Genomic DNA, 57,671 nt, shown 5'->3' with positions numbered 1-57,671 from the left:
CGCTTCACCATGCACCAGCACGTCCAGACCTAAACGTTCCTGCTCGGCAACAGCCTGTTTGATGTGTTCCGCGATGCCGGTACGGTAGTTGTTGGCATCAAGATTTCCCTTTTTGAAATCGAGGCGCAGGCCGCGAATTTCAGTGGTTTGCGGGAACGAACCGATGGTGGTCGTCGGCCAGACAGGCAAGTTAAAGCGGTGACGCTGGGCCTGAGCACGAACGGTATATTCGCTCTGACGTTGGCTGTCTTGTGCGGTAATTTTTGCCAGGCGCTGTTCTACTGCCGCGTTATGTACGCGCTGTGAATGGCGACGAGCCTGAATCGGCGCACTCCACTCTGCCAGTTTTTCGGTGTTACCGCTGTTCAGCGCATCAGTGAGCAAAGACAACTCGGCACATTTTTGCAACGCGAAGGCAAACCAGCTTTTTACTTCTTCATCCAGACGGGTTTCAACGCTCAGGTCGATTGGGCTGTGCAGCAGCGAGCAAGAAGAGGCAACCCAAAGATCACGTTTGCCCACCAGATCTTTCAGTTGCGCATATTTCTCCGTTAAATCAGCACGCCAGACGTTACGGCCATTAATCACACCTGCCGATAGCAGCCAGTTCTCTGGCAATTGCTGATGCAGTGCGTTGATATCGTCTTTGCCATGCACGAAGTCGACATGCAAACCCTGAATCGGCAACGCCGTAATCGTATTCAGGTTGGGCGTTACGCCTTCAAAATAGGTGGTCAGCAACAGTTTAACGTTACCCGCCAGCGCATCGTAAGCGGGTTGGAACGCATCCAGCCACTCCTGCGGTAACTCCAGCACCAATGCAGGTTCGTCGATTTGCACCCATTCGATGCCGCGATTTGCCAGTTCCGCCAGCACCTGCTGGTAAACAGGAAGAATATCTTTCAGCAGGCCCAGGCGGTCAAACTGCTCGCCTTTGATTTTACCCAGCCATAGATAAGTGACCGGGCCAAGCAGCACAGGTTTTACGTTATGGCCGAGTGCCAGCGCTTCGTCTACTTCATCCAGCAGCTGTGTCCATGTCAGTTTGAACTGCTGGCCTTTGGTGAATTCCGGCACCATGTAGTGGTAGTTAGTGTTGAACCATTTGGTCATTTCAGCGGCTGCGGCTGGCTCACCAGTGGGTGCACGGCCACGGCCCAGACGGAATAAAGTGTCGATATCGACGCTGCCGTCCGCGTTCTGATGACGAGCCGGCACGTTGCCAAGCAGCAAGCTGGTGGTCAGAACGTGATCGTACCAGGCGAAATCGCCCACTGGCAGCAGTTCCACACCAGCTTCTTTTTGTTGTTCCCAGTGGCGAGCACGCAGTTCGCGGCCCACCGCCAGCAATTCTTCCTGAGTGGAGTTGCCTGCCCAGTAGCTTTCTTGTGCTTTTTTCAGTTCGCGACGCAGGCCGACACGTGGGAAGCCGAGGGTGTGATTAAGTATTGTCATGTTATGCCCCTTGAGGAATTTTTCGTATTTAGCCATCCAGATGTTTACACCGCCATCTTGCAAATGTACTGTATATTCCTCAAGCGCAATTTGCTCATGCCGAAGTGAAGGACTTTCATGATCGAGATCAAACACCTGCGGACGCTCCAGGCGTTACGAAATTGCGGCTCTTTAGCCGCCGCCGCCGCCGCGTTGCATCAAACCCAATCGGCGCTCTCTCATCAGTTCAGCGATCTGGAGCAGCGGCTTGGGTTCCGCCTGTTTGTCCGTAAAAGTCAGCCACTACGGTTTACGCCGCAGGGCGAGGTGCTACTGCAATTGGCTGAACAAGTGCTGCCGCAGATTAGCCGTGCGCTGCAGGCTTGCAACGAACCGCACCAAACCCGGCTTCGCATCGCCATCGAATGCCATAGCTGTATTCAGTGGCTGACGCCCGCGCTGGAAAACTTCCACAAAACCTGGCCGCAGGTGGATCTGGATTTCAAATCTGGCGTGACGTTCGACCCGCAGCCTGCACTGCAACAAAGTGAGCTGGATATCGTGTTAACGTCTGACATCCTGCCGCGCAGCGGTCTGCACTATTCGCCGATGTTTGATTATGAAGTGCGCCTGGTGCTGGCAACGGATCACCCGCTGGCGAATAAAACGCGTATTGAGCCGGAAGATTTGAGCAGCGAAACGTTATTGATTTACCCGGTCCAGCGCCAACGTCTGGATATCTGGCGGCATTTCCTGCAACCAGCGGGCGTAAGTCCATCGCTGAAAAGTGTCGATAACACGTTGTTGTTGATTCAGATGGTGTCGGCACGCATGGGAATTGCCGCGCTGCCGCATTGGGTAGTGGAGAATGTTGAACGCCAGGGTCTGGTTGTGACCAAAACCCTGGGTGAAGGACTCTGGAGCCGGTTGTACGCCGCCGTGCGCGATGGCGAGCAGCGTCAACCGGTGACGGAAGCCTTTATTCGCTCGACGCGTTCACACGCTTGTGAGCATCTGCCGTTTGTGAAGAACGCGGAGCGACCCAATGGCGATGTACCCATAGCGAAGCCATTATCACCGACCCACCAATAATAAAACTCGGCCAATGGGGTTGCTCTTGCCAGATGGCGAGGTTAACCAGCAGCCCCGCCGGAACATGCACGTTGTTCATGATGCCGAGCGTGCCCGCATCCACCTGCGTGGCACCGTAGTTCCACATGAAGTACCCCAGCCCTGACGCGACAACCCCAAGCCACACCAGAATGCCCCATTGCAGATTTGTCGTCGGCAGTTTTTGCGGGTTCCCAAGCGCAAACCAGGCCGTAACGGCCACGATTAAAGCCCCGAGATAAAACCATGAAAATGCGCAATGCTGTGGCATCGGGCGCGTTTCCATCAGGCGTTTGTAACCCACCATACCGATAGCGAAACAGATGTTTGCCGCCTGCACCAAAAGCAAGCCAATCCAGAAGTGATCGCTGACTTTATCGTAGCGAATAATCGCCGCACCAATCACCGCCAACCCTGCGCTTAACGCATAGCCCCAGCGCAGCTTATTGCCACTGATCAGGTCGTAAATCAGCGTGACGTAAAGTGGCGTCATTACCGTAAACAGCAGGAATTCAGAAACGGTGAGGTAGAGATAAGCCTGGAAGCTAAACAGGTACATCACGCCGAGTTGTAACGCGCCCACCAGCATGTACAGCAACAGCGTTTTCGCGCTGTAGCCTTTGAAACGCAGGAACGGCAGGAACACTAACGCCGCAAGTCCGACGCGCATCAGCACGGAAAAATAGCTGTCGACATGCCCGGCAAGGTATTCGCCAATCAGGCTAAAAGAGAAGGCCCACAGAATGGTGGTGATGATGAGTAACGGCACGATGAAGTCTCAACTACAGGCAATTTATTCACCATTGTAGCGAAGGGTATGAACCGGAGCTGAACTATTTGGTTGACGAGCGGTGATTTATTCACCACTCGATTTTACGAATCAATCTTTACCGAGGAACATCTTACGCAGGTAATGTGGAACCGCGTTATCAGCGTTGGTGCCGATGACTTCCAGCTCTGGCAGCAAGTCTTTCAGGCGCTGGTGAGCGTTGCCCATGATGCAGCCTTTACCCGCCATGCTGAGCATTTCAGCGTCATTCATGCCGTCGCCAAAGGAAATGCAGTCTTTCAGGCCGTAGCCCATCGCTTTGGATACCGCTTCCAGCGCATGGCCTTTTGACACGCCACCTGCCATCACTTCCAGGCAAGTCAGCGTCGAGAAACTCACGTTCACGCGGTCGCCCCAGCGAGCGAGCAACGCTTGCTCCAGCGGTAGCAATTTTTCGTGAGAATCACAGGTGAAGAACACTTTGCTGACGCCATCGGCTTCCAGCAAACCTGGCTCAAACAGGCTGTAGTTAAACACGGCTTCTTTAAAATACTTCATCTCTTCAGGACGATGGCGGTTCATAAACCACTGATCGCCGCGATAGACGTTGGTCACGATATCTTGATTGGTATGTACGACACCAAAGAGATCCTGGGCGATGTCATGGTCGAGATCGTGGCTGAACACCAGGTTGCCGTCAGTATCATGTACGCGCGCGCCGTTAGAGGTGATCATGTAGGCTTTGATTTCGAGGTTATCGCGAATTTGCCCCACGTCGATATGGTGGCGACCCGTTGCGAAGACGAAATTAACTCCTTCAGCAGTGAGCAGTTTCAGCGTTTCTTTTGCATACGGAGTAAGAAGGTGATCGGGGGACAGCAACGTGCCATCTAAGTCAGACGCAACGACATGGTACATAGGATTTGGAACCTCTGGTGTTTAAGTCGGTATTTAGTTATGCCTATCAAAAAAAGCGATGATGGCATTCAGCGCTTCGGTCCGCATATCGTCCTTTTCGAACAGGATCTCATGATACGCACCGTTTATGACGTAAGGTGTTTCCCCCTCACAAGGGTTGCCCGCCGCGGCTCGAATTTCACAGAATTGGTCATGTGCGCGGTTATCAACGACGCGTTCCTCCTCTGCCTGCAGGATAAAAATCGGCGTGGTGATAGCAGTGGCTCCCGCTAAAACCTGTTCTCCTGCGAGTATCCCTTCTCTTACCCAGTGATTTGTTGGCCCGCCAACCCGTAACGCTGGCTCGTCAGCATAAAAACGCAGGTTGCGGCGGTAACGTTCACGGCTATGAGTCAGGACATTAACGCTAAATGGTAAGGCACGCCAGCGGCCTGTTCCGATTGCATAACCTTCACGAAAACGCTGATGTCCCTCGGCCCAGTCAAGAATATGGCGCACCATCCAGTCCGGCCAGCGCAGCGCGATGCCAAACATTGGCGCACAAAGTGCAACCGCATCAAAACATTGTGAGTTTTTTTCAAGCCACAGCGTGATGATTGCGCCCCCCATGGAATGCGCTAACGCATAGCGTTTTCTCCACGGGCCATTCGCGACTTCATGTTGATAAAAGCGGTCAAAATCGTCGACATAGTCGCTAAATCTCGCAACATGGCCACGATGTGAATCCGACAGCATGCGTCCTGAACGGCCTTGCCCACGATGGTCGATGATTAAAACATCGAATCCACAATGGAATAAGTCATAAGCCAGTTCAGCATATTTGACGTAGCTTTCGATGCGCCCAGGGCAAACAACAATCACCCGGTCATGATCCTGCGAGCGAAACCGTACGTAGCGTACCGGCACTTCGTCGACGCCTGAAAATTCACACTCTTCGCGCTGTCGCCAGAAGTCCATCAACGGACCGGTGGTGAAAGCCGCAAAGGCGTTTTCCCTGTTTGACCATCCATTTTTATGCTGAGTCATATCGCTTTTTGTGATTCGTAGCACGCTCATCAACAATAGCGTATTGTGGCATAAAAGTGTCCATCCAGGGAATTTCACATGAGCGTTGAGTGGTGGTTAACCTATCTTTTGACCACGATAATTCTGAGTCTTTCACCCGGTTCCGGGGCGATAAATACGATGACTACCGCCATTAGCCATGGCTATCGAGGAGCAGCGGCATCGATTGCCGGGCTGCAAACCGGGCTGGCGATTCACATCGTATTAGTTGGGATTGGCCTCGGCGCATTGTTTTCACGTTCGCTGCTAGCATTTGAAATTCTGAAATGGGCGGGGGCTGCTTATCTTATCTGGCTTGGCATTCAGCAATGGCGTGCCGCAGGTGCCATTGACTTGAACACTCTCGCCACGAGCCAACCACGCAGCCGTCTGTTTAAACGTGCAATTTTTGTGAACCTGACCAACCCCAAAAGCATTGTGTTTCTGGCTGCACTTTTCCCGCAGTTTATCGCACCACATGAGCCACAGGCCGCGCAGTATTTAGTGCTCGGCGTAACCACCGTAGTGGTCGATATTATTGTGATGATTGGCTATGCGACGTTGGCGACGCGAATTGCAGGCTGGATTAAAGGGCCAAAGCAGATGAAAGCGTTGAACCGCGTATTTGGTTCGCTGTTTATGCTGGTTGGCGCACTCCTCGCTGGAGCACGCCAGGCGTAATTAACGGGAGATGATCAGGTGAATGCCGAATCCGGCAAACAATGCACCGGCAACTCCATCAATCCACTTCGCAACGCGCTGATAACCACGGCGCATTTGCGGCAGTGCGAACAAGCTGGCAACGACGGTGAACCAGGCAAAGGTTTCCAGGGCAATCATGACGAATAATCCCCAACGTTCGGCGCTGCCAACATCATTACTGACGAACAGTGAAAACACGCTGCCGAAGTAAATGATAGCTTTAGGATTCGAGAGATTGGTCAGCAGGCCTTTCAGGAAACTACGCCCGCTGCGAGCCAGCTCAACACTGACTTCTTCTGTCGGCTTAACCGTTTCTTTTTTCAATGCACTGCGCAGCATCTGATACCCCATCCAGCACAGATACAAGCCCCCGCCGACCATAATAATACTGTGTAACCATGCCATTTTTTCAAGGATAAGGTTAAGGCCGAGCAACGCCACACCGGCCCAGACCATGACGCCGCAGGTAATACCCAGCACACCCATCATGGCTTCTTTACGTGAACGGCTAACGGCTGTTTGCGAGACAAAGAAGAAATCCGGGCCAGGGGTAATCAATGCGACGATATGTAGAACCGCCACCGTGAGGAAAAGCATCAACATAGGAAATAACTCGCGCAAAAAATATTCAATGAAGGGTTATCCTGCCACGTTCGGGCAGGACTGGCTACTACTCATCTTCGCCGTCGACATGGCTACGAATAAGTGCCATAAACTCGCGGCCAAAGCGTTCCAGTTTTCGTGTACCGACACCGTTAACGCCCAGCATTTCACCCGGAGAGAGCGGCATTTGTTCAGCCATTTCGATAAGCGTGGCATCGTTAAACACCACATAGGGCGGGATATTTTCTTCATCCGCAATGGCTTTACGCAGCTTGCGCAATTTGGCAAACAGTTTGCGATCGTAATTGCCGCCGAACACTTTCGGGCTGGATTTCGATTTGATGGCCACAATACGCGGCACCGCCAGCATTAACGGTTCTTCGCCACGTAAATACGGGCGAGCCGCTGCGGTAAGTTGCAACGCCGAGTGTTGGGCAATATTTTGCGTCACTACGCCGAGGTGAATCAGCTGGCGGATAACGCTGACCCAGTGCTCGTGGGTCTGGTCACGGCCAATGCCATAAACGGGTAATTTATCGTGCTGAAACTCGCGAATACGTTGGTTATTGGCACCGCGCAGGACTTCCACGACATAACCCATACCAAAGCGCTGATTGACGCGATAAATACAGGACAGTGCTTTTTGCGCATCCACCAGCCCGTCGTAGCGACGCGGCGGATCGAGGCAAACATCGCAGTTGCCGCAAGATTGCTGGCGGCCTTCTCCAAAGTAATTCAACAACACCAGGCGGCGGCACGTTTGCGCTTCGGCAAATGCGCCCATCGCGTTGAGTTTGTGGCGCTCGATATCCTGCAATTGCCCGACCGGCTTTTCTTCGAGGCATTTACGCAACCACGCCATATCGGCCGGATCGTAAAATAACATCGCTTCCGCAGGCAGGCCGTCACGCCCGGCGCGACCTGTTTCCTGGTAGTAAGATTCGATGTTACGTGGGATATCAAAGTGCGCGACAAACCGCACATTGGGTTTGTTGATACCCATGCCAAAAGCCACGGTGGCGACAACAATTTGCAGATCGTCGCGCTGGAATTTTTCCTGCACTTCTGCGCGAACCTGGTGCTCAAGCCCGGCGTGATAAGCACCAGCGCTAATCCCTTTGCTTTGCAGACGCGCGGCAGTGTCTTCAACTTTTGCGCGGCTATTGCAGTAAATAATGCCGGATTTTCCGCGCTGGTCTTGTACGTAACGCATCAATTGATCGAGAGGTTTAAACTTCTCCATCAGCATGTATCGGATATTTGGGCGGTCAAAGCTACTGATTTGAATTAGCGGATCGTGCAGACCAAGCAGACGCACGATATCAGCACGCGTGGTGTCATCAGCCGTTGCGGTGAGGGCAATAAATGGCACCGTCGGCAGGCGTTGGCGCAACTGGCCTAAAGCGGCGTATTCCGGGCGGAAATCGTGACCCCATTGTGAAATACAGTGCGCTTCATCCACCGCCACCATCGACAAATGCCAGTGGCTAATTTGATCGATGAAGTTATCCATCATCAAACGTTCTGGTGCGATATAAAGCAGGCGGATTTGCCCGGTACGGCAACCCGCCATCACTTCTTGCTGCTGTTCGCGAGTTTGCGTGGAGTTAAGACAGGCCGCCGCCACACCGTTTGCCAGCAGCTGATCGACCTGGTCTTTCATCAGGGAAATCAGCGGGGAGACGACAACCGTCAGCCCGCCAAATACCAAGGCCGGAATCTGATAGCACAGGGATTTACCACCGCCAGTTGGCATAACAACCAGGCAATCGCGCCCTTCCAGCACCGTTTCGATGATGGTTTCCTGACCCGGGCGGAACTGTTGATAGCCAAAGGTATCTTGCAAAACCTGTCTGGCCAGCACTGCCTGATTAATTACTTCCGCCTGTGTCACGCTTTCCCCACCACAAAAACCGCCAATTTCTTAGAACAGATCGTTAAGCATAACGCCGACACCGAAGCGTGTCTGGTTAAAGTTGTAATCAATTAATGACTCGCCGTAGCCGCTATAAAGTTGGGTATAGAGGCGAACGTGTTTAGTCACCGGATAACTAAAGCCTAATTCCGCACCGCCGTAGCCGGTATTCCAGTTGTACTGGCCTTTCATACTCAGAATGGCATCGCCAAACTGATAGCCGACACGCAACTGGTAATAGCCCATGTATTTCGTGATGTCCGGGTTATCATCTGTGCTGCCAATGACATACCACGGCTTCGCTTCCACCATCCAGTTACCGTTTTCCGCCATCAGGCGCGTGTAGAGGCGGTTCCAGCTACGGGAAGTTGGGTCGGAACGACCATTGGAGTCGTGATTATAACCAAATTCAACATCACGCAATGTCCAACCCGCGAATGACTCGTCCATTGCGAAGCCCAGGAAAACTTGCGGCTCGTAGTTGGTTTCACGGAAAGGTGCAGATTCTCCGCTGTTCGACAACTGCCACCAGGATTTCTGAGTATAAGAAGCGCCCAGGACGGAATTTGGCCCGACGATGCCACGCCAGATAGGGAACGCGAGGCTCAGCTGGAATTTCACTTCGTCTTTTCTGGCATTATCAGACCAGTTGTAACTGCGGATCGCTTCTTTATTGAGATCGTCTGTCACCGTATAAATCAAATAGTTAGTTTCATACGGATAGAGCGTGAATGGGTTATCGTGTTCCAGAAGCATATTGGCGATGATGCTACCGCGTACGGCGGGTTTGTCATGCACTTGTTTGATTGTTGCTTCCTGTGCGTAAGCAGTCAGAGGCAACAGGCTTGCAGCCACTAACCATCCCAGAAACGTGCGCATCGGCAATGTTCTCCTGAATAAAAAAGGTTTCAAATTATTTTCTGAGACACATTCTACATAGGAATGATTGTGCACGCTCGGTCTACATTTCTTAAAGTGGCAATCAACGATTGCGAAGCATAAAATAAACAAATAATTAACATTACGTTTTTTGCTTTGATCGAGGATGATCCATGTCTACCCCATTTCTGACACCTGAAGCTGCCCTCCAACTGGTTGGTGAGATTTTTGTTTATCACATGCCTTTTAACCGTGCGCTGGGTCTGGAACTCATACGTTACGAGAAAGGCTACGCCGAGCTTTGCTTCAATAACCAGCCGATGATGGTAGGAAACTGGGCACAAAGTATTTTGCACGGCGGGGTGATTGCCTCTTCGCTAGACGTCGCGGCTGGCCTGGTTTGCGTGGGCAGCACGCTGACTCGCCACGACAGCATTAGCGAAGAAGAACTACGCCAACGTCTGTCGAAAATGGGCACCATCGACCTGCGTGTCGATTACCTGCGACCAGGGCGCGGACAACGTTTTACCGCCAGCAGCAGCCTGCTGCGTGCCGGGAATAAAGTCGCGGTTGCGCGTGTGGAATTACACAACGAAGACCAACTGCATATCGCCAGTGCGACGGCGACCTACATGGTAGGGTGAGAAGATAAATCCTGTTACTATTTGCACACTATTTACCAACGAGTTCTTTTCATGGATGCGAAACAAACCCGCCAGGGCGTGTTACTTGCGCTGGCGGCGTACTTTATGTGGGGCATCGCGCCTGCCTATTTCAAGCTAATCCACTATGTCCCGGCTGATGAAATCCTGACGCATCGCGTGATTTGGTCATTCTTCTTTATGGTGGTGCTGATTAGTCTGAGCCGCCAGTGGCCACAGGTGAAAAAATCCTGCCAGAACCGTAAGAAGGTTTTTGCCATGGCACTCTCGGCGGTGCTGATTGGTGGTAACTGGCTACTGTTCATTTGGGCGGTGAATAACAATCACATGCTGGAAGCCAGCCTGGGTTACTTCATCAACCCGCTGGTTAACGTATTGCTGGGGATGATTTTTCTCGGCGAACGTTTCCGCGCAATGCAGTGGGTAGCCGTGGGCCTTGCTGCTTGTGGGGTTCTGGTTCAGCTTTGGACATTCGGCTCGCTGCCAGTCATCGCTCTTGGTCTTGCATTTAGCTTCGCGTTTTACGGCCTGGTGCGTAAGAAAATTGCCGTGGATGCACAAACCGGCATGTTGGTGGAAACGCTGTGGCTGTTGCCCATTGCCGCAATTTACTTATTTGGCATCGCTGATAGCTCCACCAGCCATATGGGGCAAAACTCAATGTCGTTGAACTTAATGCTGATTGCGGCGGGCGTGGTAACAACGATTCCATTGCTATGTTTCACCGCTGCGGCAACGCGTTTGCGCCTCTCGACACTGGGTTTCTTCCAGTATATTGGCCCGACGTTAATGTTCCTGCTGGCAGTGACGTTCTACGGTGAAGTGGTCGGCAAAGATAAGTTGCTGACCTTTGGCTTTATCTGGGCTGCACTGGCGTTGTTTATCCTGGATGCGGTTTATACGCAGAGAAATTCGCGGATAGCGGCGCGCGCGGTCGCGCAGAAGTAAAAAAGGGAGCCAATCGGCTCCCTTCTCATTTTCATCTCACAACCAGTTTTTACGCTTGAAGTAGAGATACGGCGCGAGGCCTGCGAGGATCATGACGATAATCGCCGCCGGATAACCGAAGCTCAGTTTCAACTCGGGCATAAACTCAAAGTTCATCCCGTAGCTGGATGCCACAAGCGTCGGTGGCAGGAATACGACCGATACCACCGAGAAGATCTTGATGATGCGGTTCTGCTCGATGTTGATAAAGCCCATCGCCGCCTGCATCAGGAAGTTCACCTTCTGGAACAGGGATTCGTTGTGCGGCAACAGGGATTCGATATCGCGCAGGATCTCACGCGCCTGCTCAAGCTGACCGCTCGGCAAACGTGCTTTACGCACCAGGAAGTTGAGCGCGCGTTGGGTATCCATCAGACACAAACGGACTTTCCAGCCGATATCTTCAAGCTCAGCAAGCGTAGAAAGCGCGGCGTCATATTCATCGCCCTGGTGCCCTTCCATGATTACACGACTGAGTTTTTCGAGATCGCTATAAATGTTTTCGATTTCATCTGCCAGCTGTTCGATTTTGGTTTCAAACAGATCGAGCAGTAATTCATAGGCGTTGCCGTCAACCATGTTCTGGCTACGAGCGCGCATACGATAGAGTCGAAATGCAGGTAGTTCACGCTCACGCAGCGTAAACAGGCGGCCTTCACGAATGGTGAATGCCACGGTGCTGTTGCCCGCGTGATCGTCTGCATCTTCATAAAAGAAAAATGAGTGGATGTGCAAACCGTCTTCGTCTTCAAAGAAACGCGCGGATGCTTCGATGTCTTCCAGTTCCGGGCGGGTTGCCAGGCTTTGACCAAGTTCCGTTTGCACGCGCTGACGCTCGCTCTCTTCAGGCTCGACCAAATCAACCCAAACAGAATTGCTCAGGTTATCGGCCTCATCTAATTCAAGACGGGACAGACGATTGTTTTCCAGTTGAAATGCGCTCAGCATGACCGGTACTCCCAATGCAAAAAATATCAGGGACAGTTCGGTTGGCACACAGACAGAAACAATATAGGTTTCAGACCATTAAAAAGTCTGACTCATTGCGACGGGATATACGAGATATGGGGTCGCCGACAACCACTAAGGCTATCAGCATTCGAGGATAGCCTTAGAAGTTGTACCTGGATGACAGGTAATTGAGCCAGTATTTACTGGGTGTGTCCAAGGCGAGTGTCCTCTTAGCGTAATCGTGCGCGCATGTTACGCCACCACAAATATGGCGTCAACACGCAACGGGACACCGCTTGCGAATAAATACCCTCGGTGTTTAAAGGGTAGCAAAAGCGTAAAAAACTATGAGTTATTCCGCTGACTTACACGGTTTCAAGACGTGCATAAGCGGCAACTAACCACTTAATTCCTTGTCCTGGGAATGCCACCTGAACCCGGCTATGTTCGCCGCTCCCTTCCAGGTTAACGATGGTGCCTTCACCAAATTTTGCATGACGGACACGCTGCCCAAGTTTGTAGCCCGTGTCGTTTTCGGAAATCGGTGTTCCCATACGTTGATGGCTAACAGGGCGGCTGATACTGGCGCGCAGGCGAACTTCTTCCACACAGTTTTCAGGCAACTCGCCAATGAATCGAGAAGGACGGTGGTACACCTCTTTGCCGTATAGACGACGGGTTTCGGCATAGGTAATCGTGAGTTTTTGCATCGCTCGCGTCACGCCGACGTAAGCCAGGCGACGTTCTTCCTCCAGGCGCCCGCCTTCATCCAGCGACATCTGGCTTGGGAACATGCCCTCTTCCATACCGACGATGAATACTTGCGGGAACTCCAGCCCTTTCGCCGAGTGCAACGTCATCAGTTGCACTGCGTCTTGCCAGGTATCGGCTTGCCCTTCACCGGCTTCAAGTGCCGCGTGAGACAAGAATGCTTGCAGCGGCATCAGGTCTTCGTCTTCATCCTGATAGCTGAACTGGCGCGTTGCCGTGACCAGTTCTTCTAAGTTTTCGATACGCGTCTGGCCTTTCTCGCCCTTTTCCTGCTCATACATAATCATTAAGCCCGAGTCCTTGATAACCCGGTCGGTTTGTACGTGCAGCGGCATATCGATAGTTTCATGTGCCAGTGCGTCGATAAGTTCCATAAATCGTTGCAGCGCAGAGGCCGCACGGCCCGCCAGCGCTTTTTCTTGCAGCAGCAAACGGCAGGCTTGCCACAATGTGAGTTGTTTATCGCGGGAGGTCTGACGCACTACGTCTAATGTACGATCGCCGATGCCACGCGTTGGCGTGTTAACCACGCGTTCAAACGCCGCATCGTCATTGCGGTTGGCAATCAGGCGCAGATACGAGAGTGCATCTTTGATTTCCTGACGTTCGAAGAAGCGCATGCCGCCATAAATGCGATATGGCATGCTGACCTGCAACAATGCTTCTTCCAGCACACGCGATTGGGCGTTGCTACGGTACAGAATCGCGCACTGCTCGAGCGCTCCGCCTGCTTCCTGCCACGTTTTGATGCGGTTAACCACAAAACGCGCTTCATCTAATTCGTTGAATGCGCAATAAAGTGAGATAGGCTCGCCGTCGCTGCCATCCGTCCACAGCTCTTTGCCTAAGCGACCTGAGTTGTTCGCAATAAGGGCGTTGGCGGCATTCAGAATGTTGTTGGTGGAACGGTAGTTTTGCTCAAGGCGAATGGTTTGTGCGCCGGGGAAATCGGTCAGGAAGCGTTGGATGTTCTCAACTTGCGCGCCGCGCCATCCGTAGATTGACTGATCATCGTCACCCACGATCATCACTTTGCCAGTATCGCCCGCCAGCATGCGAATCCACGCGTACTGAATGCTGTTGGTATCCTGGAATTCGTCCACCAGAATGTTGGTAAAGCGTTCGCGGTAGTGGTTAAGAATATGGGGTTTGTTCAGCCACAACTCATGAGCACGCAGCAATAGCTCGGCAAAGTCCAACAGGCCTGCGCGGTCACAGGCTTCCTGATATGCCTGATACACTTTCTGCCAGGTTTGCTCGACCGGGTTGCCATAGCTTTCAATGTGATGCGGACGTAAACCTTCGTCTTTTTTACCGTTGATAAACCACATTGCCTGGCGTGCCGGCCACTGTTTATCATCGAGATTCATGGCTTTAATCAGGCGTTTTAACAAGCGCAGCTGATCTTCGCTGTCCAGAATTTGGAAATCCTGCGGCAGGTTAGCGTCCATGTGATGCGCACGCAGCAAGCGATGTGCAAGGCCATGGAAAGTGCCCACCCACATACCGCCCTGGCTGGTTCCCATCAACTGGCCGATACGGTGGCGCATTTCCGCCGCCGCTTTGTTGGTAAACGTCACCGCCATAATGGAATACGGCGAGCAGTTTTCCACGCTAATCAACCACGCAATGCGGTGCACTAATACGCGCGTCTTACCACTACCCGCCCCTGCCAGCACCAGCATGTTGCTACGCGTGGCTGCGACGGCTTCGCGCTGTTTGTCATTGAGGCTGTCGAGCAGGTAAGAAACGTCCATTGGCACCGCCGTTGAGGAGATAAAAATATACTGTGGTTTTATACAGAATTAATCAGATTATATCAGCGCGGTGAGGGATGCCAACTGCGAAATTTCCAGATGTGGCAATAAACGGCTGTCATTAATCTGCATCAGGTCGCCATCACGCAGATTTATCCAGCACGCCTGCATCCCACAGCGGACGGCTCCGGCGACGTCTGTCGTCAGGTCATCACCCACATGCAGAATGTGGCCGAGCGGCACATCGAGCTTTTCAGCCGCCAGGTGATACATGTCGTTGAATGGCTTAGAGCGACCGTGAGGGCCAGCGCGCAGCACAAACTTAAAGTATTGATCGAGGCCGAAAAGGTGCGGCTCGGCGTTACCGTTGGTAATCGCCACCAACGGCCATTTCTCACCAAGTTTTGCTAATGTGTCATGCGTTTCTTGCGGCACCTCGATTTGGCTGCGCCAGTGGGCGAAATTCGCCATACAAGCCAGTGCGCCAGCGGCTGCTTCTTGCGCTGACAAGCCCACATCTAACATGGCTTGTTCAACGGCACGGCGACGCCATTCGGTCACATCGTGGTAAATATCCGGTTCTGCGAGGCGCAGCGCATGCCGAATATGCAGAAAATCTTGACGTTGCAGATGGTTAAGCTTCGGATGGTAATTTTGCACGAAGCTCATTGATTCACGTTCGGTACGCGTAATCACTTCGCGGTTGTCGTACAGCGTGTCGTCGAGATCAAAAGTGAGCGCGGCGATAGGCCCAAGTGGGCGGTAAAAGTGCATTACGATTTCCCTCGTTTAGCGCGTGGATGCGCGGCATCATACACTGAGGCTAAGTGTTGGAAGTCGAGATGGGTATAGATTTGCGTAGTGGAAAGGTTGGCGTGGCCTAATAATTCCTGCACGCCGCGCAGATCCCCGCTCGATTCCAGCATATGCGTGGCAAATGAATGGCGCAGTTTATGTGGATGTACATGGCTGTTTAGCCCCTGTTTTATCCCCCACTCGCTAAAGCGTTTTTGAACGTTGCGTGCCGAGATACGTTTCCCCTGCTTTGAGAGAAATAACGCATCGTCGTCCGGGCCAAAAAGCTCACGCAGATCCAGCCAGTGCTCAACCCAGGTGACCGCAGATTTCCCCACCGGCACCCGACGCTCTTTGCTGCCTTTCCCCATCACCCACACTTCACCCGTCGCCAGATCGATGTGGCGACAGTCCATATTCACCAGTTCGGAAAGACGCAACCCCGCGCCGTACATCACTTCAAGCATCGCACGGTCGCGTACCGCGAGCGGATCGTTAATGTCGATATCCAGCAGGCGGCTCACGTCATCGACGTCGATATTTTTTGGTAGGTGGCGACCCGCTTTCGGCGTGGAAATCCCTTTTGCGGGATTGGCTTTGAGTTGGCCCTGGCTAACACACCAGTCGAAAAAGCTGCGTAATGCCGAAAGGCGTAACGCCAGGCTTGATGGCCCAAGCCCCGCTTTTCGGCTGCGAACAGTGATTGAGCGAACCGCGGCGGCATCGCACTGTTGCCAGGTACTCAGCTTCATCTCGCTTGCCAGGCCGATTATCGCGGTAAGCTGGCGGCCATAATTGAGCAGAGTAAGCGGGCTTAACTGGCGCTCCACTTTCAGGTAGCGAAGAAAACCCTCAACAGCGGTTTGCAGCGGGGAGTCGGTCATACTCGCTCGACCCAACGCTCCAGCAAATCTGGCAACATTAGCGCCAGTTCATGCAGTAATTGTGTACCTTGCCCTTCCTGGTAATGCTGGGGATCACGGCTACTGAATACCAGTACGCCTAAATCCGCATCGCTGCCCATCAGAGAAAGCGCCACCGAGCCAATCGCTTTCGCCTGAGGCAAAACGACCAGTAATTCAGGGCCATTTAATGACCCAAGATAATGCTGCCTGTCGCCCAGGCGTTGAATACGCAGCGGCTCAAAAGCCTGGCGATTCAATGCCAGATGGGTGAAATCAGAAGGAGCACCAATCCGCCAACGGTCTGCAAAAAGACGCACATTCGCGCCCGCCAGACCCATTTCACGCGCCCAACGATGCAAGCGGTTCAGCATGTCCTGCAAGCTGGTGGCAGAAGCCAGACGGCCTTGCAGCTTCAGTAAGCGGTAGAACAAACCTTCGTTGGCACTCGCCTGCTCCATCAGCAAGGTCATGTTTTCTTCAAGAAAATTGATGTGGTTACGGCTACGCGCCATATGCCATTCAACCAACGAAACCGTGCCGCGTACCGGATGCGGCACTTGCATCTGTTCTACATGCTGGGCGTTACGAATAAAGAAATCGGGATGACGCAGCAGATATTCCGCCACCATGCGGTCATCCAGTTCCAGTACGGCTTCTTGCTGTTCCTCGGCATTCTTCATAGATGTATAAATCCATCATAGACGTGGGCCGCCGGGCCGGTCATAAACAACGGGGTTCCCGGCCCTTTCCAGGCGATATCAAGACGGCCACCAGGCAGCTCCACGCGAACCTGTTCCGCAAGTATTCCTTGCAAAATGCCCACGGCGACTGCGCCGCAAGCGCCACTGCCACAAGCTTGTGTTTCTCCGGCACCACGTTCATAAACACGCAGGCGGATATGTTCTTTGGTCACGACTTGCATAAAACCGATGTTCGCCCGCTCCGGGAAGCGTTCGTGGTTTTCCATCACCGGCCCCAGAGTCTCTACGGCGGCGGTCGTCACTTCGTCAACCTGAATAACGCAGTGCGGATTACCCATCGACACGACGCCGCACATAATGGTCTGTTCGGCGGCACGCATAATATAGGTCTTTTCCGCTTTGTTGGCGCGGAACGGCACGGCGGATGGCTCGAAATTCGGCTCGCCCATATTCACACGCACCAGTTCATCTTCCGTCACGCTCAGAACCATGCGGCCATTGGCGGTGCTGACACGAATATCGCGTTTGTTGGTCAGCCCTTTCAGGCGCACAAAACGAGCGAAACAGCGTGCGCCATTGCCACATTGTGAGACTTCGCTGCCGTCGGCATTGAAAATGCGGTAATGGAAATCGAGGTCGGGATCGTATGGCGGTTCAACCACCAGCAGCTGATCGAAACCCACACCTAAATGCCGGTCTGCCAGGCGACGAATCAACTCAGGGGAGAAATAGACGTTTTGAGTCACCGCGTCGACGACCATAAAGTCATTGCCAAGGCCATGCATCTTTGAGAACTGCATCTTCTGCTCCATATACGCGGCTACTTTTTAAGTGTTTTCTAGTAGATAACCTGAGTCGGTGCGTTATCAGTCCCACGGTCGTTACGTTCCGGCGCGGTAGATTGTGTTTGTTTATCCGGTGTTACCTGGCTCGTAGGCTTGGTTTTGCCATCAGCGGGCGGAAAATACAGAGGCCCTTTGAGACCGCAGCCAGAAAGACTGGAAAGTGCCAGCAAGAGTGCCAGTGGGCAGAAAATTTTCTTCATTATTGAGATGCCTGTAATCCAATATTCTGTCTTCTATCATCGCAGGTGATCCCTGAAAAGCAATACTCTTTTCTATTGGCGGGCGTTGCTTTTATACTGCCGTAAAGACGAACAACTGAGAAAAACATATGAACGACAGTGAATTTCATCGCCTGGCTGACGGCCTGTGGTCAACAATCGAAGAACGCCTGGATGACTGGGATGGTGACAGTGATATCGACTGCGAAATCAATGGTGGCGTGTTGACGCTAAGTTTTGAGAATCGCAGCAAGATTATTATCAACCGCCAGGAGCCTTTACATCAGGTGTGGCTTGCCACCAAAAGTGGGGGTTACCATTTTAATCTGAAAGACGATAAGTGGATTTGCGACCGCAGCGGCGCAGAGTTTTGGCAGTTGCTGGAAGAAGCTTGCACACAGCAAGCTGGAGAGCCAGTTAGCTTTAGCTAGCTGTTGCTGTACTGCTGAAGCAGCGGTGTTGAGCTATCGTCATGATTAGCCGGCGTCGCTGCTGTAATGGCCTGGGTGCGGAATGGAATCACCTGTGAGCGCCCATCTACTTTCACAATCTGATAGAACTGTGGCAAGTTGAAGTTGATGAAGCTTGAGCCGTAAGTGAAACGGTCGTGCGAGGACGAGTAGAAGCGGCTGACGTCACGCACTAAATCTTCTTTGCTTCCTTCACAGTGGTGATAAACCTCTGCTCGGTTAGTCTCATCCAGAATATAGATATTAAATCCCTGGTCCTCATTCGATTCTTCAAAGAAGAACTGAATGATCCCTTCACTGGCAAAACCATCTACCACCGGCGGCAACTGAACCTGCTGGTTAGTTTCAACCTGCACCGACAAGCCATGCAGTTTGTTATGGGAAATCGCGCCGTAGAACTCGACCGCATTCTCCAGTTTTTGCACCGATACGCTCAGGCGTTCAAAGAACAGCCCCCACGTCTGGCCAGAAATACGCAGCGCTTTAAAGCGGCCAGGTTCCTGACGTGTGCTCGACAAACGGAAGTCGATACATTCAGAAACCAGCTGCTGAACGCGCGTGCGGATAAGTCCACGCAAATGCTGGCTATAACAGAACACTTCAACGCTATCAGGCGGCGCGGCATCCTGGTGCATTTTGCCCAGAATGGTTTTCAGCGCCTCAATCATCGATTGCTCGCCGTTGAAGTGCAGCGTACGCACTTCATTCCAGGAGTTGCGGTAAAGCAGGTCAACGCTTCCCACCAGGCACTGTTGTTGCTGCCCGAAACTGAACACATCCAGCTTACGGAAATCGAAATGAACCACCTGATTGCGGAATGCCGCCGTCGGGTCGTATTCGAGGTTAACGATAATCGCCAGATGGCGAATTTCACATGGGCTATACAACGCTTTGGCGGTTGGCGCAGGCAAACGCAGCGGGAAGTGGTGCGAAACGTCAGCCACCATTTCCTGCAATTTTGGCAAATCACAAATGCCGTTGCCCTTAATAAACAGGCGGGTGCGCGAGGTCAGCAGGCCGTTGAAGTAGGCCCATGCCACCAGCTTATTAAGATAACGGTTATATTCCAGCGGTTGATGGCTGATGATCGAATCCATGTTTGGCGCACGGTTGTAGAGATACCAACCTGAACGGTTAGCACGACCTGGCGGAACATGGATAAAGGTCAGGTTCGGTTCTGACAAATCAGGGGAAATCTGCGGGTTAACCAGCGTGACTTTACCAGGCAGCGCTTCAAACGCTGCGTACAGTTTACGGGTCAACACACCAATATCCTGCGGGCTGGCACTGACGCTGAGGTTGTTACGGCGAGCGAAGCGAATCAGGTTGCGATAGCTTTGCATCATCGCATCCAGAAGTTCGTTGTGCGCATCGCGAACCTGGTCGATTTTCCAGTTAGCGCGGTTATCGAGCATCGCCAGACGCGGTTCGTCCCAGCCCCAGTCTTTGACCAGTTGGCTTAAAACTTCACGACGCCAGCCTACACAGGCACGCTCACGGGACAGTTTTTCGCACACTTTCAGATAGAAACAACGACGCACTAAATCCAGGCGCGCAGTATCTTCGATTTGCGTGAGGTAATGGGTCACACGCTCCAGCATCATGCAGTACGGATCAAGCCCAAAAGAGACTATCTCGCCATCATGCAAGCGCTGCTTGATGTCTTTTGCCAGTAAACGCGTGTTTGGGTATTCCCAGGAATAGGCTTCCAGCAGCAGCGTTTTCAGCACCGCTTTATAAGGTGAATCGATACTTTTATAGAGCTGCCACAGGCTGGCTCCAAAGTACTCTTCCGCCGACAGCGTGCTTAAACCACCAAGATCCAGCCATTCGTTTGGCGTGAGCACACCCTGCGAATAGAGGCTCATGACGTAATCGTCGTAATGCTCTTCTTCGTCGCCCGGCACCATACTCCACAAAATTCGTTTACCCGCCAGGCGTACTGCGGTGCGGTAGAATTCATCGAGCAACAAGATGTGTTGAGTTGAACCACAGTCTTCGCCGCCCAGACTGCCGCTTTCGTTGTGGCGGAAGCGGTTTTCATCAATCAGGAAGAAGCTGACCTCAACACCTAGCGAAGCGGCCCAGCTTTCCAGCACGCTACATTTACGTTGCAGCAACTGGCGCTCGTCATTATCGAGCCATGACTGGTGACAAACCCAAATATCCAGATCGGATGAACAGCTCTGCCCAACAGACGAGGTGCTGCCCATTGAATAAAGGCCAGTGATAGGCAATTCACCCGATTCTGTTGTCTGCGGCGGCATGCCGCGCATCAATTCGAGTTCGTTGAGGTAGTGACGTTGGGTTTCATCAGGCGTGTAGATGCATATGCCGTGTGGAACGTTACCCTCAAGGTAACCTGGCATCAGCGGGTGATGATAATGTAACAATGTTGGCAGAAGACTGTAGACCTGTTGGAAAGCAGGCCCCATGGCAGCAAGTGCGCGATCTACACGCAGTTGGTTAATGGCATCCAGTCTCTGTTTAAGAGTCTCAATATAGAGGTACAAGACATATCGCCTGATGGTTTCAGTATTACGAAAAAACCCGTTTCCCGGTTGTTGCCTCTATTATAAACGACAAGGCAAAGAATTGCTGGAAACGTGATCAATTTAACACCTTGCTGGTTGACCGTAAAGAAAGATGCGCTACTCGCCAAGTTCCTTACCTTCTACCCGCTTTATCTTCCATAATACGAAATATGTCCCTCTTTTCCGCAAACCCGTTGAAACTGACAGCCTTCCTTGAAGAGTGGTAGGATGGTCAGGGACGATAATTACGGTAACAAGCAATGTTAGACAATGTATTAAGAATTGCCACTCGCCAAAGCCCATTAGCACTTTGGCAAGCACAATATGTCAAACAACGCCTCGAAGCGTGCCACCCCCAGCTCACGGTTGAACTGGTGCCTATGGTTACGCGTGGCGACATCATTCTTGATACACCGCTGGCAAAAGTAGGCGGCAAGGGATTGTTTGTCAAAGAGTTGGAACTCGCACTGCTTGAAGGCCGGGCAGATATTGCCGTGCATTCAATGAAAGATGTGCCGGTTGAATTTCCTGAAGGTTTAGGTTTAGTGACAATTTGTGAACGCGACGATCCTCGCGACGCCTTTGTCTCGAATAATTTCGCCAGTCTGGATGATTTACCCGCAGGCAGCATCGTGGGTACTTCAAGCCTACGCCGCCAGTGTCAGATTGCCGAACGCCGCCCGGATCTGGTGATTCGTTCTTTGCGCGGCAACGTTGGCACCCGTCTGGGTAAACTCGACAACGGTGATTATGACGCGATTATTCTGGCAGTAGCCGGGCTGAACCGTCTTGGTCTGCAATCACGTATCCGTTACGCATTGCCAGCGGAAGTGTCTCTGCCCGCTGTAGGTCAGGGCGCGGTGGGTATTGAATGTCGTCTTAATGATGAGCACGCTCAAGCATTGCTCGCTTCACTTAATCATGAAGAGACTGCAACTCGCGTCCGTGCTGAACGCGCCATGAACATGCGCCTTGAAGGTGGGTGCCAGGTGCCGATTGGCAGTTATGCAGAATTGAAAGACGGTGAGCTATGGCTGCGGGCATTAGTGGGCGCACCTGACGGCTCGATTCTGGTGCGTGGTGAACGCCGCGGTAAGCCAGAAGACGCCGAAGTCATGGGCGTTTCGCTGGCAGAAGAGCTTCTCGATAAAGGCGCGCGCGAAATTCTTGCTGCCGTTTATGACGGAGATGCTCCGGCATGACGATACTGGTCACCCGCCCTTCCCCCGCAGGGGATGAATTAGTGAGCAGACTGCGCGCACTGGGGCAGGTGGCGTATAGCTTCCCTCTCATCGAGTTTTCCCCAGGGCGGCAGTTGGATAAATTGCCGTCCATGCTGACGAGCCTTTCCGAAGGTGACCTGGTATTCCTTTTATCGCAGCACGTTATACATTTTGCTCATCCACAATTAAAGCAGAACGCTATGTCATGGCCTGCAAGTCTTGCCTGGTTTGCTATTGGACGTACAACTGCGTTAGCTTTTCACACTGTGAGCCATTTGCCGGTTCGTTATCCGCAAGACAGAGAAACGACGGAAGTGTTGCTACAATTACCTGAATTACAAAATGTTGCCGGGAAACGGGCGCTCATTTTGCGTGGGAATGGTGGTCGTGAACTGTTGGGCGAAACGCTGGCAGAACGCGGCGCAGAAGTTACTTTCTGCGAATGCTATCAAAGAAATGCCAGGATTTATGATGGAACGGAAGAAGCCTTTCGCTGGCGCGAACGTGGGGTTTCAACGCTGGTCGTAACGAGCGGTGAAATGCTACAACAACTTTATGCACTCATTCCCGAATGGTATCGAACAAATTGGTTACTCCACTGCCGGCTTATCGTCGTCAGTGAGCGTCTGGCAGGCCTTGCCCAGGATTTGGGCTGGCAAGATATTCGGGTCGCCGATAACGCTGACAATGATGCGCTGCTTCGCGCATTACAATAAACCTTGACCCAAAATAATTCGAGTTCCAGGAAGGCGGCTTGAAGCATGAAGGGTAAATAATATGGGATGCCACAATGACGGAACAACAGAACACCTCCGCCATGGTTGAAGAGACCACACCTGCGGTAGAAAACAAACCGCTTCCAGAACAACCACCACAAAAAAATCGTAGTGGTATTGCAGGCATTGCGCTGGGCGCTATCGCCATTGCAATTGCTCTGGCGCTGGGTGCAGGTCTGTACAGCTACGGTAAGCATGAGGTGGCGGCACAAAACACCACCAGCGATGCGCTGGCAACGCAACTGACCGCGCTCCAAAAGCAGCAAGAGCAGCAGCAATCAGCTCTGGAAGCCACCATCAAGCAGCAGGCAACTGCGCTTGAAGAGTCGAATCGCCAACAGGCAAATCTGGCGCGCGAACTGAATGAAGTACAACAAAAAGTCGCTACTATTTCTGGCAGCGATGCGAAAACATGGCTGCTGGCACAATCCGACTTCCTGGTGAAATTGGCAGGGCGCAAACTGTGGAGCGATCAGGACGTCACGACCGCCGCCGCATTATTGAAAAGTGCCGATGCCAGCCTGGCAGATATGAATGACCCAAGCCTGCTTCCCGTTCGCCGGGCGCTAACAGACGACATTTCAACGCTGTCTGCGATTACTCAGGTTGATTACGACGGGATAATTCTCAAGCTCAATCAGCTTTCAAATCAAGTTGATAACCTGCGTCTGGCGGATAACGATACCGACGATACGCCGATGGATTCCGATGGTAGTGAACTTTCCTCTACCGTCACAGAATGGCGTCAAAATCTGACCAAAAGCTGGCACAACTTTATGGATAGCTTCATTACTATCCGCCGCCGTGACGAAACGGCCGTTCCGCTTTTGGCTCCGAACCAGGATGTTTATCTGCGTGAGAACATCCGTTCGCGCTTGCTGGTTGCAGCGCAAGCGGTGCCACGCCATCAGGAAGAAACCTATAAGCAATCGCTGGAAAATGTTTCGACGTGGGTGCGTGCTTATTACGACACCAGCGACAGCGTGACAAAATCTTTCCTTGATGATCTGGACTCTCTCAGCCAGCAAACCATCAATATGGATGTCCCGCAAACTCTGGAAAGCCAGCCGCTGCTGGAAAAGCTGATGCAGACTCGGGTGCGTAATTTGCTTGCTCAACCCGCTGCAAATGCCAGCGCTCCAGCAGAACCCGCGCCTGAACAGGCTCCCGCACCCGTTCAAGGAGAATAAGCATGATTAAAGTCTTATTACTCTTTCTGCTGCTGATCGCCGGGATCGTGCTTGGGCCAATGTTAGCCGGGCACCAGGGTTACGTTCTGATTCAAACTGACAACTACAACGTCGAAACCAGCGTCACGGGTCTGGTGATCATTCTGATCCTTACCATGGTAGTGCTGTTCGCTATTGAATGGGTGCTGCGCCGCGTATTCCGCACCGGCGCTCGTACTCGTGGTTGGTTTGTTGGGCGCAAGAGCAGTCGCGCACGTAAGCAAACAAAAGCTGCATTGCTGAAACTGGCGGAAGGTGATCACCAACAAGTTGAAAAGCTGATGCTGAAAAATGCCGATCATGCCGAGCAACCTGTGGTGAACTACCTTATGGCGGCCGAAGCTGCACAGCAACGCGGGGATGAAATTCGTGCCAATCAGCATCTTGAACGAGCTTCCGAACTGGCGGATAACGATCAATTACCGGTCGAGATTACCCGTGTACGTTTGCAGTTAGCCCGCAATGAAAATCATGCCGCGCGTCATGGTGTCGATAAGCTGCTGGAGATTTCTCCGCGCCATCCTGAGGTTCTGCGTCTTGCAGAAATGGCATATGTCCGCACCGGTGCTTGGGGTTCGTTACTCGATATTTTGCCAGCGATGGACAAAGTACAGATTGGTGACGAAACTCATCGCCTCGCATTGCAACAGCAAGCCTGGATTGGCTTGATGGATCAGGCAATGGCGGAGCAAGGTAACGATGGTCTGAAAACCTGGTGGAAGAATCAAAGCCGTAAGACTCGCCATGAAACCGTGCTGCAAGTCGCGATGGCAGAGCATCTTATTGAATGTGACGATCATGACGCCGCGCAGGAAATCATTCTTGATGGCCTGAAGCGCCATTATGACGAACGTTTGATATTACTAATGCCGCGCCTGAAATCTGGCAATCCGGAGCAGCTTGAGAAAGCTCTGCGCCAGCAGATCAAAACGCAGGGCGATCGTCCGTTGTTATACAGTACGCTAGGCCAGTTGCTGATGAAACACGGTGAATGGCAGCAGGCATCCGAAGCTTTCCGTGAGGCAATTAAACAGCGCCCAGACGCTTTTGATTACGCATGGCTGGCTGATTGCCTGGATAAGCTGCATAACCCGGAAGAAGCGGCTCTGATGCGCCGTGATGGTCTGCTGCTCACTCTGCAAAACAACACAGGCTCGTAACACCCAAGGGCGATCTCTTCGCCCTTTTCCTTTCTCGAATTCCCTCTCCGTATGCAAAAAAAAACACCTGCCAATTGGCAGGTGTTAAAACAGGTCTGTATGACAACTAAGTGGTGCTTCACTCAACGTTGTGTCCATGGTGTTGGATGAGGTCTGAAAGACGACATCTGTCGGTGGACGATAAGCACCGTAATCGGCTCTGCGTCATTCCTGGGTTTATGAAGCCTAAGCAAACATAAGAAGTGGAATGAGCATCTACACATATATTATTGCATGATGCATGCCAGGTTTGTATTCGAAATTAATATGACAATGTAATTCCTTTTTGATCAGTATGTTATGCGATTCATTGTTGCCGCAGCGCTGGCTGTTTAACGACCCTGGATGGATAGCATAAGTGTCTCCATTTAGAGACAGATAAACAGACAATCAAAACTAGTCATTTATATCAATGCTTTATGAGTCACCAAACGGCGACAACAAAAGCAGGAATGTCGCAAATAAGAGACTGGGATTGAGATGGACTGTTTTCGCAAGGGTGTCGGATGACGCTGCGCTTATCCGACCTACGAAACGGTAAACTACAGACGTAAAAAAACCCAATCTTTCGATTGGGTTTTCTTGAATTTGGTCGGCGAGAGAGGATTCGAACCTCCGACCCACTGGTCCCAAACCAGTTGCGCTACCAAGCTGCGCTACTCGCCGAAATACTGCTTCACTTCTTATTGCTTAACTTAGAGATGGTGCGAAGAGAGGGACTTGAACCCTCACGTCCGTAAGAACACTAACACCTGAAGCTAGCGCGTCTACCAATTCCGCCACCTTCGCAATATCACTAAATTAATGGGGTGGCTAATGGGACTCGAACCCACGACAACTGGAATCACAATCCAGGGCTCTACCAACTGAGCTATAGCCACCACTGTAAATCTTTTCGCGCGGTCTACCTTCTTAAGAAGGAATTCCGCCGCAGCTCCAGCGCCATTCAATCAATGGTGCGCCCGACAGGATTCGAACCTGAGACCTCTGCCTCCGGAGGGCAGCGCTCTATCCAGCTGAGCTACGGGCGCATAGCGCCGTTGCGGGGTCGGATATTACGGCCTTCATGCCCACCTGTCTAGTGCTTATTTAAATAAAATGCGCATTTGGTTACGCTTTGCACATTCTGATGATTATACAGCCAAAAACACCCGCCAAACTCGCTTTATCTCTACAAACACTGCCGCTTACAGCCGTCCTGTGTAATGCCAGCCCAGATAACGCAGCAACTTAATTTGACGCGTAATGCGGCTCGGTTGCGACAATAATCGATATAACCACTCCAGACCCAGGTTTTGCCAGACCTTTGGCGCACGTTTCACATGGCCGGTGAAAACATCGTAGGTGCCACCCACGCCCATATACAAAGCATCAGGATACACCTTGCGGCAATCGCGCATGAAGATTTCCTGGCGTGGCGATCCCATCGCGACCGTGATTATCGCCGCACCGCTGTCGCGAATACGCTCGAATAAAGCGGCTTGTTGTTCAGGTTTAAAGTAGCCATCCTGACTACCGACAATATTGACCTGCCACTGCCCACGCAGCTTTGCTTCAGTTTGCGCCAGTATTTCCGGTTTGCCGCCAATCAGAAACACAGGTGTCCCCTCCCGCCCGGCACGCTGCATCAATGCTTCCCAGAGATCGGCTCCTGGTACACGCGACACCACGGCCCCCGGAAACTTTTTACGAATCGAGCGCACAACACTGATGCCATCTGCGTATTTGTATTCTGCATTTTCGATTAACGTTCGCACTTCTTGCTCGCGTTCAGCAGCAAGGATTTTCTCAGCGTTAATCGCCACCAGCGTCCCACTACGCAGCGAGCCGCCTGCGTAGAGATAATCCAAAGCATGTTGCATATCGCGCCAGCCCAAAAGCTCCAGGCCGCGAATCGCATAAGACGGAGCGGTAGTTAGCTCGTTCATGATATTCCTTGTGATGCATTTTGGGAGTCAGACATAACGCTTGGCGAACGACGTAGCCGTTGATGTACTAATCCCGCACTATCAAATAACCAGTAAAGGAGTTTTGCCAGCAACAGACAGGCGCCAAAAATCACAATGAAAAACACTACGCGGGAAACAAAGGAATCAAGCCCCTCTCGCGCCAGCACAATCATGTTAAAGATGGCCCCGAAACAGAAGCTATGCAAAATGGCGGCTTTATACTTGTTGGTTTCCCTGTTGCCCAGTTCATACAACCAATCAAACCATTTGATAATCAGACCCACCACAACGGCACCCAGCGGGATAAACCACACGCCGCCCATAACCACCAGCGATCCAATTAACGTCGGTGAAATCGCCAGCCCTGAATGGTTGTTGAGGATTTCCCAGGTAAAGTAGTTCGCGCTATTCAGCACGATGCCTGGACGACTCGGCCATAACCAGGTGGGGATAAAGACATAGAAATCACGGACAATCGGTGCCAGACCCTGAAACTCAATTTTGTCGTAATTTTGCAGCAGTAATGCGAGATTTTCCCACGGCGAGAAAGTATCGCGCGTCAGATACAAGAAGGTATAAAACGCTTCGTCGCCGCTCACGTCCATACCGTAGCGCTTTAGCGCCAACCAGAACATGCCGACAATGCCGAATATCCCCGCAGCCGCCAGCATCCACAACGAAATCCAGCCGCGAATAATACCGATGAACAAGAAGATGGCGAACGCAATGATAATATTCGCGCGAGTCCCGCCGACAATCATATAAGTCAACAAACCAAACGCGACGGTGCTGACCAGGAAAAACATCCAGGAACGGCCATCCTGCTTGAGAAAATAGACCACCAACATCGCGGGAATAAAGAAGTAGAAGAAGCGTTTTAACGCAACGCCTGAGACTTCGCTGGAGAATATCTGGCTGTACGAATGCAGTTTAAACAGCAAGAAACCGTTATGCATAAAGAAGATGCCGACGCTCACCAATGCCACTACGGCCAGCATCACCCACGTCAAATGCGTTTCAACTCGATTCATCGTAAACACAGGCTGCCGAACCGCGTTGCTTCGTTTCTCCCGCAACCGTGTTTTGTAGGCAACATAATAGATGCCATAAAAGCACGCGGCTGCTAGCTGCGCTTGCAACAGAACGTCTGCTGGAACGACGGACACCCCAAAGCGGAAGACTAATGTGCAGGTAAACGGAAAGCCGAAGAAAAACGTCAGCAAATACAATAGCGAGAAGAAGACATTGAAATTAAAACGGACCCGGCGGAATTCCTGGTACGTTAAAATGCCAATGAACATGACCGAGACAAACCAGACCACAAACAAACCGCCAAATTGCAGCAAACTCATGCGGTTTCTCCTGATGCAATGTCCAGCGCCCGTATCCAACCATCAATGTAATTAGGGTTAAAGAAAGCAATTTGCTGTTTATCCAGTAAGCGTAGCTGACGCTGCGCCTCGCGCACAATCGGTTCATCAAGCGGGTCGCCGGCGAATAGCACCGGAATGTGCTGCTCCGTCATATCCTGCCAGAAAGGGTTTTTGCGGCTCAATACGCAGGGTATTCCCGCCTGAATCAGCAGACAAAGGGTGCCAATTCCTTGTTGGCGATCGAAAATGAAATAGCCGAGGTCACACTGACGCAACATCGCCAGGTAATCATCAAATTCCATTTTTTCGGTCAAAATTTGCAGATTTTCTTCGCTGAAAAACGCTCGCCCAGCCTGCCGCACTTCATTGATATAAGTATTATTGTTGGCCGGATAACCCATTGGCACGACCACGCGAACCGTATCGCCAAACTGATCGTGAACAGCTTTCAGTGCGGCAATATGCTGGTTGCTCAGGTCGCCCGAATTGCCGACCAGCACCGTCATTTTTCCTGTTTTAGGTTCACTGTTGGCAAGCGTGTTGAGCGATGGGTCCATACGCGTCGGGAAATAAATCAGTTCCCCTGGCACGCGTGGGTGGCGTTCATGAAAATAATTCAGGTCGCCACGGGTTGCAAACACGCGTCCTACTCGGCCCTGCGCGATGCGACGCAGCAGGTAAAACAGCCGAAACTTGAGGCTACTGGAGGCTTCATACAGATCGGCCCCCCAAATGTGCCAGTTCATCTGAGCAGGTTTCAAACCGCCCGTCAGCAGGGCAATCCACAGCGCACTATTAAACTGACCATGGAAGAAAAAGCGTTGTTTCCGATTAGCTCGAGCCTTTTCAATGACGACCTGTGCCAGCGCTTTTTTGGTTGGATAAAGCATGACAGCAAGCATCGGAAAAGCCGACAGCAGCGAGTCGTCCTGTGATACCACCATAAACTGGCGGGCGTGCGGATTCGCGGTAGCCAGTGCGTCATTAAAGAAACGCAGTACCGTTTGATTATGATGCGGGATATCCGATCCCAAAACGTGAATCAGTGTCGTCATGCTCGTCTACGATAAATAAGAAAAACGCTGCAACAGAGCGTGAAGTAAATGATATACGTTGCCATATATGCCTGCGCCGCGCCGAGCGCACCATGCGCAGGTATAAGCCAATGCGAAAAACCGGTCAATAATGCAAACTGGCTGATTTCAGTCAAAATATAGAAGCGAAGCGAGGCTTTGGCTATCACCAGATAACCAAATACGTAGGAGCCCACTTTCAGTACGTCACCCACCAGTTGCCAGGCGAAAAGATCGCGCATCGCAATAAACTTATGCGAGAAAAGCAACCAGATGGCGAAATCACGCAATAGCCAGACGGTAAAACTCGCCAGAGCTACGGCGGGCAGCACAAATTTCAGTGAGCGAAGAATCTCGCGACTGATGTCATGTTTGCTGGTCAGGCGGGAAAGCGTTGGCAGCAAATACACGCTAAACGAAGCGGTGATGAATTGCAGATACGCATCCGAAATACTGCTAACACCTTGCCAGATTCCGACATCATCCCAGCTGTAATGCGCGGCAAGCAGATTTCGCATCATCACGTATGCCACCGGCAACGTTACCGAGGTAATCAGCGCCATAATGGTGAACTTGCCAAGACTGCTGGCATAGACTTTATCCCACTGCGGTTTGAGATAACCGAGCGGTACGTGTTCGCGGCGAACCAGCATAATGCCAGCAGGAATCAGTACCAGCGCAGGCACCAACGCCAGTCCCAACAGCGCCCCCTGATAACCGCCCAGGCGGTAGCAAAGGTAATAAGCCAATACGCCAATCAGGCTGCCGCCAATCAGTGCCAGCGCATTACCCGCCGCATCACGAAACCCTTTCATGATGGCCAGCGACAAGTTCGCCCAGGCAATCCCCATTTGCACGAGCGCAACCAGACGCACTAATCCCTGGTAGTTTTCATGCCCGAATAATCCAAGGCTAATCGGCTTTGCCGCCACCACAAAAATAATGGCTAAAAGCGTCGAGAAGCCCAACACCATGGCTGATGACGTACCGATGACTTTGCGCAGCTGCTCGGGTTGGTCGTGGTACTGCGCGACATATTTAGTCACGCCATTGAAGATCCCCGCCCCGGCAAGCACACCTAAAACGGTGATCATCTGGCGGAAGTTTCCAGCCTGCCCAACACCACTTGGGCCGTATGCCACGGCCAGCAGTTTCACCACCAGCAAACCAGCAGCAATTTTTACCAGCGTGGACCCTGCGGTCCACACTGAGGCTTTCGCGAGTGACATATCAGGAGAAGAAGCTTAACAACGTATTGATAACAGTACGCTGGTTCGCTGGAGACAGGTTATAGAACAGTGGCAAGCGCAGCAGGCGCTCGCTTTCTTTAGACGTGAAACGATCTTCGCCGTGGAAGTAACCAAACTTCTCGCCAGCCGGGCAATCATGTAATGGGATGTAATGGAACACCGCCATAATTTCTGCCTCTTTGAGATACGCAATCAGAGCGCTGCGATCGTCAATATCACGCAGTTTGATATAAAACATGTGCGCGTTCTGCACACAATCTTTTGGAATCGATGGCAGTTCAATGCGCCCGGTTTTAGCCAGAGGTGCCAGCGCGTCGTAATAGTCATGCCACAGTTTCAGACGCTGTTGGTTAATCTTTTCAGCGGCTTCCAGTTGCGCCCAAAGATATGCCGCCTGGAGGTCTGCCATCAGGTAGCTTGAACCAATATCGCGCCAGGTATATTTGTCCACCTGCCCACGGAAGAATTGGCTGCGGTTGGTGCCTTTCTCGCGAATAATTTCCGCACGCTCGATAAGCGATGCGTCGTTTATCAGCGTCGCCCCACCTTCACCGCCTGCGGTGTAGTTTTTGGTTTCATGGAAGCTGAAACAGCCAATGTGGCCAATTGTTCCTAAGGCGCGGCCTTTATAGGTCGACATCACACCCTGCGCGGCATCTTCCACCACAAAGAGTTTATGTTTAGTCGCAATCGCCATAATGGTGTCCATTTCGCAGGCAACCCCCGCGTAATGAACCGGAACAATTGCACGCGTTTTCTCGGTGATAGCCGCTTCAATCAACTTCTCGTCGATGTTCATGGTGTCCGGGCGAACATCCACAAACACAATTTTAGCCCCGCGCAATACAAACGCATTGGCCGTCGAAACAAAGGTATAGCTCGGCATGATCACTTCATCGCCGGCCTGGATATTCAACAGGAGGGCCGCCATTTCCAGCGAGGCGGTGCAGGATGGTGTCAGCAGCACTTTTTTGCTGCCAAAACGATGCTCCATCCACTGCTGGCAACGGCGAGTAAAACCGCCATCGCCACAGAGCTTGCCGCTACCCATTGCAGCCTGCATGTATTCGATTTCGGTACCTACTACTGGAGGAGCATTAAATGGGATCATTTTTTCACCTGTATAACCAGAAGGCGGTGCTTTCAATATTGGCACCGCTTTGAATATAACGTCGCAGAGCAGCCGTATTGCTGGTTTGCGTAGCCACTCGCAGCGTATGTAAACCGCGTTGCTGACACCATGAACGGGCGGCATCCATTAACTGTCCGCCCACTCCACGTCCAGCGAGTAATCCGATACGCGCTTCAGTGTCACTGAGCTGGCGCATGCTCACAAACCCCTGTACCGCTTCGCCACTTTTTAGCACCAGGCATTCATGGTCGAAGGTGCCGAGCACGGCATTCTCAATCCACTGGGCGTAAAATCGGCCACTATCAACAGGCTGATACCAGGGTGCGCGAAAACGACTTTGTGTGAATATTTGGGCAGCCAATTCCCGCAAAGTCGCGATATCTGCTTGAGTCGCACGCGGCAGTGCAAGTGCAGCATTTTGCGTGCCAACGGCTAGAGCAAAATCCACTTCCCCTTCAACCAGTTTAAAGCCGAGTTGCTGTAAACCATCCAGCAGCACGGTTTGATGGGTAGCGATTTTCGCCTGCACGCGGGAAAACGCATCAAGATGTTGTGAAGCCAGCAGCGGGGCATCGTCTGCAAAACGAAGAATTGCGCTGTTCACCGCAAAGAATTGATTCTCCCAATTAAGAGATTCAATTCTTGCGTAAACAGGAGTAGATAAAAGCGTCATGGGCTTTATCAGCGCCTGGCGTGGTTTAGCGCCAGACTCCTTTGGTGTCAACAATCCAGCTTTGCTGAACTTGCTCACCCGGAATGGCTTTGAATGCCTGGTGATCAACTAACATCACCAGCACATCAGCCTGCGCGAGGGCTTCATCGGTAGTGGCTAATTCACAATGCCCGACCAGCTTTTTCGGCAGCTCATGAATGTTTGGCTCAACAGCCAGCGTTTTACCGCTATGCCAGGCGCTGAGCATCTCAGCAATTTCCATGGCTGGGCTTTCACGCAGGTCATCAATATTAGGCTTGAAGGCCAGCCCAAAGCAGGCAATCGTAATTTCACTGGCGCGTTTGCCTGTTTCTGCCAGGCAATCAGCAACGGCCGCTTTCACCTGGTTGATCACCCAATGTGGTTTGCCGTCGTTAACTTCACGCGCGGTACGAATCAGTTGTGCCTGTTCCGGATTCTGCGCCACGATAAACCACGGATCAACCGCAATACAGTGCCCGCCGACCCCAGGGCCAGGCTGCAAAATATTAACGCGCGGATGTCGATTCGCCAGGCGAATCAATTCCCAGACGTTGATCCCTTGATCGGCGCAAATCAGTGAAAGCTCGTTGGCAAAGGCAATATTCACGTCCCGAAAACTGTTTTCGGTGAGCTTACACATTTCTGCCGTGCGGGAGTTCGTTACCACGCACTCGCCTTCCAGGAAGATTTTGTACAATTCGCTCGCACGAGCAGAACACACTGGCGTCATACCACCAATGACACGGTCGTTCTTGATAAGCTCGACCATCACCTGACCTGGCAGCACTCGCTCAGGGCAGTAAGCGACGTTGACATCTGCCGTCTCACCTGCCTGATGTGGGAAAGTCAGGTCAGGACGCAGCTCGGCTAACCACTGCGCCATTTGTTCGGTTGAACCAACGGGAGAAGTGGATTCGAGAATGACCAATGCACCTTTCTTTAAAACTGGGGCGATAGACTCAGCCGCAGCTTTGACGAAAACCATATCTGGCTCGTGGTCGCCTTTGAAAGGCGTCGGCACCGCAATCAAATAAGCATCTGCTGCAACGGGTTGGGTACTGGCACGTAAAAATCCGCCTTCTACCGCCGTTTTAACCACCTTATCCAGATCCGGCTCAACAATATGAATAGCACCACGATTAATGGTGTCTACCGCATGCTGGTTGATATCTATACCGACGACGTTTTGCTGTTTTGAAGCAAAAGCAGCCGCAGTCGGTAATCCGATATAGCCAAGACCAATAACAGAGATGGTTGCAAAACTCATTGTTGTGTCACCTGATTATTCTTCAATGCAGCCAAAATTTGTTCACAAGCTTTGCCATTTCCATAAGGGTTATGTGCCCGGCTCATGACTTGATATTCATTTTCGTCTTTCAGCAAACGTGTTACCTGGCGGACAATTTCTTGAGTATCCGTTCCGACCAAACGCACAGTACCTGCATCGACAGCTTCAGGACGTTCAGTGGTATCACGCATAACCAGCACGGGTTTACCCAGTGACGGTGCTTCTTCCTGGATGCCGCCTGAATCAGTGAGGATCAGGTAAGCCTGGTTCATCAAATAGACAAACGGTAAATATTCCTGTGGGTCAATCAGCACCACATTTTTGACATCGCCAAGAATACGAGTCACAGGCTCGCTAACATTCGGATTCAAATGCACTGGATAAACAATCTGGACATCACTGTTTTCTTTGGCAATTTCAGCTAACGCGTGACAAATTCGTTCAAAACCATCGCCAAAGCTTTCACGGCGGTGGCCGGTAACCAAAATCAGTTTTTTGCTGCTATCCAGGAACGGATGGCATTCCGCCAGAGAAACGCGCAAGTTGTTATCGGCATAGACACGGTCACGAACAGAAATCAGCGCATCAATGACTGTATTACCAGTCACGAAGATTTTATTGTCACTGATATTTTCGCGTAGCAAGTTCTGTCGGGAATTCTCTGTCGGCGCAAAATGGTACATCGCCAGATGCCCGGTAATCGTTCTGTTCGCCTCTTCAGGCCAAGGAGAATAGAGATCACCAGTACGCAAACCCGCTTCAACATGCCCGACAGGAATACGCTGATAAAAAGCAGCCAGACTAGTGGCAACTGTGGTTGTCGTATCGCCATGAACCAGCACTACATCGGGTTTAAATGACTCAAGTATCGGCTTTAATCCCTCGAGAATGCGGCAGGTAATTTCTGTCAGCCCTTGCCCCGGCTTCATGATGTTCAAATCATAATCCGGCTCGATAGAAAATAGATTCAGCACTTGATCCAACATCTCGCGATGCTGTGCTGTCACGCAGACTTTTGCGTCAAAAAACGCGTCTTTTGCCAACGCTTCAACCAGAGGAGCCATTTTAATAGCCTCCGGACGCGTGCCAAAAACAGTTAACACTTTCACAGCAATTCTCTTTTGTTGAAAAAGGTGAAGGCCGTCCATCGAGCCTTCACCGGGTAAGGGCGTTATAACAATTTTGGACGGCGGGCTAATGCCACACCAGCGCCAATCAGGGCCCCAACCATACCCCACATAATCAGCAAGAATGCCCGGCGCGGGCTATCACGCTTCACAGGTTCTTCAGGGGTACGTAAATAGCGGTAGGTTTGGAAGCGAGCGTCGAGCGTTGGCCCCACGTTCAGCGTCGACAACATGGCACGATTCTGGTCATAGTCGATGTCATAGTTTGGCCCCACTGCCTGCAAGCTTTCAAGCCGTGCTTGCAACATTGGACGTCCTAACATGAACATTTCGGAATCGGGTAACTCGTCGGCAGGAACTTCGGTTTCACTTTTAGCAATATTTTGCTGCTGCGCAATCTTCAGCGCTTGCTCAACGCTGTGAACTTTGCGGTTATAAATAGACTTAGCCACTTCTTCCTGGCGTTTAACTTGCGCCTTCATCTGTACAGTGCGAGCAGACCAGGCCCCGGTCAGCTCTTCGTTCAGATGGCTCGCCGCACGCTGGCTGGCAAAAGCAACATACTGACGCAGCAAGTTATTGGCATCAGCCGCAGTCTCAGCGATTAATTTCACACTGTCGCTGGTATTACGAGCGATGTCACCGGCTGTAAATTGAATATTATCAACAAGTTCATCTAACAGTGCGGCATCAACTTTACTGTTGCCAACCTGACGCTGCTTGTAATAGTCAGTCTGTAACCAAAAATCACGGCGCGTATCGTAGGCAGACAACTGCATGATGAATTCTTTGTACGCTTCATCCATCACCGAAGGTTGATCAACCGGCAGCATGTTGGCTCTGAGGTCGAGATTACGCAGGAACTGCTGTTGCGAATAATATCCACCCAACATATTGACCGTCGGGCGATCGGTTATCGCGTTAGCGCTCCATTCTTGCCTGGCAAAGAAGGTGTAGATTAACGCAATGGCAGCAAACAAGACTGCGATACCCATAATCCACAACTTCCCTTGCCACAGTGTCCGGAATAAACCACGAATGTCCAACTCGTTGTCTACCATCCCCGGGTTATTTCCTGGCACGTTTTGTTTCATCACTTCCCCAATTACTTTCAGAATTAAGAAATGTTGCTGCTGTTTCTGCGTTGCCGACGCTTATGACGTCTTATGAAACGCGCCACTTTCCAGGCCCGTTTGATGCAATAATCATATAGGACAAATGCAAGCAAGAATAATGCCAACATTACCCATTCAGGTATGGAATGTATGTATTCTGCTGCTACGCCAATGCCCGCGAGTAACGCTGCGGCAGCGGTGATAAGCACAAAGGCCTGACGTGAAGTAAAGCCCGCGCGCATGATTAAATGGTGAATATGCTGGCGGTCTGGAGAGAATGGACTCATCCCCTTACGTAACCGGCGATACATAATGGCGATCATATCCATGAGTGGGATGGCGATAATCCACAGCGCGGTCACCGGGCTAATTGGATGTGTTTGCCCTTGCGTGGTTTCCAGCAAAATCCAGATAACGGTAAAACCAATAAGAGTACTGCCTGCATCACCCATAAATACTTTATAGCGACGACCCAGCACCCCGAGGTTTAAAAGAATATAAGGCAAGATGGCAGCTATCATTGCGAAGCACCACATCGCCAGACTCAGTTGTCCGTCGAAATAAAGGATCATTCCCATCGCTGCAAAGGAGACACAAGAAAGTCCACCTAACAGGCCGTCAATACCATCAACCATGTTGAAAGCATTTATTGCAGCCCAGACTGCGAATAAGGTTAAAAAATAACCAAATGGACCAAGCACCATTTCCCACGAGCCGAAAATATACCCAAGACTTACCAGGTATAATTTACCGACAAACATCATCACAAGGCCGATTAATGCCTGTACAGACGCTCTAATTTTTACGCTGATATCAAAACGATCATCCAGAGCACCGACCAGTACCAGTACCCCTGCGCAGGTTAAATAAAGCCACGCATGCGGGATGTAATAATTAGCAATCAGGAAGGTAAAGCAGATACCGGCATAAACCGATATGCCTCCGACCAAAGGAATTAGCCCCTGGTGGCGTTTGCGGAAGTTTGGTTTATCGACCAGACCGATTCTTTTTGCTGCCTTGCGCGCAAAAAAAAGAAATACGGTAGTAAATAAAAAAATACTTATCAGGTCAGTTCCAGCGGTGATTAAATTCACAGTGCAAGCTCTCTGCAAAATAAAAGGTCAAGGCAATCTCATTCAAAGTGTGCCCCGTCCAATGGTTATATACATCTAATCCCTGAACATCCTGCTTATTATTTAAACAACACTGTCCGAGTATTGATACTAATAACAATATGGCATCCGTTGCCACAGTGGGTGCTTAACTGCGATCGTTAATTCTATATCGTATATACCACTAAAGAAAAACGCCACGTCTAAGCGTGGCGTTCCCCGAGTTTTTGTTGCTTACGAGCGCTTCATCATATCGAAGAAGTCTTCGTTGGTTTTCGTCATCGCCAATTTGTTGATGAGGAATTCCATTGCATCAATCTCACCCATTGGATGGATGATTTTGCGTAAGATCCACATTTTCTGCAGTTCTTCCTGGGTAGTCAGCAGCTCTTCTTTACGTGTACCTGAACGATTATAGTCGATAGCAGGGAATACGCGTTTCTCAGCGATTTTACGCGCCAGATGCAATTCCATGTTGCCGGTACCTTTAAATTCTTCGTAGATAACTTCATCCATTTTAGAACCGGTATCAACCAGAGCCGTTGCGATGATAGTCAAACTACCACCCTCTTCCACATTACGTGCAGCACCAAAGAAACGTTTTGGACGATGCAGGGCGTTCGCATCCACACCACCCGTCAGTACTTTGCCTGATGCAGGTACAACGGTGTTGTAAGCACGAGCCAGACGAGTAATGGAGTCGAGAAGAATAATGACGTCTTTCTTATGTTCAACAAGACGCTTCGCCTTCTCGATGACCATTTCAGCAACCTGAACGTGGCGAGATGCAGGTTCGTCAAAGGTGGACGCGATAACTTCGCCTTTCACCAGACGCTGCATCTCAGTCACTTCTTCCGGACGTTCGTCGATCAGCAGAACCATCAGCACGCAGTCTGGGTGGTTATATGCAATGCTGGTTGCAATATTTTGCAGCAGCATGGTTTTACCGGCTTTAGGCGGAGCCACAATCAGGCCACGCTGGCCGCGACCGATTGGCGATGCCAGATCCAGTACACGAGCGGTTAAGTCTTCGGTAGAGCCATTACCACGTTCCATGCGTAAACGAGAATTTGCATGCAGCGGGGTTAAGTTTTCAAACAGGATTTTGCTACGCGCATTTTCTGGTTTGTCGTAGTTAACTTCGTTAACTTTCAGCAGCGCAAAGTAACGTTCACCTTCTTTCGGCGGACGAATCTTACCGGAGATGGTATCCCCTGTGCGGAGGTTGAAACGGCGGATTTGGCTGGGAGAAACGTAGATGTCATCAGGACCGGCGAGGTAGGAACTGTCTGCAGAGCGGAGGAAACCAAATCCGTCCTGCAATATCTCCAGCACACCGTCACCAAAGATATCTTCGCCACTCTTCGCGTGTTGCTTCAGGATGGAGAAAATAATGTCCTGCTTGCGCATACGGGCTTGGTTTTCCAGCCCCATATTTTCGCCGAGAGTAATCAGCTCAGAAACCGGCGTATTCTTTAATTCGGTAAGATTCATAATGGTGGGTTCTTAAACTCGGGGTAAATCTCGAACATGTATCGTGAATGGTATGGCAGGATCATCCATGCCTGTTTAATGGCCACCACCACATGTCTTATCGCTGCCTGGTCATAGGAAAAACGCAGAACTGAAACGACACGACGGAATGGGTGATATGCCCGAAATCGATTATGCGACCTGATGTTCACTGTAAAACAGCGTCTTAGTGAAATTTAACGGGAAGCATTGGGTATTACAAAGATTCAAACTACAAGACAAGTTCAAAATGCAGTAAAAGTAACTTAGCATGACTGACGCCGGGCGTCCAGCAGCTCACAAAAAATTGCAAACCGCGCACGCACCGGCTGAGATTCCGTTATGCCAGATTAGCGTCGAGGAACTCTTTTAACTGGCCTTTAGACAGCGCACCAACTTTGGTCGCAGCCACTTCACCGTTTTTGAACAGCAACAGAGTTGGGATACCACGGATACCATATTTTGGCGCCGTGCCCGGGTTCTGATCGATGTTCAGTTTAGCAACGGTCAGATTGCCCTGATATTCATCAGCGATTTCATCAAGAATCGGGGCGATCATCTTGCATGGACCACACCACTCCGCCCAGAAATCAACCAGAATCAACCCATCAGCTTTTAGCACGTCCGTGTCGAAACTGTCGTCAGTCAGGTGAATAATTTTATCGCTCATGTTCTACTCCGCAGGATTGTGTCTACCTTGTTGGTGTAGCCTCAACCAACTTGGGGTGACTTTATTTCACCCCGTTTATTTCAACGGATGTGCTTTCGTAAAGCAATAGTAAACTGATATTCTACCACACTATGAGCAAAACACATTTGACCGAACAGAAGTTTTCCGACTTCGCCCTGCACCCTAAGGTGATTGAAGCCCTTGAAAATAAAGGGTTCCATAACTGCACCCCAATTCAGGCACTGGCACTACCGCTGACACTAGCGAATCGTGACGTTGCAGGGCAGGCGCAAACCGGTACTGGCAAAACGATGGCGTTTTTAACGTCAACGTTCCATTATTTACTCTCTCACCCGGTTCCAGAGAATCGCCAGGTGAACCAGCCGCGTGCTTTAATTATGGCACCGACTCGTGAACTGGCAGTGCAAATTCACTCAGATGCAGAGCCACTCGCGCAATCAACCGGCCTGAAACTCGGCCTGGCATACGGTGGTGATGGCTACGACAAACAGCTTAAAGTGCTGGAAAGTGGTGTTGATATTCTTATCGGCACGACGGGTCGTTTGATCGATTACGCAAAACAAAACCACATTAACTTAGGTGCAATTCAGGTTGTGGTGCTCGATGAAGCCGATCGCATGTACGATCTGGGCTTTATAAAAGATATTCGCTGGTTGTTCCGTCGTATGCCACCCGTCACTCAACGCCTGAACATGCTGTTCTCCGCTACATTATCTTACCGTGTGCGTGAGTTGGCGTTTGAGCAAATGAACAACGCGGAATACGTTGAAGTTGAACCGGAGCAAAAAACCGGTCATCGCATCCAGGAAGAGCTGTTCTACCCTTCTAATGAAGAGAAAATGCGCCTGTTGCAGACACTCATCGAAGAAGAGTGGCCAGACCGCGCAATTATCTTTGCTAACACCAAACACCGTTGTGAAGATATCTGGGGCCACCTCGCCGCTGATGGACATCGTGTTGGTCTGTTAACTGGCGATGTTGCACAGAAAAAACGCCTGCGCATTCTTGAAGAATTCACTCGTGGCGATCTCGATATTCTGGTCGCAACCGACGTAGCAGCACGTGGCTTGCATATTCCTTTAGTCACTCATGTGTTCAACTACGATCTGCCGGACGATTGCGAAGACTACGTTCACCGTATTGGCCGTACTGGCCGTGCTGGCGAAAGCGGTCATTCCATTAGCCTGGCATGTGAAGACTACGCGCTGAACCTGTCCGCTATTGAAACCTACATCGGTCACTCAATCCCGGTCAGCAAGTACAAAACTGAAGCACTGTTAAGCGAACTTCCTCCACCGAAACGCCTGACTCGTTCCCGCCCGGGTAACGGTCCTCGTCGTAATGGTGGCGCTTCCCGTGGTAATCGCCGTCGCACAGGTTAAAATTTATGCTCAGCTCCACCTCACTGTATGCTGCAATTGATTTAGGCTCTAATAGCTTTCATATGTTGGTAGTACGTGAGGTGGCAGGGAGTATACAAACCCTTGCCCGGATTAAGCGAAAAGTCCGCCTGGCTGCGGGTTTAAGCAAAGATAATACGCTTTCACGTGAAGCAATGGAGCGCGGGTGGCAATGCCTGCGCTTGTTTGCTGAGCGCCTTCAGGATATCCCCCAAACACAAATTCGTGTGGTCGCCACCGCAACTCTCCGCCTTGCCACCAATGCCCAGGAATTCATTGACCAGGCTGAAAAAATTCTTGGCTGCCCGGTGCAAATTATTCAAGGCGAAGAAGAAGCACGTCTGATTTATCAAGGTGTTGCCCATACTACCGGTGGTGCCGATCAACGCTTAGTCGTTGATATCGGCGGAGCAAGCACTGAGCTTGTGACCGGAACAGGTGCGCAAACTACAGCTCTATTTAGTTTATCGATGGGCTGCGTAACCTGGCTTGAGGGGTTCTTTAGCGACCGAAACTTAGCGAAAGAGAACTTTGATGCCGCCGAAGCCGCCGCAAAAGAGGTTCTGCGCCCGGTATGCGACTCATTAAAACATCATGGCTGGAAAGTGTGCGTCGGTGCGTCGGGTACTGTGCAAGCACTGCAAGAGATCATGATGGCGCAGGGAATGGACGAGCGAATTACTCTGGCTAAACTTCAGCAGTTGAAGCAAAGAGCGATTCAGTGCGGGCGTCTTGAAGAGCTGGAAATTGAAGGTTTAACGCTGGAAAGAGCGTTAGTATTTCCAAGCGGTCTTGCAATTTTAATCGCTATCTTTGAAGAGTTATCAATAGATTGTATGACGCTTGCCGGCGGTGCTTTACGTGAAGGACTGGTTTACGGAATGCTTCATTTGACCGTGAATCAGGAAATCAGAAGCCGCACGGTGCGCAATATCCAACGTCGTTTTATGGTGGATACAGGCCAGGCGGAACGCGTCCAACAACTCGCTCAGGCTCTTGCAAAACAGGTTGCAGATGTATGGAATCTGACGCCACTCAGCATTGAAATGCTTAACAGCGCCGCTTTGCTTCATGAAATTGGACTGAGTGTAGATTTTAAACAAGCGCCACAGCATGCTGCGTATCTGGTGAAAAACCTCGATTTACCCGGTTATACGCCAGCACAGAAAAAACTGCTGGCGACTCTCATGCTGAACCAAACCAACCCGGTCGATCTCTCTTCTCTCCACCAGCAAAACGCCGTGCCACCACGCATTGCCGAAAATATTTGCCGCCTGTTGCGACTGGCTATTATCTTTGCCAGCCGTCGTCGCGACGATATCTTGCCAGAAATCACTCTGCGCATTGAAGGCGAAAACCTGCAGCTGGGACTGCCTGAAAAGTGGCTTGAATGCCACCCTCTTGGTGCAGAATTGCTTGAGCAAGAAAGCCTGTGGCAAAGCTATGTCCACTGGCCTTTGACGATTAAGTAACTTAGCTTTTACGCGCTTTTGCCAGCATTTCACGGATGTTGGCAACATTACTCTGGCCTTTATTCATCCGCTCTTCTGGCGAAACCACCTTACGTTCCGTTTCCCATTGCAAATCATCTTGCGGTAATTCAAGCAAGAAACGACTCGGTTCCGGGCGAATTAATTCACCATATTGTCGGCGCTCTTTGCACAGCGTAAAAGTCAGCTCTTTCTGTGCACGGGTAATTCCTACGTACGCGAGACGGCGCTCTTCTTCGATATTGTCTTCATCAATGCTGCTCTGATGCGGAAGAAGCCCTTCCTCCATTCCCACTAAAAATACATAGGGGAATTCCAGCCCTTTCGAGGCATGAAGAGTCATCAGTTGAACCTGATCGGCTTCTTCTTCACTTTCACCGCGTTCCATCATATCGCGCAGCGTAAAACGAGTGACCACCTGAGTTAACGTCATCGGTTCATCGATTTCTGAACCCTCAAGCATCTCCGTCATCCAGCTAAACAGTGTGTTGACGTTCTTCATGCGCATTTCGGCAGCTTTCTGGCTGGGAGATGTTTCGTACAGCCAGCTTTCGTAATCAATGCCGTGAATCAAATCGCGAACCGCCGCAATGGGCTCACGCTCAGCCAAAGTGGCCACTTCACGAAGCCAGTGAGTAAAACGCTGGAGCGACTCAAGGCCGCGCCCGCTTAACGTCTGACTCAGGCCCATATCGAAACTGGAGTGAAACAAACCTTTATTACGTTGCATCGCCCAGGCACCTAGTTTTTGCAACGTCGCAGAGCCAATTTCACGTTTTGGAGTATTCACAATCCGCATGAATGCACTGTCGTCATCCGGATTAGTCAGCACGCGAAGATAAGCCAACAGATCTTTTATTTCCGGGCGCGAGAAGAACGAAGTGCCACCAGAAATGCGATAAGGAATGCGGTTCTGCATCAGCATCTTTTCAAACACGCGCGACTGGAAATTCCCGCGATAAAGTATGGCGTAGTCTTTGTAGTTGGTTTTATTGATAAAATGATGAGCAATCAGCTCGCCAGTCACCCGCTCGGCTTCATGATCTTCACTATTTGCCGTCACCACTTTTAGCTCGGCGCCGTATCCCAGCTCAGAAAAAAGGCGCTTCTCAAAAACGTGCGGGTTATTGGCAATAAGAATGTTTGCCGCCTTCAGAATGCGTCCGGAAGAACGGTAATTCTGCTCAAGCTTAATGACCTGCAATGCGGGGAAATCCTGGCTCAACAGCACCAGGTTTTGTGGGCGGGCACCGCGCCAGGAGTAAATAGACTGGTCGTCATCGCCTACCACGGTGAACCTTGCCCGCGCGCCGACCAGTAATTTCACCAGTTCGTACTGGCTGGTGTTGGTATCCTGATATTCATCCACCAGCAAATAGCGAATGCGATTTTGCCAGCGTTCACGGACTTCCTCATTACGTTGTAAAAGCAGCGTCGGCAGCAAAATCAGATCGTCAAAATCCAGCACATTGCAGGATTTCAAATGCGTATCATACAGGCCATAGCAATGAGCAAAGATTCGGTCACGCTCGCCTTTGGCTTGCGCAGCGGCCTGCGACGGCGACATCAGATCGTTTTTCCAGTTTGAGATCGTCGAGATCAGTTGCTGCAATAATGTCTTATCGTCTTCAAGCAACCCTTCTGTCAGATCTTTCAACAACGCCGTCTGGTCGGTGTCGTCGAATAAAGAGAAGTTAGACTTCATCCCCAGTGCCGCGTACTCACGTTTAATGATCTCAAGGCCTAAAGTGTGGAAGGTTGAGATCAATAAGCCGCGCGCTTCTTTGCGCCCCAGCGTTTGCGCCACGCGTTCTTTCATCTCACGCGCCGCTTTATTGGTAAAAGTCACGGCAGCAATATGGCGAGCCTGATAACCACATTCGCGGATCAAATACGCCATTTTATTGGTGATAACACGTGTTTTGCCCGAGCCAGCGCCCGCCAGGACCAGGCAGGGTCCAGTGACAAATTCGACGGCTTGTTGTTGGCCAGGGTTTAAACGCATAGGGTCACTCAATGAAAGTCAGGAGGGGAGAAAAAGTACATGGTATTATATCCACCATAATCCATACCACCAAGGCACTATCATGGCAAAAACCGCGGCAGCATTGCATATCCTTGTTAAGGAAGAAAAACTGGCCCAGGAAATTCTGACTCAGCTTCAGAATGGCGGCGATTTCGAAAAGCTAGCTAAAAAGCATTCCACCTGCCCGTCAGGCAAAAAAGGTGGTCACTTAGGTGAGTTCCGCCAGGGCCAGATGGTTCCGGCGTTCGATAAAGTGGTGTTCTCCTGCCCGCTGCTGGAGCCATACGGCCCTCTGCATACGCAGTTCGGTTACCACATCATCAAAGTGTTATACCGTAATTAACAGAAAGGCCGGGGAAATCCCCGGCCTTTTTATTTTTTGGCTTCGCGATTAGCCCGCGACAGCGATACGCTTCATATCTTTCATATAGCCGCGCAGTTTCTTACCAACAGTTTCGATTTCATGGTTACGAATCGCTTCGTTAACATCACGCAGTTGCGCGTTATCAACCGCACCGGCTGGGATTTCTTTACCCAGATCGCCTGCCTGCAGCGTGGTCATGAACTCTTTCAGCAATGGCACTGCCGCGTAAGAGAACAAGTAGTTGCCGTACTCAGCGGTATCAGAGATAACCACGTTCATTTCGTACAGGCGCTTACGGGCGATGGTGTTCGCAATCAGCGGCAGCTCGTGCAGAGATTCGTAGTAAGCTGATTCTTCGATGATGCCCGCATCAACCATGGTTTCGAATGCCAGCTCAACGCCCGCTTTCACCATTGCGATCATCAGAACGCCTTTATCGAAGTATTCCTGCTCGGAAATTTTACCGTCAAACTGTGCAGCGGTTTCGAAGGCAGTTTTGCCAGTCTCTTCACGCCAGGTCAGCAGTTTCTTATCGTCATTTGCCCAGTCAGCCATCATGCCGGAAGAGAATTCGCCGGAGATGATGTCATCCATATGTTTCTGGAACAGCGGAGCCATAATCGTTTTCAGTTGCTCAGACAAGGCATAAGCACGGATTTTTGCCGGGTTGGACAAACGGTCCATCATCAGCGTAATGCCGCCTTGTTTCAGCGCTTCGGTGATGGTTTCCCAGCCGAACTGAATCAGTTTTTCTGCATACGTTGGGTCGGTGCCTTCTTCCACCAGCTTGTCGAAGCACAGCAGGGAACCCGCTTGCAGCATGCCGCATAGAATAGTTTGCTCACCCATCAGGTCAGATTTAACTTCTGCAACAAAAGAAGATTCCAGAACACCAGCACGATGACCGCCAGTTGCAGCAGCCCAGGCTTTAGCGATAGCCATACCTTCGCCTTTCGGATCGTTTTCTGGGTGAACCGCAATCAGAGTCGGAACGCCGAAACCACGTTTGTATTCTTCACGAACTTCAGTACCCGGGCATTTTGGCGCAACCATCACAACGGTGATGTCTTTACGGATTTGCTCGCCCACTTCAACCACGTTGAAACCGTGGGAGTAGCCCAGTGCTGCGCCATCTTTCATCATTGGCTGAACGGCTTTTACTACTGCGGAGTGCTGCTTGTCTGGCGTCAGGTTAACAACCAGATCCGCTTGCGGGATCAGTTCTTCATAGGTGCCAACTTTAAAACCGTTTTCGGTCGCTTTACGCCATGAAGCGCGTTTTTCAGCGATAGCTTCTGCACGCAGAGCGTAAGCAACATCCAGACCGGAGTCACGCATGTTCAGACCCTGGTTCAGGCCTTGTGCGCCACAGCCGACGATGACGACTTTTTTGCCTTTGAGGTAGCTTGCTTCATCGGCGAATTCTGCACGCGCCATGAAACGACATTTACCCAGTTGCGCCAACTGCTGACGCAGGTTCAAAGTGTTGAAATAATTAGCCATCGTGGTGGTACTCCGTAGTCGTTGTGTTGTGCTTTTATAAGGTTCGCCAGCCGTGTCTTGCTTGCGATAATGAACTCACTATATGACAGGAAATGCGTTGCTTAAATTGATATATTAACAACGTGACGTTGCAATTTATGCAACGTAAAAACGAGGGCTGATGAACATGGATTTACGCGACCTGAAAACGTTTCTTCACCTCGCAGAAAGCCGCCATTTCGGCAGAAGCGCCAGGGCTATGCATGTCAGCCCATCCACGCTTTCGCGTCAAATCCAGCGCCTGGAAGATGATTTAGGCCAGCCTTTGTTTTTACGCGATAACCGCACCGTTACGCTGACGGAGGCCGGAGAACAACTCAAACAGTTCGCTCAACATACGCTTTTGCAGTATCAGCAAATGCGCCACACCATCGGGCAAGAAGGGCCATCACTCACCGGCGAGCTACATCTTTTTTGCTCCGTCACCGCCGCGTACAGTCATTTACCCCCTATTCTCGACAGATTCCGTGCTGAGCATCCCAATGTGGAGATCAAACTAACCACCGGCGATGCCGCTGATGCGGTAGAAAAAGTGGATTCAGATGAAGCGGATCTTGCGATTGCCGGTAAGCCTGAAACGTTACCGCCCGGCGTTGCTTTCTCGATTCTGGATAACTTATCCGTGGCACTTATCGCACCCGCACTGGCCTGCCCGGTGCGTGCTCAGGTTAATCAGCCCGATCCTGATTGGGCGAAAGTGCCGTTTATTTTGCCGGATCAAGGTCCGGTGCGTCGTCGAATTGAGTTGTGGTTCCGCCGCCAAAAAATCAGTAATCCGTTTATTTATGCGACGGTTGCGGGCCATGAGGCGATGGTTTCAATGGTAGCGCTGGGCTGTGGCGTGGCGCTGATTCCAGAAATCGTGCTGGAAAATAGTCCCGAACCGGTGCGCAACCGCGTGCAGGTTCTGGAACGAAACGATGAAACCACTCCGTTTGAGCTTGGCGTTTGCGTACAAAAAAAGCGGCTCAATGAGCCGCTTGTGCATGCGTTCTGGAAATTACTGCCCGGTAACCACTAACCCGCGAGGAAGAAGCGGAATGCCGGGTTGTTGGTTTCGTCGTGGCAATCGTAACCCAACTCATTGAGACGGGTTTCGAAATCCGGTTCGTTTTCACCCAGTTCGAACGCCGCCAAAACACGGCCATAGTCGGTGCCATGGCTGCGGTAGTGGAACAGGGAAATATTCCAGTGTGTGCCGAGCGTTTGTAGGAATTTCAGCAAAGCGCCTGGCGACTCAGGGAATTCGAAACTGTACAACCGCTCGCGCAGTGGCTTAGACGGACGCCCACCCACCATGTAGCGCACGTGCAATTTCGCCATTTCGTCATCAGACAAATCGACAACGCCATAGCCGCCAGCATTCAATAGTTCGATAATTTCGTGTCGTTCTTCCACGCCACGCGTCAACCGAACACCGACGAAAATGCAGGCTTCTGACGAATTCGAATAGCGATAGTTAAACTCAGTGACCGATCGACCACCCAGCACCTGGCAGAATTTCAGGAAACTGCCTTGCTGCTCAGGAATGGTGACCGCCAGCAATGCCTCACGCTGTTCACCCAGCTCGCAACGTTCAGAAACGTAACGCAGGCCGTGGAAGTTAACGTTCGCACCAGATAATACGTGAGCGAGGCGTTCACCACGGATCTGATGCTGCTGGATGTACTTTTTCATCCCCGCCAGCGCCAGCGCGCCAGACGGCTCAGCAACCGCACGAACATCTTCGAACAGATCTTTCATCGCAGCGCAGATAGCATCGCTATCCACCGTGATGATGTCGTCGAGGTATTCCTGGCACAGACGGAACGTTTCATCGCCGATGCGCTTAACCGCGACGCCTTCAGCAAACAAACCGACGCGCGCCAAATCAACGGGCTTGCCCGCATCGAGTGCCGCTTTCAGGCAGGCTGAATCTTCCGCTTCAACGGCAATCACTTTGATTTGTGGCATTAGCTGTTTAATCAACACCGCCACACCCGCTGCCAGACCGCCGCCGCCAACCGGAACAAAGATGCGGTCGATATGTGCATCTTGTTGCAGCAGTTCCAGCGCCAGCGTGCCCTGCCCGGCAATGACTGCCGGGTGGTCAAACGGTGGAACGTAAGTGAAACCTTGCTGCTGAGAAAGTTCGATGGCTCGAGCTTTCGCTTCATCAAAGTTGGCACCGTGTAGCAAGACTTCACCACCAAACGCGCGGACGGCATCGACTTTGATATCAGCCGTAGAAACCGGCATGACGATCAAAGACTTGATGCCTAAACGTGTTGAAGAAAGCGCAACACCTTGAGCATGATTGCCCGCTGAAGCGGTAATCACGCCACTGGCTTTTTGTTCGCTGTTCAGCCCGGCAATCATGGCGTATGCGCCACGCAGTTTGAAACTGTGCACGGGCTGGCGGTCTTCACGCTTCACCAGAATGACGTTATCCAGCCGTGAGGAGAGCTTTTCCATCTTCTGCAACGGTGTGACCTGCGCGACTTCGTAAACCGGAGCGCGCAGCACAGCTCGCAGATATTCCGCCCCACAAGGGGCGTCAGGTAGCGGTTGTGACTCGGCCATCATTAGCCTCCAAGCTTACTTTTATCGCGCACCGCGCCTTTATCGGCACTGGTGGCAAGCATTGCGTAAGCGCGCAGAGCGAAGGAAACCTGGCGTTCACGCGCACGTGGCGTCCAGGCTTTGTCACCTCGAGCTTCTTGCGCTTCACGACGTGCAGCCATTTCCTGATCGCTCAATTGCAGTTGGATACCACGATTCGGGATATCAATCGCAATCATGTCGCCATCTTCAATCAGCGCAATATTGCCGCCGCTTGCCGCTTCCGGAGAAACGTGGCCAATTGAAAGACCTGAAGTCCCGCCGGAGAAACGCCCGTCGGTCACCAGCGCACAAGCTTTGCCCAGACCCATCGACTTCAGGAAGGTTGTTGGGTAAAGCATTTCTTGCATGCCTGGCCCGCCTTTTGGCCCTTCGTAGCGAATAACGACCACGTCGCCCGCTACCACTTTGCCGCCAAGGATTGCCTCAACCGCATCATCCTGGCTTTCGTAGACTTTTGCAGGGCCACGGAATACCAGGCTTTCGTCGTCCACACCCGCTGTTTTCACAATGCAGCCATTTTCGGCAAAGTTGCCGTAAAGCACCGCCAAACCACCTTCCTGGCTATAGGCATTTTCTTTGGAACGGATACAACCGTTTTGGCGGTCAACATCCAGAGAATCCCAACGGCAGGACTGTGAGAAAGCTTTTGTGGTACGAATGCCCGCCGGACCTGCGGAGAACATGCTTTTCACGCTTTCATCTTTGGTCAGCATGACATCGTACTGTTCCAGCGTTTGCGTCAGGGTCAGACCCAGAACGTTTTTCACATTGCGATGCAGTAAGCCACCACGATCCAGTTCGCCCAAAATACCAATTACGCCACCCGCACGGTGCACGTCTTCCATATGGTATTTCTGGGTGCTCGGCGCGACTTTACACAGCTGAGGCACTTTGCGAGAAAGCTGGTCGATATCCGTCATGGTGAAATCGAGTTCTGCTTCCTGAGCGGCTGCCAGTAGGTGCAGAACTGTATTCGTTGAGCCACCCATCGCGACATCCAGTGTCATGGCGTTCTCAAACGCTTCTTTGCTGGCGATGCTACGTGGCAATGCACTTTCATCATCCTGCTCGTAATAACGTTTGGTCAGAGCGACGATGCGTTTACCGGCATTCAGGAACAACTCTTTACGATCGGAGTGCGTTGCCAGCAGAGAACCGTTACCCGGCTGAGACAGGCCCAGCGCTTCAGTCAGACAGTTCATGGAGTTAGCCGTGAACATACCGGAGCAGGAGCCACAAGTTGGGCAAGCGGAGCGTTCTACCTGCTCGCTTTGCTCGTCGCTCACTTTCGGGTCAGCGCCCTGAATCATCGCATCAACCAGGTCGAGCTTGATGATTTGGTCAGACAGTTTGGTTTTCCCGGCTTCCATCGGGCCGCCGGAAACAAAGATGACCGGAATGTTCAGGCGTAAAGAGGCCATCAACATCCCTGGGGTGATTTTGTCGCAGTTGGAGATACACACCATGGCATCGGCGCAGTGTGCGTTGACCATGTATTCCACGGAGTCGGCGATAAGCTCGCGTGACGGCAGAGAATAAAGCATGCCGCCGTGGCCCATGGCGATACCGTCATCAACGGCAATGGTGTTGAATTCTTTAGCCACACCGCCGGAGGCTTCGATTTGCTCTGCAACCAACTTACCCAAATCGCGCAGGTGAACGTGTCCTGGCACGAACTGAGTAAAGGAGTTCACTACCGCAATAATTGGCTTGCCGAAATCGTCATCGGTCATCCCGGTTGCGCGCCACAAAGCGCGGGCACCCGCCATATTACGGCCGTGGGTGGTGGTGGCTGAACGGTACTTAGGCATGCTTATTTACTCCAGTCTGTCTGTCGAGCGGAAGGTAATCACCATCCGCCTGGTTATATTTTTACTTAGGGTTGACCTGATCTAACCAGCCCCATTTATCTTCTGTTTCGCCAGTGAACAGACCAAAGAATGCCTGTTGAATGCGTTTAGTGACCGGGCCACAACGGCCTTCACCCACTTGAATACGGTCTACGCTACGAACTGGCGTGATTTCCGCAGCAGTGCCTGACATGAACACTTCGTCTGCCAGGTACAGAGATTCACGAGACAACACTTGCTCACGCACTTCGATACCCAGATCTTTTGCCAGTGTGATAATCGCGTCACGGGTAATGCCTGGTAATGCGGAAGAGGTAAATGGCGGGGTAAACAGGATGCCGTCTTTCACTTCAAACAGGTTTTCACCTGCGCCTTCTGACAGGTAGCCGTTCACGTCCAGCGCGATGCCTTCTTGATAACCATGGCGACGAGCTTCGCTGCCAACCAGCAAGGAAGAAAGATAGTTACCACCCGCTTTTGCCGCAGTGGGAATGGTATTTGGTGCTACACGGTTCCAGGAGGAAACCATTGCGTCGATCCCTTGATCCAGCGCTTCTGCGCCGAGATATGCACCCCATGGGAAGGCTGCGATGATCACGTCCGTGGTATAACCGTCTGGCGGGTTCACGCCCATACCGACATCACCAACAAACACCAACGGGCGGATATACGCACTGGTCAGGTTGTTTTTACGAATAACGTTACGGCAGGCTTCCATCAGCTCATCAACACTTTGTGATACAGGGAAACGATAGATTTTTGCGGAATCACGCAAACGCTGCATGTGTTCACGATGGCGGAACACCACTGGGCCGATGTGAGATTCATAGCAACGGATACCTTCAAATACCGATGTGCCGTAATGCAGCGCATGGGACATTACATGGACGTTTGCCTCGCCCCACGGCGTCATCTCACCATTGAACCAGATGTAATCAGCTTTCTTCGTCGTCATTGTTCTCTTCCTTCTGCGCTCATGCGCGGATTTGTTGTGTTGTTTGTTGCTGGATTTCGACGCGACCAACGTCCACCAGTTTTCTTAATTGACTAAACAGTAATTCGACTGGGCGCAGACTGGCAACGGTCAATTCAATATTAATATCGTCAGTATTCCCCAGCGTGACCATGTTCATAGAACACACCTGAAAACCACGATGGCGCACGACGCGTAACACGCGCTCTAGGGTTTCTGGACGAAAACGGGCCGTTACTGCAAGCTGATGTTGCATCATGATAATTTCTCCAGCATTTGTGAGTTACTGGCACCGGGTGGCACCAACGGCCAGACGTTTTCGTACTCATCAATTGAGACGTGAAGCATGTATGGGCCATCGCTGTTCAGCATCGTTTCGATGGCAGCTTCTACCTGGTCTTTACGGGTAATGTGTTGGCCTGGGATACCGAAGGCGCTGGCCAGCATGAGGAAATCAGGGTTATCGGAGAGGTTGGTTTCACTATAACGTTCGGAGAAAAACATTTGCTGCCACTGGCGAACCATTCCTAAACGCTGGTTATCCAGTAAAACGATTTTCAACGGCAGCTGTTTTCGTTTTACGGTGCCCAGCTCCTGAACGTTCATCATGAAGGAGCCATCACCCGAGATACAGATAACCGTATCGTTCGGTCGGGCCACTTGCGCACCTACAGCGGCTGGCAAACCGAAGCCCATCGTCCCCAGACCGCTGGAGGTGATGAAGTTCTCCGGGCGCGTGAAGGACATATGCTGAGCCGTCCACATCTGGTGCTGGCCCACATCGGTAGTCACCACGCATTCCTGTGGCTTGCGGTCAGAGATTTGTTTCAACAGTAATGGGGCAAAGATGGCTTCGCCGGGATGATCGTAACGCCATGGGTTTTCAGCGCGCAAAGTGGCTACGTCTTGCTGCCAGTCAGCGATATCCAGAGGTTGCTGCAACGCCTGTAATATCTGGACCAAATCCCCCTGCAACCCAACGTGTGCCTGACGCAATTTGCTTAATTCAGCCGGGTCGATGTCCATATGGATCACTTTCGCGTGCGGGGCAAAGGTATTCAATTTGCCGGTAACGCGGTCATCAAAGCGTGCGCCGACGGCAATCAGCAAGTCGCACTCTTGCACCGCAAGGTTCGCCGCTTTGGTGCCGTGCATGCCCAACATACCGGTATAAAACGGATTGTCCGCCGGAACCGCACCCAGGCCTTTCAACGTAACAGTGGAAGGCATATTAGTGATTGCGATAAATTCGCGCAGCGCCGGAACTGCCTGTGCCATACCGACACCACCACCGACATACAACATAGGTTTGCGAGCATTCGCTATCATTTCACGAGCCTGTTGCAGCTCGGCATGTGGCATTGCGAAATCATCTTCAACCGTCGACAACCACGGCTCCAGATCACCTTGCGCTAACTGAATGTCTTTAGGGATATCGACTAATACCGGACCGGGACGGCCAGAATTTGCGATTTCAAATGCTTCAGCGAGCACGCGAGGTAAATCTTCAAAAGATTCAACGAGGAAACTGTGTTTAGTGCACGCGAGGGATAATCCTAAAACATCCACTTCCTGGAACGCATCGGTACCAATGAATGGGGCCGCGACCTGACCTGTGATGGCAACGACTGGAACGGAGTCTAACAGCGCATCGGCAAGGCCAGTGATTAGATTGGTTGCGCCAGGTCCAGAAGTAGCGATGCAAACCCCTGTTTTTCCAGTAGAACGTGCATAGCCAATGGCGGCCATTGCGGCGCCTTGCTCATGCCGGCAGAGCAAATGTTCGACCCCGCCGTCGTATAAAGCATCGTAGACCGGCATGATTGCGCCACCCGGATAGCCGAAAACTGTCTCAACACCCTGCGCTCGCAACGCATGTACCACCCACTGTGCACCATTCATAGTTAGTTCCCCGCCCCACTACTGGAGAAACAGCATTTTATTCTGCAACGCATTATCTGTTCCTCTCCAAATTTTTTACCCAACAAAAAACCCCCGGACCTTTCGGTGCGGGGGTTCTTTTCGATTCAGGCTTGATTTTTAAGCCTTTCTTTCTCCAAGTGCAGCCCCGCACGGTGGGATAATAATCACCACCACGCTAATCACGACCAGGCTAATCACTTGTAGAAGGGCTTTCATGTTTGTTTATTCTGTCTACTTGTTCGAAGTAATGCCTACAGAGTTATCACAGTGCGTAATCAAAGCACAAGAATTTTTTATGAAGGATTTGGGTAATTACAAATAAAATCTGATAAAAGGGTTTTATTTTCAGTAGATAACAAGATAGTGAAAATATTTCATAAAGAGCCAATTCTTATTGTTCTCGCCCAGCCTTAGCGAAAAAATAATTTTTTTGCGGGGCGTGTCGCAGAAAATTGCAGCGAAATGAAATCCCAGCGGAAAGCCTGGAAAGCATTTCGAAGAACTCTCGTTTGACTCTTTAGTCCACATTATCAAACTGACAGGATAAAGCTCATTCCGAAGGAGCGAACTATGTCACTGGCAGTTGTAAACACAAGGGCGGCATTAGGCATTGCAGCTCCATTGGTCACCGTTGAGGTCCATATCAGCCAGGGGTTGCCGGGCTTAACTCTCGTTGGTTTGCCGGAAACCACAGTACGAGAAGCACGGGACCGGGTGCGAAGCGCCATTATCAACAGTGGATATACCTTTCCAGCCCGCAAGATCACGATAAATCTTGCACCCGCGGATCTTCCCAAAGAAGGCGGACGATATGACCTACCCATCGCTCTGGCCTTGCTGGCGGCTTCAGAGCAGCTTTCAATTGATAAACTGGAGCAATATGAGTTCGTGGGTGAACTTGCGCTTACGGGAGCACTACGCGGCGTTCCAGGTGCAATTTCATCAGCAATGGAGGCATTAAAAGCTGGAAAGAAGATCATTATTGCAGATGAAAATGCCGAAGAACTCGGTTTGATTGAGCAGCCAGGCTGCCTTATTGCAAACCACCTCACTCAAGTCTGCGCATTCCTTGAAGGAAAAGGTGAGTTATTCGCTCCAGAAAAACTGCCGCAGCCAGCAGTTGAATATAGACAAGATCTCAATGAGATTTTTGGGCAATCGCAAGGGAAACGAGCGCTGGAGATAACGGCGGCTGGTGGGCATAACCTTCTGCTTATTGGGCCACCCGGCACGGGCAAAACCATGCTCGTCAGCCGCCTCAATACATTGCTCCCCCCATTGAACGATGGTGAAGCGCTGGAGAGTGCGGCGATCATAAGCCTGGTCAATCCACACTCATTACAACAGCAATGGCGCCAGCGCCCGTTCAGAGCGCCTCATCATAGCGCTTCGTTGACTGCTATGGTTGGAGGAGGAACGATTCCAAGGCCCGGAGAAATATCACTGGCGCACAATGGCGTGCTGTTCCTCGATGAGCTTCCTGAATTTGAACGCCGGGTTCTGGATGCATTACGTGAACCTATAGAATCGGGTGAAATTCATATATCCCGAACACGAGCCAAAATTAGTTACCCAGCAAAATTCCAACTACTTGCTGCCATGAATCCTAGCCCGACAGGGCATTATCAGGGTAAGCATAACCGTTGCACGCCTGAGCAGACACTTCGCTACCTCAGCAGGCTTTCAGGGCCATTTTTGGATCGTTTTGACTTATCCGTCGAGGTCCCTCTTCCTCCACCAGGGATTTTAAGCAATCCGGGTTTGAACGTTGAAAGCAGCGTTGATGTGAGGGCGCGTGTGATAGACACTCAGCGGCGACAATATGAACGCCAGCAAAAGCTCAATGCAAGGCTGGATAACCACGAAATCAAGCTGCATTGTTCTATTGAGCACAATGATGCGATCTGGCTGGAAGAGACGCTGGTGAAACTAGGATTATCGATACGGGCCTGGCACCGTTTATTAAAGGTTGCTCGAACCATTGCAGATATTCAGAAAAGTGAACAGATAGGGCGGGAACATCTTCTGGAAGCACTCAGCTACCGTGCAATCGACCGTTTATTGATTCATTTACAGCAGTTAGCAGGATAAAAAAATGGGGCTTTCGCCCCATTTCTATTAATCATCGCTTTCGGTGTAGTCTTCAACCGCATCTGCCTGTGGCTTGCCACCGGAGAGTGTGTGGAAACGCTTAGGACGCTTGATTCGCGTCATATACTTGCTCCATACACGTTCGGCATCAGTTACTGGCTCACGCTCGCCACGGCAAACCGCAACAAACAGTACTTCTTCTTCAGTGCCAGGTTCACGCTTGCCGAGATCCAGCTCATTGAACGCATAACCATGGCGCTCTAACAGCTGGGCCTCTTTGATGGTGAAATCACCATGGCGAGCAAACCCGCGCGGATAATGTTTATTGTCGAAAAACCGATTAGTCGTCGTAAAGCTTTCCGCCATCCTGCACGCTCCTAATTCTCTTGGTCGAGCTATTTATGGCGCGGAGTATTAGTTACGCTTGACAGAGCGTCAAACAAAACATTTAAATCATAACGACAAATTTTTTTTGGGAGTGGGTCGTGGATACTGAATTACTAAAAACGTTCCTCGAAGTGAGTCGAACGCGACATTTTGGGAGGGCTGCGGAGGCACTTTATCTAACGCAATCAGCCGTTAGCTTCCGTATTCGCCAATTAGAGAACCAACTCGGTGTAAATCTTTTTACTCGCCATCGCAATAATATTCGGCTAACGACAGCTGGCGAGCGTTTACTGCCGTATGCAGAAAATCTTATGAGTATTTGGCTGACGGCCAAAAAAGAGGTTTCTCACACCTCACAACACAATGAATTAACGATTGGTGCCAGCTCATCACTTTGGGAATGCATGCTTTCAGAGTGGCTTGTGGCACTTTATCAACAACATAAAGACCTGCAATTTGAAGCTCGTATATCCCAACGAAAATCGTTAGTTAAGCAATTGCACGAACGACAACTTGATCTCTTGATCACCACTGAATCACCTAAAATGGATGAGTTTTCCAGTCAATTACTGGGACATTTTGACCTGGCACTTTTTTCTGCGGCTCAGCAAACGACCCAAGCAGGGTTAAAGTATTTACGTCTGGAATGGGGGCCTGATTTTCAGCAGCACGAAACGGGTCTGATTAGTAATGATGGTGTTCCGGTTCTGACAACCAGTTCAGCTCAAATCGCCTACAAACTATTACAACAGCTCAATGGATGTTCATTTTTACCCGTGGAGTGGGCCAAGAAACGAGAAGGTATTTATCTTGTACCTGATAGCACTACGCTTTCACGCCCTTTGTATGCAATTTGGTTACAAAATAGCGATAAACAGAGCACAATCAAAGAGTTATTAAAGACACCACTTATAGCGCAGTAATGCGCTTTTGTCGTTCGGCGGGATATTTTAGGGGAATTTTAGGCAAAAAAAATCCTTTGCCGAAGCAAAGGATTATATATGGCAGGGGCGGAGAGACTCGAACTCGCGACACCCGGTTTTGGAGACCGGTGCTCTACCAACTGAGCTACGCCCCTAGATAACGCTTAGTATTATGCCCGCTAATTTAGCAGGCATAATTTTTTTAATAAGTGGCGGAACGGACGGGACTCGAACCCGCGACCCCCTGCGTGACAGGCAGGTATTCTAACCGACTGAACTACCGCTCCACCGAATTTCTTTCTTACTACCACCAGGTGTCACATTCTGGCTTTTACTGCTTTGAATTTGGAGCCTGGCAGTTCCCTACTCTCGCATGGGGAGACCC

The 57,671-nt window shown here is 51.2% G+C and carries 52 protein-coding genes and 6 tRNA genes (1 of these 58 running past the window's edge); 15 read left to right on the top strand and 43 right to left on the bottom strand.

The genetic code is table 11. From position 1 onward, the window contains the following. Positions 1 to 1,455, bottom strand: the 5' portion of a protein-coding gene (metE, locus tag M2371_RS20645) for a 5-methyltetrahydropteroyltriglutamate--homocysteine S-methyltransferase (RefSeq protein WP_259268587.1). Its footprint begins 807 nt before the window's first position; only the first 1,455 of its 2,262 coding nucleotides appear in the window; the start codon lies at positions 1,453 to 1,455; its stop codon lies beyond the left edge, outside the window. A 117-nt stretch (positions 1,456 to 1,572) separates the two neighbouring features. Here metE and metR point away from each other — a divergent pair, with 117 nt between their 5' ends. Continuing rightward, positions 1,573 to 2,526 (top strand): HTH-type transcriptional regulator MetR, encoded by a 954-nt coding sequence (gene metR / locus M2371_RS20640; RefSeq protein ID WP_034492162.1) that lies wholly within the window; start codon positions 1,573 to 1,575, stop codon positions 2,524 to 2,526. Here the strand turns inward: metR and M2371_RS20635 are convergent. From M2371_RS20635 to pldB, 3 genes are all read right to left on the bottom strand, one after another. Further along, positions 2,414 to 3,313 carry a carboxylate/amino acid/amine transporter gene (locus tag M2371_RS20635; protein WP_172895923.1) on the bottom strand — a complete coding sequence of 300 codons (900 nt, stop codon included), beginning with the start codon at positions 3,311 to 3,313 and terminating at the stop codon, positions 2,414 to 2,416. The genes metR and M2371_RS20635 overlap by 113 nt on opposite strands. Before the next feature lie 111 nt (positions 3,314 to 3,424). Then, the gene (yigL, locus tag M2371_RS20630; RefSeq protein ID WP_034492166.1) at positions 3,425 to 4,231 is read right to left on the bottom strand and encodes a sugar/pyridoxal phosphate phosphatase YigL; all 807 of its coding nucleotides are present in this window, start codon (positions 4,229 to 4,231) and stop codon (positions 3,425 to 3,427) included. A 33-nt stretch (positions 4,232 to 4,264) separates the two neighbouring features. After that, entirely contained in the window at positions 4,265 to 5,257 is a 993-nt protein-coding gene (gene pldB / locus M2371_RS20625) for a lysophospholipase L2 (RefSeq protein ID WP_115631932.1), read from the bottom strand. Between the two features lie 78 nt (positions 5,258 to 5,335). Between pldB and rhtB the strand changes: the two genes are divergently transcribed. After that, positions 5,336 to 5,956, top strand: coding sequence for a homoserine/homoserine lactone efflux protein (gene rhtB, locus M2371_RS20620; RefSeq protein WP_034492168.1), 621 nt, complete (start codon positions 5,336 to 5,338; stop codon positions 5,954 to 5,956). On the opposite strand, the gene rhtC is transcribed toward rhtB, so the two are convergent. The 3 genes from rhtC to pldA all read right to left on the bottom strand — a co-directional run bounded on the left by rhtC (position 5,957) and on the right by pldA (position 9,374). Further along, positions 5,957 to 6,580 carry a threonine export protein RhtC gene (gene rhtC / locus M2371_RS20615; RefSeq protein ID WP_034492268.1) on the bottom strand — a complete coding sequence of 208 codons (624 nt, stop codon included), beginning with the start codon at positions 6,578 to 6,580 and terminating at the stop codon, positions 5,957 to 5,959. It abuts the gene before it with no gap. Between the two features lie 67 nt (positions 6,581 to 6,647). Beyond that, positions 6,648 to 8,474, bottom strand: coding sequence for an ATP-dependent DNA helicase RecQ (recQ, locus tag M2371_RS20610; RefSeq protein ID WP_034492169.1), 1,827 nt, complete (start codon positions 8,472 to 8,474; stop codon positions 6,648 to 6,650). Positions 8,475 to 8,504: 30 nt separating this feature from the next. Continuing rightward, positions 8,505 to 9,374, bottom strand: a complete 870-nt coding sequence (pldA, locus tag M2371_RS20605; RefSeq protein ID WP_259268586.1) for a phospholipase A — start codon at positions 9,372 to 9,374, stop codon at positions 8,505 to 8,507. Positions 9,375 to 9,547: 173 nt separating this feature from the next. Between pldA and yigI the strand changes: the two genes are divergently transcribed. Together yigI and rarD are read left to right on the top strand one after the other, a co-directional pair. Beyond that, complete coding sequence (gene yigI, locus M2371_RS20600; protein ID WP_259268585.1) at positions 9,548 to 10,018, top strand: acyl-CoA thioesterase YigI; 471 nt, start codon at positions 9,548 to 9,550, stop codon at positions 10,016 to 10,018. Positions 10,019 to 10,069: 51 nt separating this feature from the next. After that, positions 10,070 to 10,984, top strand: coding sequence for an EamA family transporter RarD (gene rarD, locus M2371_RS20595; protein ID WP_172895924.1), 915 nt, complete (start codon positions 10,070 to 10,072; stop codon positions 10,982 to 10,984). Positions 10,985 to 11,020: 36 nt separating this feature from the next. Here the strand turns inward: rarD and corA are convergent, their stop codons facing one another. The 8 genes from corA to M2371_RS20560 form a co-directional block, all read right to left on the bottom strand. Further along, positions 11,021 to 11,971, bottom strand: a complete 951-nt coding sequence (gene corA / locus M2371_RS20590; protein WP_034492179.1) for a magnesium/cobalt transporter CorA — start codon at positions 11,969 to 11,971, stop codon at positions 11,021 to 11,023. A gap of 163 nt (positions 11,972 to 12,134) precedes the next feature. After that, the gene (gene ysgD, locus M2371_RS21655) at positions 12,135 to 12,191 is read right to left on the bottom strand and encodes a YsgD/CorL family protein (RefSeq protein WP_370451543.1); all 57 of its coding nucleotides are present in this window, start codon (positions 12,189 to 12,191) and stop codon (positions 12,135 to 12,137) included. A 148-nt stretch (positions 12,192 to 12,339) separates the two neighbouring features. Then, a complete protein-coding gene (gene uvrD, locus M2371_RS20585; protein ID WP_172895925.1) occupies positions 12,340 to 14,502 on the bottom strand; it encodes a DNA helicase II in 2,163 nt (720 codons plus the stop codon). A gap of 57 nt (positions 14,503 to 14,559) precedes the next feature. After that, on the bottom strand, positions 14,560 to 15,276 hold the full coding sequence (yigB, locus tag M2371_RS20580; RefSeq protein WP_259268584.1) for a 5-amino-6-(5-phospho-D-ribitylamino)uracil phosphatase YigB: 717 nt from the start codon (positions 15,274 to 15,276) through the stop codon (positions 14,560 to 14,562). After that, complete coding sequence (gene xerC / locus M2371_RS20575; protein WP_259268583.1) at positions 15,276 to 16,181, bottom strand: tyrosine recombinase XerC; 906 nt, start codon at positions 16,179 to 16,181, stop codon at positions 15,276 to 15,278. The genes yigB and xerC overlap by 1 nt, the downstream gene beginning before the upstream one ends. Then, positions 16,178 to 16,882 carry a DUF484 domain-containing protein gene (locus tag M2371_RS20570; protein ID WP_034492189.1) on the bottom strand — a complete coding sequence of 235 codons (705 nt, stop codon included), beginning with the start codon at positions 16,880 to 16,882 and terminating at the stop codon, positions 16,178 to 16,180. The genes xerC and M2371_RS20570 overlap by 4 nt, the downstream gene beginning before the upstream one ends. Further along, positions 16,879 to 17,703, bottom strand: coding sequence for a diaminopimelate epimerase (gene dapF / locus M2371_RS20565; RefSeq protein WP_115631600.1), 825 nt, complete (start codon positions 17,701 to 17,703; stop codon positions 16,879 to 16,881). Before dapF ends, M2371_RS20570 begins: the two co-directional genes overlap by 4 nt. A 38-nt stretch (positions 17,704 to 17,741) precedes the next feature. Then, positions 17,742 to 17,948 (bottom strand): LPS translocon maturation chaperone LptM, encoded by a 207-nt coding sequence (locus M2371_RS20560; protein WP_034492195.1) that lies wholly within the window; start codon positions 17,946 to 17,948, stop codon positions 17,742 to 17,744. A 128-nt stretch (positions 17,949 to 18,076) separates the two neighbouring features. Between M2371_RS20560 and cyaY the strand changes: the two genes are divergently transcribed. Beyond that, on the top strand, positions 18,077 to 18,397 hold the full coding sequence (gene cyaY, locus M2371_RS20555; protein ID WP_115631601.1) for an iron donor protein CyaY: 321 nt from the start codon (positions 18,077 to 18,079) through the stop codon (positions 18,395 to 18,397). Here cyaY and cyaA read toward each other — a convergent pair. Further along, positions 18,394 to 20,949, bottom strand: a complete 2,556-nt coding sequence (gene cyaA, locus M2371_RS20550) for a class I adenylate cyclase (protein ID WP_172895929.1) — start codon at positions 20,947 to 20,949, stop codon at positions 18,394 to 18,396. The genes cyaY and cyaA overlap by 4 nt on opposite strands. 281 nt (positions 20,950 to 21,230) lie before the next feature. Here cyaA and hemC point away from each other — a divergent pair, with 281 nt between their 5' ends. The 4 genes from hemC to hemY all read left to right on the top strand — a co-directional run bounded on the left by hemC (position 21,231) and on the right by hemY (position 25,358). Further along, positions 21,231 to 22,172: a hydroxymethylbilane synthase gene (gene hemC, locus M2371_RS20545; RefSeq protein ID WP_259268582.1), complete on the top strand. Its 942-nt coding sequence runs from the start codon at positions 21,231 to 21,233 to the stop codon at positions 22,170 to 22,172. Beyond that, on the top strand, positions 22,169 to 22,909 hold the full coding sequence (gene hemD / locus M2371_RS20540; protein WP_172895931.1) for a uroporphyrinogen-III synthase: 741 nt from the start codon (positions 22,169 to 22,171) through the stop codon (positions 22,907 to 22,909). The genes hemC and hemD overlap by 4 nt, the downstream gene beginning before the upstream one ends. A gap of 74 nt (positions 22,910 to 22,983) precedes the next feature. Continuing rightward, positions 22,984 to 24,159 carry a uroporphyrinogen-III C-methyltransferase gene (gene hemX / locus M2371_RS20535; protein WP_259268581.1) on the top strand — a complete coding sequence of 392 codons (1,176 nt, stop codon included), beginning with the start codon at positions 22,984 to 22,986 and terminating at the stop codon, positions 24,157 to 24,159. Positions 24,160 to 24,161: 2 nt separating this feature from the next. Beyond that, entirely contained in the window at positions 24,162 to 25,358 is a 1,197-nt protein-coding gene (hemY, locus tag M2371_RS20530; RefSeq protein WP_034492210.1) for a protoheme IX biogenesis protein HemY, read from the top strand. Positions 25,359 to 25,986: 628 nt separating this feature from the next. Here the strand turns inward: hemY and M2371_RS20525 are convergent. The 16 genes from M2371_RS20525 to trxA form a co-directional block, all read right to left on the bottom strand. After that, a tRNA-Pro gene (locus M2371_RS20525) sits at positions 25,987 to 26,063 on the bottom strand. 36 nt (positions 26,064 to 26,099) lie between these two features. Continuing rightward, a tRNA-Leu gene (locus M2371_RS20520) sits at positions 26,100 to 26,186 on the bottom strand. A 16-nt stretch (positions 26,187 to 26,202) separates the two neighbouring features. After that, positions 26,203 to 26,278 (bottom strand) — tRNA-His (locus M2371_RS20515). Between the two features lie 73 nt (positions 26,279 to 26,351). After that, positions 26,352 to 26,428 (bottom strand) — tRNA-Arg (locus M2371_RS20510). 156 nt (positions 26,429 to 26,584) lie between these two features. Further along, positions 26,585 to 27,325 (bottom strand): lipopolysaccharide N-acetylmannosaminouronosyltransferase, encoded by a 741-nt coding sequence (wecG, locus tag M2371_RS20505; protein ID WP_115631607.1) that lies wholly within the window; start codon positions 27,323 to 27,325, stop codon positions 26,585 to 26,587. After that, positions 27,322 to 28,698: an ECA oligosaccharide polymerase gene (gene wzyE / locus M2371_RS20500; RefSeq protein WP_259268580.1), complete on the bottom strand. Its 1,377-nt coding sequence runs from the start codon at positions 28,696 to 28,698 to the stop codon at positions 27,322 to 27,324. The genes wecG and wzyE overlap by 4 nt, the downstream gene beginning before the upstream one ends. Then, a complete protein-coding gene (locus M2371_RS20495) occupies positions 28,695 to 29,774 on the bottom strand; it encodes a TDP-N-acetylfucosamine:lipid II N-acetylfucosaminyltransferase (RefSeq protein ID WP_259268579.1) in 1,080 nt (359 codons plus the stop codon). Before M2371_RS20495 ends, wzyE begins: the two co-directional genes overlap by 4 nt. Continuing rightward, on the bottom strand, positions 29,771 to 31,021 hold the full coding sequence (wzxE, locus tag M2371_RS20490) for a lipid III flippase WzxE (protein ID WP_259268578.1): 1,251 nt from the start codon (positions 31,019 to 31,021) through the stop codon (positions 29,771 to 29,773). The genes M2371_RS20495 and wzxE overlap by 4 nt, the downstream gene beginning before the upstream one ends. Before the next feature lies 1 nt (position 31,022). Continuing rightward, complete coding sequence (rffA, locus tag M2371_RS20485; RefSeq protein ID WP_259268577.1) at positions 31,023 to 32,153, bottom strand: dTDP-4-amino-4,6-dideoxygalactose transaminase; 1,131 nt, start codon at positions 32,151 to 32,153, stop codon at positions 31,023 to 31,025. Positions 32,154 to 32,157: 4 nt separating this feature from the next. Next, entirely contained in the window at positions 32,158 to 32,847 is a 690-nt protein-coding gene (gene rffC / locus M2371_RS20480) for a dTDP-4-amino-4,6-dideoxy-D-galactose acyltransferase (protein ID WP_259268576.1), read from the bottom strand. 25 nt (positions 32,848 to 32,872) lie between these two features. Next, on the bottom strand, positions 32,873 to 34,135 hold the full coding sequence (gene wecC / locus M2371_RS20475) for a UDP-N-acetyl-D-mannosamine dehydrogenase (protein ID WP_259268575.1): 1,263 nt from the start codon (positions 34,133 to 34,135) through the stop codon (positions 32,873 to 32,875). After that, complete coding sequence (wecB, locus tag M2371_RS20470) at positions 34,132 to 35,265, bottom strand: non-hydrolyzing UDP-N-acetylglucosamine 2-epimerase (protein WP_172895938.1); 1,134 nt, start codon at positions 35,263 to 35,265, stop codon at positions 34,132 to 34,134. The genes wecC and wecB overlap by 4 nt, the downstream gene beginning before the upstream one ends. Positions 35,266 to 35,327: 62 nt before the next feature. Continuing rightward, positions 35,328 to 36,377, bottom strand: a complete 1,050-nt coding sequence (gene wzzE, locus M2371_RS20465; protein ID WP_172895939.1) for an ECA polysaccharide chain length modulation protein — start codon at positions 36,375 to 36,377, stop codon at positions 35,328 to 35,330. 23 nt (positions 36,378 to 36,400) lie between these two features. Beyond that, positions 36,401 to 37,492, bottom strand: a complete 1,092-nt coding sequence (gene wecA, locus M2371_RS20460; protein WP_172895940.1) for a UDP-N-acetylglucosamine--undecaprenyl-phosphate N-acetylglucosaminephosphotransferase — start codon at positions 37,490 to 37,492, stop codon at positions 36,401 to 36,403. Positions 37,493 to 37,744: 252 nt separating this feature from the next. Further along, positions 37,745 to 39,004 carry a transcription termination factor Rho gene (gene rho, locus M2371_RS20455; RefSeq protein ID WP_034492237.1) on the bottom strand — a complete coding sequence of 420 codons (1,260 nt, stop codon included), beginning with the start codon at positions 39,002 to 39,004 and terminating at the stop codon, positions 37,745 to 37,747. A gap of 358 nt (positions 39,005 to 39,362) precedes the next feature. After that, positions 39,363 to 39,692 carry a thioredoxin TrxA gene (gene trxA / locus M2371_RS20450; RefSeq protein WP_034461718.1) on the bottom strand — a complete coding sequence of 110 codons (330 nt, stop codon included), beginning with the start codon at positions 39,690 to 39,692 and terminating at the stop codon, positions 39,363 to 39,365. A gap of 131 nt (positions 39,693 to 39,823) precedes the next feature. On the opposite strand from trxA, the gene rhlB reads away from it, so the two are divergent. Both rhlB and gppA read left to right on the top strand, forming a co-directional pair. After that, complete coding sequence (gene rhlB / locus M2371_RS20445) at positions 39,824 to 41,095, top strand: ATP-dependent RNA helicase RhlB (protein WP_115631616.1); 1,272 nt, start codon at positions 39,824 to 39,826, stop codon at positions 41,093 to 41,095. Between the two features lie 5 nt (positions 41,096 to 41,100). Then, complete coding sequence (gene gppA / locus M2371_RS20440; RefSeq protein ID WP_172895941.1) at positions 41,101 to 42,585, top strand: guanosine-5'-triphosphate,3'-diphosphate diphosphatase; 1,485 nt, start codon at positions 41,101 to 41,103, stop codon at positions 42,583 to 42,585. A 1-nt stretch (position 42,586) separates the two neighbouring features. Here the strand turns inward: gppA and rep are convergent, their stop codons facing one another. Then, entirely contained in the window at positions 42,587 to 44,608 is a 2,022-nt protein-coding gene (rep, locus tag M2371_RS20435) for a DNA helicase Rep (protein ID WP_172895942.1), read from the bottom strand. A gap of 82 nt (positions 44,609 to 44,690) precedes the next feature. On the opposite strand from rep, the gene ppiC reads away from it, so the two are divergent. Then, complete coding sequence (gene ppiC / locus M2371_RS20430) at positions 44,691 to 44,972, top strand: peptidylprolyl isomerase PpiC (protein WP_034492243.1); 282 nt, start codon at positions 44,691 to 44,693, stop codon at positions 44,970 to 44,972. A gap of 48 nt (positions 44,973 to 45,020) precedes the next feature. Here ppiC and ilvC read toward each other — a convergent pair whose 3' ends face one another. Further along, entirely contained in the window at positions 45,021 to 46,496 is a 1,476-nt protein-coding gene (gene ilvC, locus M2371_RS20425; protein WP_172895943.1) for a ketol-acid reductoisomerase, read from the bottom strand. A 166-nt stretch (positions 46,497 to 46,662) separates the two neighbouring features. On the opposite strand from ilvC, the gene ilvY reads away from it, so the two are divergent. Next, on the top strand, positions 46,663 to 47,556 hold the full coding sequence (gene ilvY, locus M2371_RS20420) for an HTH-type transcriptional activator IlvY (RefSeq protein ID WP_034492269.1): 894 nt from the start codon (positions 46,663 to 46,665) through the stop codon (positions 47,554 to 47,556). Here ilvY and ilvA read toward each other — a convergent pair. The 6 genes from ilvA to ilvL all read right to left on the bottom strand — a co-directional run bounded on the left by ilvA (position 47,553) and on the right by ilvL (position 54,101). Continuing rightward, positions 47,553 to 49,097 carry a threonine ammonia-lyase, biosynthetic gene (ilvA, locus tag M2371_RS20415; RefSeq protein WP_172895944.1) on the bottom strand — a complete coding sequence of 515 codons (1,545 nt, stop codon included), beginning with the start codon at positions 49,095 to 49,097 and terminating at the stop codon, positions 47,553 to 47,555. The genes ilvY and ilvA overlap by 4 nt on opposite strands. 2 nt (positions 49,098 to 49,099) lie before the next feature. Further along, a complete protein-coding gene (ilvD, locus tag M2371_RS20410; RefSeq protein WP_133523150.1) occupies positions 49,100 to 50,950 on the bottom strand; it encodes a dihydroxy-acid dehydratase in 1,851 nt (616 codons plus the stop codon). 61 nt (positions 50,951 to 51,011) lie between these two features. Then, positions 51,012 to 51,944: a branched-chain amino acid transaminase gene (locus M2371_RS20405; RefSeq protein ID WP_259268574.1), complete on the bottom strand. Its 933-nt coding sequence runs from the start codon at positions 51,942 to 51,944 to the stop codon at positions 51,012 to 51,014. Between the two features lie 19 nt (positions 51,945 to 51,963). After that, positions 51,964 to 52,221, bottom strand: coding sequence for an acetolactate synthase 2 small subunit (gene ilvM / locus M2371_RS20400; RefSeq protein WP_259268573.1), 258 nt, complete (start codon positions 52,219 to 52,221; stop codon positions 51,964 to 51,966). Next, positions 52,218 to 53,864, bottom strand: a complete 1,647-nt coding sequence (gene ilvG, locus M2371_RS20395) for an acetolactate synthase 2 catalytic subunit (RefSeq protein WP_172895946.1) — start codon at positions 53,862 to 53,864, stop codon at positions 52,218 to 52,220. Before ilvG ends, ilvM begins: the two co-directional genes overlap by 4 nt. Positions 53,865 to 54,002: 138 nt before the next feature. Next, positions 54,003 to 54,101 carry an ilv operon leader peptide gene (gene ilvL / locus M2371_RS20390; protein WP_072009493.1) on the bottom strand — a complete coding sequence of 33 codons (99 nt, stop codon included), beginning with the start codon at positions 54,099 to 54,101 and terminating at the stop codon, positions 54,003 to 54,005. Positions 54,102 to 54,455: 354 nt separating this feature from the next. Here ilvL and M2371_RS20385 point away from each other — a divergent pair, with 354 nt between their 5' ends. Then, positions 54,456 to 55,976 carry a YifB family Mg chelatase-like AAA ATPase gene (locus M2371_RS20385; protein ID WP_259268572.1) on the top strand — a complete coding sequence of 507 codons (1,521 nt, stop codon included), beginning with the start codon at positions 54,456 to 54,458 and terminating at the stop codon, positions 55,974 to 55,976. A 27-nt stretch (positions 55,977 to 56,003) separates the two neighbouring features. On the opposite strand, the gene M2371_RS20380 is transcribed toward M2371_RS20385, so the two are convergent. After that, entirely contained in the window at positions 56,004 to 56,342 is a 339-nt protein-coding gene (locus M2371_RS20380; protein ID WP_034492261.1) for a DUF413 domain-containing protein, read from the bottom strand. A gap of 119 nt (positions 56,343 to 56,461) precedes the next feature. Here M2371_RS20380 and hdfR point away from each other — a divergent pair, with 119 nt between their 5' ends. Then, on the top strand, positions 56,462 to 57,286 hold the full coding sequence (hdfR, locus tag M2371_RS20375; protein WP_172895949.1) for an HTH-type transcriptional regulator HdfR: 825 nt from the start codon (positions 56,462 to 56,464) through the stop codon (positions 57,284 to 57,286). A gap of 79 nt (positions 57,287 to 57,365) precedes the next feature. Here the strand turns inward: hdfR and M2371_RS20370 are convergent. Beyond that, a tRNA-Trp gene (locus tag M2371_RS20370) sits at positions 57,366 to 57,441 on the bottom strand. A gap of 55 nt (positions 57,442 to 57,496) precedes the next feature. Next, positions 57,497 to 57,573: transfer RNA gene (locus M2371_RS20365), tRNA-Asp, on the bottom strand. Positions 57,574 to 57,671 lie beyond the last annotated feature (98 nt).

It is taken from the genome of Buttiauxella sp. BIGb0471 (assembly GCF_024807715.1).
Lineage (GTDB): Bacteria > Pseudomonadota > Gammaproteobacteria > Enterobacterales > Enterobacteriaceae > Buttiauxella > Buttiauxella agrestis.
Note: the sequence above shows the minus strand (reverse complement) of the source record. Positions and strands in the feature narration are given on the sequence as shown.

Excerpts from the sequence above, each read along its gene's own strand:
- metR (WP_034492162.1), top strand. The coding sequence starts at position 1,573 with ATGATCGAGATCAAACACCTGCGGACGCTCCAGGCGTTACGAAATTGC.
- yigL (WP_034492166.1), bottom strand. The coding sequence starts at position 4,231 with ATGTACCATGTCGTTGCGTCTGACTTAGATGGCACGTTGCTGTCCCCC.
- pldB (WP_115631932.1), bottom strand. The coding sequence starts at position 5,257 with ATGACTCAGCATAAAAATGGATGGTCAAACAGGGAAAACGCCTTTGCG.
- rhtB (WP_034492168.1), top strand. The coding sequence starts at position 5,336 with ATGAGCGTTGAGTGGTGGTTAACCTATCTTTTGACCACGATAATTCTG.
- rhtC (WP_034492268.1), bottom strand. The coding sequence starts at position 6,580 with ATGTTGATGCTTTTCCTCACGGTGGCGGTTCTACATATCGTCGCATTG.
- pldA (WP_259268586.1), bottom strand. The coding sequence starts at position 9,374 with ATGCGCACGTTTCTGGGATGGTTAGTGGCTGCAAGCCTGTTGCCTCTG.
- yigI (WP_259268585.1), top strand. The coding sequence starts at position 9,548 with ATGTCTACCCCATTTCTGACACCTGAAGCTGCCCTCCAACTGGTTGGT.
- rarD (WP_172895924.1), top strand. The coding sequence starts at position 10,070 with ATGGATGCGAAACAAACCCGCCAGGGCGTGTTACTTGCGCTGGCGGCG.
- corA (WP_034492179.1), bottom strand. The coding sequence starts at position 11,971 with ATGCTGAGCGCATTTCAACTGGAAAACAATCGTCTGTCCCGTCTTGAA.
- uvrD (WP_172895925.1), bottom strand. The coding sequence starts at position 14,502 with ATGGACGTTTCTTACCTGCTCGACAGCCTCAATGACAAACAGCGCGAA.
- yigB (WP_259268584.1), bottom strand. The coding sequence starts at position 15,276 with ATGCACTTTTACCGCCCACTTGGGCCTATCGCCGCGCTCACTTTTGAT.
- xerC (WP_259268583.1), bottom strand. The coding sequence starts at position 16,181 with ATGACCGACTCCCCGCTGCAAACCGCTGTTGAGGGTTTTCTTCGCTAC.
- M2371_RS20570 (WP_034492189.1), bottom strand. The coding sequence starts at position 16,882 with ATGAAGAATGCCGAGGAACAGCAAGAAGCCGTACTGGAACTGGATGAC.
- dapF (WP_115631600.1), bottom strand. The coding sequence starts at position 17,703 with ATGCAGTTCTCAAAGATGCATGGCCTTGGCAATGACTTTATGGTCGTC.
- M2371_RS20560 (WP_034492195.1), bottom strand. The coding sequence starts at position 17,948 with ATGAAGAAAATTTTCTGCCCACTGGCACTCTTGCTGGCACTTTCCAGT.
- cyaY (WP_115631601.1), top strand. The coding sequence starts at position 18,077 with ATGAACGACAGTGAATTTCATCGCCTGGCTGACGGCCTGTGGTCAACA.
- hemC (WP_259268582.1), top strand. The coding sequence starts at position 21,231 with ATGTTAGACAATGTATTAAGAATTGCCACTCGCCAAAGCCCATTAGCA.
- hemD (WP_172895931.1), top strand. The coding sequence starts at position 22,169 with ATGACGATACTGGTCACCCGCCCTTCCCCCGCAGGGGATGAATTAGTG.
- hemX (WP_259268581.1), top strand. The coding sequence starts at position 22,984 with ATGACGGAACAACAGAACACCTCCGCCATGGTTGAAGAGACCACACCT.
- hemY (WP_034492210.1), top strand. The coding sequence starts at position 24,162 with ATGATTAAAGTCTTATTACTCTTTCTGCTGCTGATCGCCGGGATCGTG.
- wecG (WP_115631607.1), bottom strand. The coding sequence starts at position 27,325 with ATGAACGAGCTAACTACCGCTCCGTCTTATGCGATTCGCGGCCTGGAG.
- wzyE (WP_259268580.1), bottom strand. The coding sequence starts at position 28,698 with ATGAGTTTGCTGCAATTTGGCGGTTTGTTTGTGGTCTGGTTTGTCTCG.
- M2371_RS20495 (WP_259268579.1), bottom strand. The coding sequence starts at position 29,774 with ATGACGACACTGATTCACGTTTTGGGATCGGATATCCCGCATCATAAT.
- wzxE (WP_259268578.1), bottom strand. The coding sequence starts at position 31,021 with ATGTCACTCGCGAAAGCCTCAGTGTGGACCGCAGGGTCCACGCTGGTA.
- rffA (WP_259268577.1), bottom strand. The coding sequence starts at position 32,153 with ATGATCCCATTTAATGCTCCTCCAGTAGTAGGTACCGAAATCGAATAC.
- rffC (WP_259268576.1), bottom strand. The coding sequence starts at position 32,847 with ATGACGCTTTTATCTACTCCTGTTTACGCAAGAATTGAATCTCTTAAT.
- wecC (WP_259268575.1), bottom strand. The coding sequence starts at position 34,135 with ATGAGTTTTGCAACCATCTCTGTTATTGGTCTTGGCTATATCGGATTA.
- wzzE (WP_172895939.1), bottom strand. The coding sequence starts at position 36,377 with ATGAAACAAAACGTGCCAGGAAATAACCCGGGGATGGTAGACAACGAG.
- rho (WP_034492237.1), bottom strand. The coding sequence starts at position 39,004 with ATGAATCTTACCGAATTAAAGAATACGCCGGTTTCTGAGCTGATTACT.
- trxA (WP_034461718.1), bottom strand. The coding sequence starts at position 39,692 with ATGAGCGATAAAATTATTCACCTGACTGACGACAGTTTCGACACGGAC.
- rhlB (WP_115631616.1), top strand. The coding sequence starts at position 39,824 with ATGAGCAAAACACATTTGACCGAACAGAAGTTTTCCGACTTCGCCCTG.
- gppA (WP_172895941.1), top strand. The coding sequence starts at position 41,101 with ATGCTCAGCTCCACCTCACTGTATGCTGCAATTGATTTAGGCTCTAAT.
- rep (WP_172895942.1), bottom strand. The coding sequence starts at position 44,608 with ATGCGTTTAAACCCTGGCCAACAACAAGCCGTCGAATTTGTCACTGGA.
- ppiC (WP_034492243.1), top strand. The coding sequence starts at position 44,691 with ATGGCAAAAACCGCGGCAGCATTGCATATCCTTGTTAAGGAAGAAAAA.
- ilvC (WP_172895943.1), bottom strand. The coding sequence starts at position 46,496 with ATGGCTAATTATTTCAACACTTTGAACCTGCGTCAGCAGTTGGCGCAA.
- ilvY (WP_034492269.1), top strand. The coding sequence starts at position 46,663 with ATGGATTTACGCGACCTGAAAACGTTTCTTCACCTCGCAGAAAGCCGC.
- ilvA (WP_172895944.1), bottom strand. The coding sequence starts at position 49,097 with ATGGCCGAGTCACAACCGCTACCTGACGCCCCTTGTGGGGCGGAATAT.
- ilvD (WP_133523150.1), bottom strand. The coding sequence starts at position 50,950 with ATGCCTAAGTACCGTTCAGCCACCACCACCCACGGCCGTAATATGGCG.
- M2371_RS20405 (WP_259268574.1), bottom strand. The coding sequence starts at position 51,944 with ATGACGACGAAGAAAGCTGATTACATCTGGTTCAATGGTGAGATGACG.
- ilvM (WP_259268573.1), bottom strand. The coding sequence starts at position 52,221 with ATGATGCAACATCAGCTTGCAGTAACGGCCCGTTTTCGTCCAGAAACC.
- ilvG (WP_172895946.1), bottom strand. The coding sequence starts at position 53,864 with ATGAATGGTGCACAGTGGGTGGTACATGCGTTGCGAGCGCAGGGTGTT.
- ilvL (WP_072009493.1), bottom strand. The coding sequence starts at position 54,101 with ATGAAAGCCCTTCTACAAGTGATTAGCCTGGTCGTGATTAGCGTGGTG.
- M2371_RS20385 (WP_259268572.1), top strand. The coding sequence starts at position 54,456 with ATGTCACTGGCAGTTGTAAACACAAGGGCGGCATTAGGCATTGCAGCT.
- M2371_RS20380 (WP_034492261.1), bottom strand. The coding sequence starts at position 56,342 with ATGGCGGAAAGCTTTACGACGACTAATCGGTTTTTCGACAATAAACAT.